Source organism: Streptomyces sp. NBC_01264 (assembly GCF_026340675.1).
Classification (GTDB): Bacteria; Actinomycetota; Actinomycetes; order Streptomycetales; family Streptomycetaceae; genus Streptomyces.
Genome location: NZ_JAPEOX010000002.1, coordinates 1,649,417 through 1,707,087 on the forward strand (window position 1 = coordinate 1,649,417; position 57,671 = coordinate 1,707,087).

46 protein-coding genes and 1 pseudogene (2 of these 47 running past the window's edge) are annotated in these 57,671 nt (G+C 72.4%); 28 read left to right on the forward strand and 19 right to left on the reverse strand.

Features of this window, described 5'->3' with window-relative positions; genetic code table 11:
- A protein-coding gene (locus OG435_RS40490; protein ID WP_266885033.1) for a glycerate kinase crosses the window boundary here: on the forward strand, positions 1–528 show its end. The gene continues 621 nt to the left of window position 1, outside the view; 528 of the gene's 1,149 nt are visible here — the last part of the coding sequence; its start codon lies off the left edge, out of view; the stop codon is at positions 526–528.
- A gap of 222 nt (positions 529–750) precedes the next feature.
- On the opposite strand, the gene OG435_RS40495 is transcribed toward OG435_RS40490, so the two are convergent.
- The gene (locus tag OG435_RS40495) at positions 751–1,413 is read right to left on the reverse strand and encodes a cysteine hydrolase family protein (RefSeq protein WP_266885035.1); all 663 of its coding nucleotides are present in this window, start codon (positions 1,411–1,413) and stop codon (positions 751–753) included.
- 196 nt (positions 1,414–1,609) lie between these two features.
- On the opposite strand from OG435_RS40495, the gene OG435_RS40500 reads away from it, so the two are divergent.
- On the forward strand, positions 1,610–2,677 hold the full coding sequence (locus tag OG435_RS40500; RefSeq protein WP_266885037.1) for a GlxA family transcriptional regulator: 1,068 nt from the start codon (positions 1,610–1,612) through the stop codon (positions 2,675–2,677).
- Positions 2,674–5,499 carry a SpoIIE family protein phosphatase/ATP-binding protein gene (locus OG435_RS40505; RefSeq protein WP_266885039.1) on the forward strand — a complete coding sequence of 942 codons (2,826 nt, stop codon included), beginning with the start codon at positions 2,674–2,676 and terminating at the stop codon, positions 5,497–5,499. The genes OG435_RS40500 and OG435_RS40505 overlap by 4 nt, the downstream gene beginning before the upstream one ends.
- A 15-nt stretch (positions 5,500–5,514) precedes the next feature.
- On the opposite strand, the gene OG435_RS40510 is transcribed toward OG435_RS40505, so the two are convergent.
- From OG435_RS40510 to recQ, 4 genes are all read right to left on the reverse strand, one after another.
- Complete coding sequence (locus OG435_RS40510; RefSeq protein ID WP_266885041.1) at positions 5,515–6,498, reverse strand: IS481 family transposase; 984 nt, start codon at positions 6,496–6,498, stop codon at positions 5,515–5,517.
- Between the two features lie 265 nt (positions 6,499–6,763).
- Entirely contained in the window at positions 6,764–7,345 is a 582-nt protein-coding gene (locus OG435_RS40515; protein ID WP_266885044.1) for a GNAT family N-acetyltransferase, read from the reverse strand.
- Positions 7,346–7,401: 56 nt separating this feature from the next.
- Positions 7,402–9,453: a SpoIIE family protein phosphatase gene (locus OG435_RS40520; protein ID WP_266885047.1), complete on the reverse strand. Its 2,052-nt coding sequence runs from the start codon at positions 9,451–9,453 to the stop codon at positions 7,402–7,404.
- Between the two features lie 143 nt (positions 9,454–9,596).
- The gene (gene recQ, locus OG435_RS40525) at positions 9,597–11,693 is read right to left on the reverse strand and encodes a DNA helicase RecQ (RefSeq protein ID WP_266885049.1); all 2,097 of its coding nucleotides are present in this window, start codon (positions 11,691–11,693) and stop codon (positions 9,597–9,599) included.
- 178 nt (positions 11,694–11,871) lie between these two features.
- Here recQ and OG435_RS40530 point away from each other — a divergent pair, with 178 nt between their 5' ends.
- The 6 genes from OG435_RS40530 to OG435_RS40555 all read left to right on the forward strand — a co-directional run bounded on the left by OG435_RS40530 (position 11,872) and on the right by OG435_RS40555 (position 16,372).
- Positions 11,872–12,642: a maleate cis-trans isomerase family protein gene (locus tag OG435_RS40530; protein WP_266885051.1), complete on the forward strand. Its 771-nt coding sequence runs from the start codon at positions 11,872–11,874 to the stop codon at positions 12,640–12,642.
- 144 nt (positions 12,643–12,786) lie between these two features.
- Positions 12,787–13,611 carry a PP2C family protein-serine/threonine phosphatase gene (locus OG435_RS40535; protein WP_266885053.1) on the forward strand — a complete coding sequence of 275 codons (825 nt, stop codon included), beginning with the start codon at positions 12,787–12,789 and terminating at the stop codon, positions 13,609–13,611.
- A 100-nt stretch (positions 13,612–13,711) separates the two neighbouring features.
- On the forward strand, positions 13,712–14,659 hold the full coding sequence (locus OG435_RS40540; RefSeq protein ID WP_266886526.1) for an MASE1 domain-containing protein: 948 nt from the start codon (positions 13,712–13,714) through the stop codon (positions 14,657–14,659).
- A gap of 177 nt (positions 14,660–14,836) precedes the next feature.
- Positions 14,837–15,403 (forward strand): RNA polymerase sigma factor, encoded by a 567-nt coding sequence (locus tag OG435_RS40545; protein WP_266885055.1) that lies wholly within the window; start codon positions 14,837–14,839, stop codon positions 15,401–15,403.
- Positions 15,400–15,984 (forward strand): hypothetical protein, encoded by a 585-nt coding sequence (locus tag OG435_RS40550; protein ID WP_266885057.1) that lies wholly within the window; start codon positions 15,400–15,402, stop codon positions 15,982–15,984. Before OG435_RS40545 ends, OG435_RS40550 begins: the two co-directional genes overlap by 4 nt.
- A gap of 7 nt (positions 15,985–15,991) precedes the next feature.
- Positions 15,992–16,372, forward strand: coding sequence for a hypothetical protein (locus OG435_RS40555; protein ID WP_266885059.1), 381 nt, complete (start codon positions 15,992–15,994; stop codon positions 16,370–16,372).
- Between the two features lie 237 nt (positions 16,373–16,609).
- On the opposite strand, the gene OG435_RS40560 is transcribed toward OG435_RS40555, so the two are convergent.
- Both OG435_RS40560 and OG435_RS40565 read right to left on the reverse strand, forming a co-directional pair.
- Positions 16,610–17,830, reverse strand: a complete 1,221-nt coding sequence (locus tag OG435_RS40560; protein WP_266885061.1) for an aromatic amino acid transaminase — start codon at positions 17,828–17,830, stop codon at positions 16,610–16,612.
- Complete coding sequence (locus OG435_RS40565; protein WP_266885063.1) at positions 17,823–18,800, reverse strand: DMT family transporter; 978 nt, start codon at positions 18,798–18,800, stop codon at positions 17,823–17,825. Before OG435_RS40565 ends, OG435_RS40560 begins: the two co-directional genes overlap by 8 nt.
- Positions 18,801–18,935: 135 nt before the next feature.
- Between OG435_RS40565 and OG435_RS40570 the strand changes: the two genes are divergently transcribed.
- Positions 18,936–19,424, forward strand: coding sequence for an Lrp/AsnC family transcriptional regulator (locus OG435_RS40570; protein ID WP_323188003.1), 489 nt, complete (start codon positions 18,936–18,938; stop codon positions 19,422–19,424).
- A gap of 171 nt (positions 19,425–19,595) precedes the next feature.
- Here the strand turns inward: OG435_RS40570 and OG435_RS40575 are convergent, their stop codons facing one another.
- The 6 genes from OG435_RS40575 to OG435_RS40600 all read right to left on the reverse strand — a co-directional run bounded on the left by OG435_RS40575 (position 19,596) and on the right by OG435_RS40600 (position 26,027).
- A complete protein-coding gene (locus OG435_RS40575) occupies positions 19,596–21,281 on the reverse strand; it encodes an alpha/beta fold hydrolase (RefSeq protein ID WP_266885068.1) in 1,686 nt (561 codons plus the stop codon).
- Positions 21,282–21,412: 131 nt separating this feature from the next.
- Entirely contained in the window at positions 21,413–21,970 is a 558-nt protein-coding gene (locus OG435_RS40580) for a TetR/AcrR family transcriptional regulator (protein ID WP_266885071.1), read from the reverse strand.
- An 85-nt stretch (positions 21,971–22,055) separates the two neighbouring features.
- Entirely contained in the window at positions 22,056–23,282 is a 1,227-nt protein-coding gene (locus tag OG435_RS40585) for an IS110 family transposase (protein ID WP_266875563.1), read from the reverse strand.
- Between the two features lie 242 nt (positions 23,283–23,524).
- Positions 23,525–24,037 carry an O-acetyl-ADP-ribose deacetylase gene (locus OG435_RS40590; RefSeq protein ID WP_266885073.1) on the reverse strand — a complete coding sequence of 171 codons (513 nt, stop codon included), beginning with the start codon at positions 24,035–24,037 and terminating at the stop codon, positions 23,525–23,527.
- Positions 24,038–24,085: 48 nt separating this feature from the next.
- Positions 24,086–25,393 carry a cation:proton antiporter gene (locus OG435_RS40595; protein ID WP_266885075.1) on the reverse strand — a complete coding sequence of 436 codons (1,308 nt, stop codon included), beginning with the start codon at positions 25,391–25,393 and terminating at the stop codon, positions 24,086–24,088.
- Positions 25,394–25,463: 70 nt separating this feature from the next.
- Positions 25,464–26,027, reverse strand: a complete 564-nt coding sequence (locus tag OG435_RS40600) for a MarR family winged helix-turn-helix transcriptional regulator (protein ID WP_266885078.1) — start codon at positions 26,025–26,027, stop codon at positions 25,464–25,466.
- 256 nt (positions 26,028–26,283) lie between these two features.
- Here OG435_RS40600 and OG435_RS40605 point away from each other — a divergent pair.
- From OG435_RS40605 to OG435_RS40620, 4 genes and pseudogenes are all read left to right on the forward strand, one after another.
- Positions 26,284–27,090, forward strand: a pseudogene (locus OG435_RS40605) (inorganic phosphate transporter); the annotation flags it as partial.
- Between the two features lie 243 nt (positions 27,091–27,333).
- Positions 27,334–28,560, forward strand: coding sequence for an IS110 family transposase (locus tag OG435_RS40610; RefSeq protein ID WP_266875563.1), 1,227 nt, complete (start codon positions 27,334–27,336; stop codon positions 28,558–28,560).
- An 11-nt stretch (positions 28,561–28,571) separates the two neighbouring features.
- Positions 28,572–28,979, forward strand: coding sequence for an inorganic phosphate transporter (locus OG435_RS40615; RefSeq protein WP_266885080.1), 408 nt, complete (start codon positions 28,572–28,574; stop codon positions 28,977–28,979).
- A 10-nt stretch (positions 28,980–28,989) separates the two neighbouring features.
- Positions 28,990–30,153 carry an FUSC family protein gene (locus OG435_RS40620; protein WP_266885082.1) on the forward strand — a complete coding sequence of 388 codons (1,164 nt, stop codon included), beginning with the start codon at positions 28,990–28,992 and terminating at the stop codon, positions 30,151–30,153.
- A 27-nt stretch (positions 30,154–30,180) separates the two neighbouring features.
- On the opposite strand, the gene OG435_RS40625 is transcribed toward OG435_RS40620, so the two are convergent.
- Both OG435_RS40625 and OG435_RS40630 read right to left on the reverse strand, forming a co-directional pair.
- On the reverse strand, positions 30,181–31,602 hold the full coding sequence (locus OG435_RS40625; RefSeq protein WP_266885084.1) for a phytoene desaturase family protein: 1,422 nt from the start codon (positions 31,600–31,602) through the stop codon (positions 30,181–30,183).
- Positions 31,603–31,790: 188 nt separating this feature from the next.
- Positions 31,791–32,615: an inositol monophosphatase family protein gene (locus tag OG435_RS40630; protein ID WP_266885086.1), complete on the reverse strand. Its 825-nt coding sequence runs from the start codon at positions 32,613–32,615 to the stop codon at positions 31,791–31,793.
- Between the two features lie 282 nt (positions 32,616–32,897).
- Here OG435_RS40630 and OG435_RS40635 point away from each other — a divergent pair, with 282 nt between their 5' ends.
- Positions 32,898–34,097, forward strand: a complete 1,200-nt coding sequence (locus OG435_RS40635) for an alpha/beta hydrolase (protein WP_266885088.1) — start codon at positions 32,898–32,900, stop codon at positions 34,095–34,097.
- A 13-nt stretch (positions 34,098–34,110) separates the two neighbouring features.
- On the opposite strand, the gene OG435_RS40640 is transcribed toward OG435_RS40635, so the two are convergent.
- The gene (locus OG435_RS40640) at positions 34,111–34,317 is read right to left on the reverse strand and encodes a hypothetical protein (protein ID WP_266885090.1); all 207 of its coding nucleotides are present in this window, start codon (positions 34,315–34,317) and stop codon (positions 34,111–34,113) included.
- A 191-nt stretch (positions 34,318–34,508) separates the two neighbouring features.
- Here OG435_RS40640 and OG435_RS40645 point away from each other — a divergent pair, with 191 nt between their 5' ends.
- The gene (locus OG435_RS40645) at positions 34,509–35,984 is read left to right on the forward strand and encodes an NF041680 family putative transposase (RefSeq protein WP_266881490.1); all 1,476 of its coding nucleotides are present in this window, start codon (positions 34,509–34,511) and stop codon (positions 35,982–35,984) included.
- 52 nt (positions 35,985–36,036) lie between these two features.
- Here the strand turns inward: OG435_RS40645 and OG435_RS40650 are convergent, their stop codons facing one another.
- Positions 36,037–38,559 (reverse strand): tetratricopeptide repeat protein, encoded by a 2,523-nt coding sequence (locus OG435_RS40650; protein WP_266885093.1) that lies wholly within the window; start codon positions 38,557–38,559, stop codon positions 36,037–36,039.
- A gap of 140 nt (positions 38,560–38,699) precedes the next feature.
- Between OG435_RS40650 and OG435_RS40655 the strand changes: the two genes are divergently transcribed.
- The 4 genes from OG435_RS40655 (at position 38,700) to OG435_RS40670 (ending at position 42,125) form a co-directional block, all read left to right on the forward strand.
- Positions 38,700–39,155 (forward strand): carboxymuconolactone decarboxylase family protein, encoded by a 456-nt coding sequence (locus OG435_RS40655; protein WP_266885095.1) that lies wholly within the window; start codon positions 38,700–38,702, stop codon positions 39,153–39,155.
- A 93-nt stretch (positions 39,156–39,248) separates the two neighbouring features.
- Positions 39,249–39,710 carry an iron chaperone gene (locus OG435_RS40660; RefSeq protein ID WP_266885097.1) on the forward strand — a complete coding sequence of 154 codons (462 nt, stop codon included), beginning with the start codon at positions 39,249–39,251 and terminating at the stop codon, positions 39,708–39,710.
- A gap of 48 nt (positions 39,711–39,758) precedes the next feature.
- Complete coding sequence (locus OG435_RS40665) at positions 39,759–40,499, forward strand: 4'-phosphopantetheinyl transferase family protein (RefSeq protein WP_266885099.1); 741 nt, start codon at positions 39,759–39,761, stop codon at positions 40,497–40,499.
- 273 nt (positions 40,500–40,772) lie between these two features.
- A complete protein-coding gene (locus tag OG435_RS40670) occupies positions 40,773–42,125 on the forward strand; it encodes an ABC transporter ATP-binding protein (protein ID WP_266885101.1) in 1,353 nt (450 codons plus the stop codon).
- 99 nt (positions 42,126–42,224) lie between these two features.
- On the opposite strand, the gene OG435_RS40675 is transcribed toward OG435_RS40670, so the two are convergent.
- Entirely contained in the window at positions 42,225–43,544 is a 1,320-nt protein-coding gene (locus tag OG435_RS40675; RefSeq protein ID WP_266885103.1) for an ROK family protein, read from the reverse strand.
- 184 nt (positions 43,545–43,728) lie between these two features.
- Here OG435_RS40675 and OG435_RS40680 point away from each other — a divergent pair, with 184 nt between their 5' ends.
- The 4 genes from OG435_RS40680 to OG435_RS40695 are packed head-to-tail and all read left to right on the forward strand — an operon-like array spanning position 43,729 to position 48,329.
- Complete coding sequence (locus OG435_RS40680) at positions 43,729–45,045, forward strand: ABC transporter substrate-binding protein (protein ID WP_266885105.1); 1,317 nt, start codon at positions 43,729–43,731, stop codon at positions 45,043–45,045.
- Positions 45,046–45,058: 13 nt separating this feature from the next.
- Positions 45,059–46,054, forward strand: coding sequence for a carbohydrate ABC transporter permease (locus OG435_RS40685; protein ID WP_266885107.1), 996 nt, complete (start codon positions 45,059–45,061; stop codon positions 46,052–46,054).
- Between the two features lie 40 nt (positions 46,055–46,094).
- Positions 46,095–46,934 carry a carbohydrate ABC transporter permease gene (locus OG435_RS40690; protein ID WP_250740628.1) on the forward strand — a complete coding sequence of 280 codons (840 nt, stop codon included), beginning with the start codon at positions 46,095–46,097 and terminating at the stop codon, positions 46,932–46,934.
- A gap of 18 nt (positions 46,935–46,952) precedes the next feature.
- Positions 46,953–48,329, forward strand: coding sequence for a GH1 family beta-glucosidase (locus OG435_RS40695; RefSeq protein WP_430625825.1), 1,377 nt, complete (start codon positions 46,953–46,955; stop codon positions 48,327–48,329).
- A 578-nt stretch (positions 48,330–48,907) separates the two neighbouring features.
- Here OG435_RS40695 and OG435_RS40700 read toward each other — a convergent pair.
- Positions 48,908–49,138, reverse strand: coding sequence for a hypothetical protein (locus OG435_RS40700; protein ID WP_266885111.1), 231 nt, complete (start codon positions 49,136–49,138; stop codon positions 48,908–48,910).
- Between the two features lie 176 nt (positions 49,139–49,314).
- On the opposite strand from OG435_RS40700, the gene OG435_RS40705 reads away from it, so the two are divergent.
- From OG435_RS40705 to OG435_RS40720, 4 genes are all read left to right on the forward strand, one after another.
- A complete protein-coding gene (locus OG435_RS40705) occupies positions 49,315–51,525 on the forward strand; it encodes a discoidin domain-containing protein (protein ID WP_266885113.1) in 2,211 nt (736 codons plus the stop codon).
- A 104-nt stretch (positions 51,526–51,629) separates the two neighbouring features.
- Positions 51,630–53,804, forward strand: coding sequence for a discoidin domain-containing protein (locus OG435_RS40710; protein WP_266885115.1), 2,175 nt, complete (start codon positions 51,630–51,632; stop codon positions 53,802–53,804).
- A gap of 156 nt (positions 53,805–53,960) precedes the next feature.
- A complete protein-coding gene (locus OG435_RS40715; RefSeq protein WP_266885117.1) occupies positions 53,961–56,396 on the forward strand; it encodes a glycoside hydrolase family 3 C-terminal domain-containing protein in 2,436 nt (811 codons plus the stop codon).
- Between the two features lie 192 nt (positions 56,397–56,588).
- A protein-coding gene (locus OG435_RS40720; protein ID WP_266885119.1) for a zinc-dependent metalloprotease family protein crosses the window boundary here: on the forward strand, positions 56,589–57,671 show its 5' portion. Its footprint extends 384 nt past the window's final position; 1,083 of the gene's 1,467 nt are visible here — the first part of the coding sequence; it begins with the start codon at positions 56,589–56,591; its stop codon lies off the right edge, out of view.

Below are 57,671 nucleotides of genomic sequence, written 5' to 3' on the forward strand. Positions count from 1 at the left end.
AAGGGCGCTCCGGCGGTCTACGGCCCGCAGAAGGGGGCGTCGCCCGAGGACGTGGCGACGCTGGACGCGGCGCTGGCGCACTTCGCGGTGGTACTGGAGAAGTCGATCGGCTCCCTGGCCGCCGAGGCCGCGGTGTCGCCCGGCGCGGGCGGAGCGGGCGGCATCGGCTACGGGGCCCTGCTGCTCGGTGCCTCGTTCCGCCCCGGCATCGAGCTGATGCTGGAGGTGCTCGGCTTCGCGCCGGCGCTGGAGCGGGCCACGCTGGTCATCACCGGTGAGGGTTCGCTGGACGAGCAGACCCTCCACGGCAAGGCTCCGGCCGGTGTCGCGGCGGCGGCCCGTGCGGCGGGCAAGCCGGTGGTGGCGGTCTGCGGCCGGCTGCTGCTGACGCAGGAGGCGCTCGAGGCGGCGGGGATCCGGAAGGCCTACCCGCTCACGGATCTGGAGCCGGATCCGGCGGTGTCCATCCCGAACGCGGGGCCGCTGCTCGAGCGGGTCGCGGAGATCATCGCGGGCGACGTCCTCTGACGAGGCGTCCGCCCTGCCCGGAGGCCCGGATCCCCTGACGGGGGGTCCGGGCCTCCGGCGTTCCCGGTCCTCGGGGCAGGGCGGCCCTGCGGGGCTGTCCCCTACCCGCCCTTCCACCGTTCCCCGGGCTGCGCCCGGACCCCTCCTGGGGCTGCGCCCCAGGGAACGGTGGAAGGGCGGGTAGGGGAACTCCGCCCCGCGCAGCGGCACACCGCGGCAGGGTCAGGCCCGCGCAGCGGCCGGAGCCGCGGTGCGGGCCGCGGTCACGAGTTCCGCGGTGGTGACGATCCGGGCGAAGTCGCCGCCCTGGAGGTTGACCGCGGTCGCCGTGGCGAGCTGGTCCGCCGTCAGGCGGGGTGCGCCCGGGCCCGGTCCGGCGGCCAGGTCGAAGGTGTGCGTGGCATCGAGCGGCACGAGGACCTCGTACCCCAGGTTCCCCGCCATCCGGGCCGTGGTCTCGACGCACATGTTCGTCTGGATGCCGGCGACGACGAGCTGACCGACACCCTGGGCGGTGAGCCAGTCGGCCAGGTCCGGGGTGCCGTAGAAGGAGGAGTTCACGGACTTCGTGATGTGCAGCGCGGCCCCGTCGGCCCGCTCGGCGACGAACTCCTTGAAGGCGTAACCGGGCTGGTCCGGCGCCAGGACCGAGCCGGGGGTACGGGAAGCGTGCTGCACGAGCACGACCGGGCGGCCGGTCTGCTCCCAGGCGTCCATCAGCGCGGCGATGTTCTCCTCGGCGGCGGGGTTGTTGCGCGGCCCCCAGAAGTCGGAGTCGTCGAAGCCCTGTTGGACGTCGATGACGAGCAGGGCGCTGTTCGCCGCGATCTCGGTGTCGTTCACGGTGTCGTTCTCGGTGTCGATCACGGTCTCGTTCGTCGTCATGCCCTCATCCTGGGCGGCCGGCGTCCCTCGAACCAGTGCCGACCGGCCCACGAACCGATGGGATCCTGCCACCGTGGCAGTTCGGGCCCGGCGAACTCCGCAGCGGGGCTCCGCCCCAGGTCGGGGGCCTCGCGGCGGCATCCGCCGGGGGTCCGGCCCTCCCCTTCGGCCGGACCTGCGTGGCAGACTCTCGGCCATGCACCGCGTCGCGATCGTCGTCCAGCCCGGCATCCGCGCTTTCGACCTGGCCGTCATCACCGAGGTCTGGGGGCACGACCGCGGCCACCGCGGGGTACCGCCCTTCGAGCTGCGCCGGTGCGCCCTCGCCACCGGCCCGATCCCGCTCCCCGGCGGGCTCTCCCTGACCCCGGACCGCGGGCTCGACTGGCTCGCCACCGCCGACCTCGTCGTGGTCCCCGCGCTGGACCGGCCCTGTGATCTGACGCCCGAGCCGGTCCTCGCCGCCCTGCGGGACGCCCACGCCCGGGGCATCCCCGTGGCCGCCCTGTGCGCCGGGGCCTTCATTCTCGCCGAGGCCGGGCTGCTGGCGGGCCGCCGGGCCGTGACGCACTGGTCGCTGGCCCCGGCGCTGGCGGGCCGGTACCCCGCCGTGCGCGTCGAGGAGGCCCCGCTCTACGTCGGGGACGACGGGCTGTGGACCTCCGCCGGAGTCGCCTCCGGCATCGACCTCTGCCTGCACCTGGTCCGCGAGGCCCACGGCTCCGAGGCCGCCGCGGCCATCGCCCGCGCGATGGTGACCGGCCCCTTCCGCACCGGCGAGCACGCCCAGTACCTGGACCGCCCGACCCCGCTCGCCGACCGGACCGCCGAGGCACTGGCCCTCGTACGGGAGCGGGCGCTCGGGCGGCTGCACGAGGCGCTGGACGTGGCCACCCTGGCCCGGTGGGCCGGGATGTCACCGCGCTCCTTCGCCCGGCACTTCGCCGCGGCCACCGGAACCACCCCGCACAAATGGCTCCTGGGCCACCGCCTGGACGAAGCCCGCAAACTGCTGGAGCGCACCGATCATCCGGTCACCGAGGTGGCCCGGCGGGCGGGATTCGCCAGCGAGGTCACCTTCCGCCAGCACTTCACCTCGTACGTCGGCACGAGCCCCCGTGCGTACCGCGCGGCCGCCACCGCACCAGGACCCCCAGGACCCCCAGGACCCCTGGGGCCCCTGGGGCCCCTGGGGCCCCTGGGGCCCCTGGGGCCCCTGGGGCCTCCCCCAAACCACGCCGACAGTGTTAGAAATGGCTCATGACCGGACGTTTTGGCCTAGCCAGGGGCTCCGAGGGAGCGCCCGAGGACAGGCCCCCGCCCGAGGACGGGTCCCCACCCGGAACCGGGCCCGGACGCTCCCGGCTGTCCGCGCACCTCTCGCTCGGTGCCCGTAGCGTCGCCGGCCAGGTCTTCGCCCTTCAGGCCGTCCTCGTGCTGGTGCTGATCACGGCCGCCGCCACGGCCCTGTTCGTCCAGGCCCGGTACGACAGTCAGCGCGACGCCCGCAACCGCTCACTCGCCGCCGCCGAGGCCTTCGCGCACGCCCCCGGCCTCCCGGCGGCCCTGGAGTCCGCCGATCCCACGGCCGCGCTCCAGCCGCTGGCCGAGGGCGCCCGCCGGGGCTCGGGCGTCGACTTCATCGCCGTCATGACCACCGACGGGATCCGGTTCACCGACTCCCAGCCCGAGCTGATCGGGCAACGCGCCACCGGCGACCTCTCCCGCGCCGCGGCCGGGCAGGCCTTCACCGAGACCTTCGAGGGGAAGCCGAGCGACGTGGTCCGCGCCGTGGTCCCCGTACGGGACTCCGCGGGCGCGGTGGTCGGCCTGGTCGCCACCGGCATCGAGGTCGAGAACGTCGGCGACGTGGTGGAGGCCCAGCTGCCCCTGCTCCTCGGCGCGGCCACCGGCGCCCTGCTGCTGGGCACCGGCGGCGCGGCCCTCGTCAGCCGCCGGCTGCGGCGCCAGACCCGGGGCCTCGGCGAGGCCGAGATGACCCGGATGAACGAACACCACGAGGCGGTCCTGCACGCCGTCCGCGAGGGCGTCCTGATCATCGACGCCGAAGGCCGGCTGCTGCTCGCCAACGACGAGGCCCGCCGCCTCCTCGACCTGCCCGCCGACGCCGAGCTGCGGCACGTGGGCGAGCTCGGCCTCGATCCGCCGACGGCCGCGCTGCTGGCCTCCGGGCGGGCCGCCACCGACGAGGTCCACCGGTCGGGCGACCGGCTCCTCGCCGTGAACGTCCGCCCGACCAAGCCCCACGGGGGCCGCCCGACGGGCACCGTGACCACCCTGCGGGACTCCACCGAGCTCGCCGCGCTCTCCGGCCGGGCCGCGGTCGCCCGCGACCGCCTCCAGCTGCTCTACGACGCCGGTGTGCGCATCGGTACCACCCTGGACGTGGTGCGCACCGCCGAGGAGCTCTCCGAGGTCGCCGTCCCGCGGTTCGCGGACTTCGTCACCGTCGAGCTGCTGGAGCCGGTGCTGCGCGGGGAGGAGCCCGGCGGCGGGGCGCACACCGAGATGCACCGGGCCGCCATCAGCGGGATCCGCGTCGATTCGCCGCTCCAGCCGGTGGGCGACGTGATCCGCTTCGTGGTGCCGACCGCGCCGATGGCGGCGGCCCTGGACGCCGGGCGGGCGGTGCTCGCGTCCGATCTGAACACCGCCTTCGGCTGGCGGGCCCAGGACCACGACGGCACCCGGGTGGCGCTGGAGTACGGGCTGCACTCGCTGATCTGCGTACCGCTCCAGGCCCGTGGGGTGGTGCTCGGCATGGCCAACTTCTGGCGGGCCGACACCCCCGAGCCCTTCGACGGGGAGGACCTGTCCTTCGCCGAGGAGCTGGCGGCGCGGGCCGCGGTCTCCATCGACAACGCCCGCCGCTTCACGCGCGAGCACGCGGTGGCGGTGACCCTCCAGCGCAGTCTGCTGCCGCGGGTGCTGCCCGATCTGAGCGCCGTGGACGTCGCCTTCCGGTACCTACCCGCGAAGGCGGGGGTGGGCGGGGACTGGTTCGACGTGATCCCGCTCGCCGGGACCCGGGTCGCGCTGGTCGTCGGCGACGTGGTGGGGCACGGGGTGCACGCCGCCGCCACCATGGGCCGGCTGCGGACCGCCGTGCACAATTTCTCCACCCTCGACCTGCCGCCCGACGAGCTGCTGGGCCACCTCGACGAGCTGATCGACCGGATCGACCAGGACGAGTCCTCGGCCGACGAGGGCGCCGGGGAGGGCGAGTCCGCGGGCGTCACCGGCGCCACCTGCCTCTACGCGGTGTACGACCCGGTGTCCGGCCGCTGCACGATGGCCAGCGCGGGCCACCCCGGCCCGGCCCTGGTCGGGCCCGACGGCGGGGTCGAGTACCCCGAGCTGCCGATCGGGCTGCCGCTGGGCGTCGGCGGGATGCCCTTCGAGGCGGTGGAGCTGAAGCTGCCCGAGGAGAGCCGGCTCGTGCTGTTCACCGACGGGCTGCTGGAGGACCGCGACCGGGACTTCGACACCGGACTGGCCCTGCTCACCGAGGCCCTGTCCCGGCCGGACCGCAGCCCCGACCAGGCCTGCGCCGACGTCCTGGCCGCGCTGCTGTTCCCGGCGCCGAGCGATGACATCGCGCTGCTCATCGCCGACACCCGGCGGCTCCCGGCCGACCGGATCGCGGAGTGGGAGGTGCTCCCGGACCCCTCGGACGTGTCCCGGGTCCGCCGGGCGGGCTCCGCGCAGCTCACCGCGTGGGGCCTGGGGGACGTCACCTTCACCGCCGAGCTCATCCTGAGCGAGCTGATCACCAACGCCATCCGCTACGGGACCCCGCCGATCCGGGTCCGGCTGCTCCGGGACCGCACCCTGATCTGCGAGATCTCCGACGGCAGCAGCACCTCGCCGCACCTGCGCTACGCCGCCACCACCGACGAGGGCGGACGCGGCCTGTTCCTCGTCGCCCAGTACGCGGAGCGCTGGGGCACCCGCTACACGGACCGCGGCAAGGTGATCTGGGCGGAGCTCCCCCTGACGGGCGCGGGGGAGCCGGCGCCCCCGGCCGTCGTGGACCTGGACGCCCTGGAGGACCTGGCCTGGTAGCGGGGGCGGATCGGCCTAGGTGTATTGACCCGCGGCGTTGTTCACGCGGCTGATGGGTGGCTTGCCTGCGAGCGCGGTGTGGCAGCGGTGGTGGTTGTAGGTGTGGAGGAGGTCTGCCAGCGCTGCTGTCCGCTCGTCGTTGGAGGTGTAGGGCCGCAGGTAGGCCCATTCGTCGAGGAGGGTGCGGTTGAAGCGTTCGACCTTGCCGTTGGTCTGGGGCCGGTAGGGCCTGATCTTCTTGTGGGTGATGCCGGCTGAGGCCAGGGTCTGGGTGAACAGCCTGGACTTGTAGCAGGCGCCGTTGTCCGTCAGGACGCGTTCGACGGTGATGCCGTGGGCGGCGAAGAAGGTGTTGGCCCGCTGCCAGAACCCGGCGGCGGTGTCCTGCCGCTCGTCGGCCAGGACCTCGCTGTAGGCGAGGCGGGAGTGGTCGTCCACGGCGGAGTGGATGTAGGAGTAGCCGATCACCGGCGTGCTGCTTCTGCGCTGGTCGGTGGTGGCTTGCCGGTTGCGGTCGCCGGCTGTCCGGCCCACGGCCCGCCATCCGCCGCCGTCGGGGATGTTGCCGAGTTTCTTGATGTCGACGTGAACGAGTTCGCCTGGCCGGTCGCGTTCGTAGCGGCGGACCGGCTCGCCGGTGGGCCGGTCCAGCCAGGCCAGGCGGTGCAGGCCGTGCCGGACCAGGATCCGGTGCACGGTTGAGGCGGGCAGGTCGAGGATCGGCCCGATCCGGGCAGGGCCGAGCTTGCGGCTTCGCCGGAGTTCACAGACCCGGGCTTCGACCGCGGCGGGTGTCCGGTGGGGTGTCGTGCGCGGGCGGCTGGAACGGTCGGCCAGTCCCGCGTCGCCTTCCGTGCGCCAGCGTCGGACCCCTTTGTGAGCGGTGGCCCTGGATATGCCCATCTCGGCCGCGACATGCGCGACAGGGCGGCCGGAGCCGACACGTTCGACCAGCAGTCGCCTACCGAAGACGGTCAGCCGGGCATTACGGTGGGACACGAAGACCTCCGTTGCGCAATGGGTTCCTAGACAGCTCCCACCACACCGGAGGTCTTCGCCATGTTCAAGACCTACCGACTGTCAACAACGCTCGTGATCAATACACCCGTCTCTTTCGGATCTTGCCGGTCAGGCCGCGTCGTCCGGTGCCGTGCCTCGGCGCGCTGCCGGGGCTCCCGCGTACTGGACGTACTCGGGTGCCGCGGCAGTGCGGCGAGGCGCGGTGCCGGGCGGCGCGGGCCAGGCAAGATCCGAAAGAGACGGCCTAGAGGCGGGCGGCGAGCCGGGCCTTGGCCTCCGGCCATTCCTCGGCCAGCAGGGAGAAGTACACGGTGTCGCGCCAGGTGCCGTCCGGTCGGCGGCGGTGGCGGCGCAGGACGCCTTCGCGGTGCGCTCCGAGGCGGGTGATCGCGGCCTGGGAGCGGGTGTTGAGGTGGTCCGTCTTGAGCTGGACCCGGCCCATGCCGAGGTCTTCGAAGGCGTGGGTGAGCAGGAGCAGCTTGGCCTCGGTGTTGACGGCGCTGCGCCAGTACGCGCGTCCGTACCAGGTCCAGCCGATCTCCAGGCGTTCGTGGTCCGGGCTGATGTCGAGGTACGTGGTCCAGCCGATGGCCTTGCCGCTCTCGAGGTGGACGACGGCGAAGGGCAGGTAGTCGCCCTCGAGCACGGCGTCGAGCCTGGCGCCCAGCTCCTCCCGCGTCCGCGGCGCGGGGCCGCCCTGCCAGCGCCAGACCTCCTCGTCGCGGCCGCCGGCCTCGTACAGGTCGGGGAGGTGGCTCCGGGTCAGCGGCTCCAGGCGGACGTGGCGGCCCGTGAGCGTGATGGGGGACGGCGACTTGGCAGACATGAGGAGAAGATAGCCCGGGATTGAACTAGGGGCAATCCATTATTGCGCTAGTGCAATCATCGCATCCGGGCCAGCAGCACCGCCACATCGTCCTGCGGGGCCTCCGGGAGGAGGCGCTCCAGGATCGTGTCGCACAGGACCTCAAGCGGCTCCCCCGCCCCCCTCAGGGCGCCCGCCAGTCCCGCCATCCCCTCGTCCAGGTCCCGATCCCGGGACTCGATCAGGCCGTCCGTGTAGAGCACGAGCAGGCTGCCCGGGGCGAGCCGGACCTCCTCCGTGCGGAACTCCCGTCCGCCCGTGCCGAGCGGGGTTCCCGGCGGGCCCTCCAGGAAGGTCACCGCCCCGGCCGCCGTGACCACGGCCGGCGGCGGGTGGCCGGCGCGGGCGATGACGCACGCCCCCGTCAGCGGGTCGTGGACGGCGTAGACGCACGTGGCCATCTCGTCCTCGCCGAGGTCGGCCACCACCGCGTCCAGCGAGCGGAGCATCTGCTCCGGGGTCACCTGCTGCCGCGCCAGGGTCCGTACGGCGGTCCGCAGCTGGCCCATGACCGCGGCCGCGTGGATGCCGTGGCCCATCACGTCGCCGATCACCAGGCCGGTCCGGCCGTCCGGCAGCTCGATCACGTCGAACCAGTCGCCGCCGACGTCGTGGTCGCTGGCCGGCAGGTAGCGGCCGGTCAGCTCCAGGCCGGCGACCTCGGGCAGCGCGTTGTTGGTCAGGCTCCGCTGCAGCGTCAGGGCCGCCGCGCGCTGGGTGGTGTACATCCGGGCGTTGTCGATGTTCAGGGCCGCGCGGGCGGCCACCTCGTCGATGAGCACGCAGTCCTCGTGGTCGAAGACGTCGCGCCCGCGCACCCGGGTCACCACCACCACCCCGAGCACCTGGCCGCGGGCCACCAGCGGAACCATCCGGGCGCAGCCGAGGGTGGCCAGGTAGGCGCGCAGCGCGGCCGCGCGCGGATCCTTGATCAGGGCCGGGATGTCGGCCGTGAAGAGGTTCATGGCCTGGCCCTCGGTGATGACCTGCTCGTAGGCGGTGTGGGCCGGGATCTGGAAGGTCTGCCCGGCGACGAGTTTGGCGGTGGGTGCGGCCGGGTCCGGGAAGAGGGCGGCCAGCCGGCGCAGCAGGCCCCGGGTGGACGCGCCGGCCTCGTCCGGATCCAGTACGGCTTCCAGGAGCTGTACGTCGGCCGAGTCCGCGAGCTGCGGTACCAGCACCTCCACGAGCTCCTGGGCCGTCTGCTTCAGGTCCAGCGTGGTGCCGATGCGGGTACCGGCCTCGGCGAGCAGGGCGAACCTGCTGCGCGCCCGCTCCGCCTCCGCCTGGGCGCGCTGCCCGTCGGTGATGTCGATGAGGGAGGCGATCAGGCCGAGCCGCCGCCCGGAGCCGTCCACCAGTGGGGCGTAGGAGCAGGACCAGGTCCGGTCGTGGTCGGGGTCGGCGGGGGTGCGGCCGGTGCGGCGGACGTCCACGACGGCGGAGCCGCATTCCAGCACCTTGCGCATGAGCCGTTCGAGTGCGGCGGCGTTGACCCCGGGCACGACCTCGGTGAGCCGTTTGCCCACGTGCTCGGCGGCGGACACCCCGTTCATCCGGGCCAGGGCGTCGTTGACGCGCAGGAAGCGCAGGTCCGGGCCGAGGGTGCCGAGGCCGATCGGCGACTGGGTGAACAGGCTCTGCAGGGCGGCGAGCGAATCGCGCATCCGCAGGACCTCGGAGGTCTCCACGGCGATGAGCATGGAACCGGTGCGCCCCTGCGGATCCGGGGAGGGCAGGATCCACATCTCCATGGCGACCTGGTGTCCGTCGCGGTGGCGCACGGGCAGCGTGCCGACGACCGTCTCCCCGGCCTGGACCCGGCGGGTCAGCTGGTCGGCGAGCTCGTGGTTGGCGTCGGGGACGAGCACATCGGAGCCCGGGCGGCCGAGGATGTCCTCGGGGCGGTGGCCGAGCAGGTCCTGGGCGGCCAGCGACCACTCGATGACGAGCCCGTCGGCGTCCTCCCGCCACAGGGCGATCGGCAGCAGCTCGCTCAGCACGCCCGCGTACCCGACAGCAGCCACCGGCTGGTCCGGTACCTCGCTCGTCTCCTGGTACGTGTCCAATGCGCCGACCTCACCCCAGGGGGCCCGATTCCTTCCGATTCACCCTATCCGAGCCTCAGCCGACCGGCGCTGTGTCGGGCCGGACGGGGCGGTCGCCCCTCCCCGACCCGGCCGGGCGGGGCCGGACCGCCGCTCCCGGTCGCCTACTCCCAGTCGTCCCAGGGCGGGTCGATGTCCTCGTCCTCCGGGCCGAAGAGCGACTCCCCCGCACGCGGGTCCGGCTGCGCCTGGGCGGGCGGGGCTGCGGCCGGGGCGGGCACGACCACCGGGGTGGCCGCGGCGGGCGGGACGGCCCGGGCGGTGGCGGCCGGGGCGGGCGGCGGGACCGGCGCCGGGGCGCTCGCGGTCTCCGCCGCCGGGCCACCCGCTCCCGGCTCGGGCCGAGCGCCGCCCAGGGTCTTCAGGATGCCCTCGGCGTACTTGGCGAGCTTCGCCTCGCCGACTCCGTTGATCGTGCCCAGCTCCGCTACCGTCGCGGGCAGCTGCGTCGCGATCTCCCGCAGCGTCGCGTCGTGGAACACGACGTACGCCGCCACGCCCTGCTCCCGCGCGGTCTCGGCGCGCCATGCGCGCAGGGACTCGAACACCGGCACGGCGGCCGCCGGCAGGTCGACCGGTACCCGGCCGCCCTTCCCGGAGCGCGATCCGCCGGACTCCCTGCGGGAGGAGCCGGGCGCCGGCGCCGTCTCCTTGCGCATCGGCACGCTCCGGCGGCCGCCCAGCACCTCGCCGCTGGCCTCGGTCAGCACCAGCGTGCCGTAGTCGCCCTCCACCGCCAGCAGTCCGAGCGCCAGCAGCTGCCGGACGACCCCGCGCCATTCGTTCGTGCCCAGGTCGGCCCCGATGCCGAACACCTTGAGCCCGTCGTGGTCGAACTGGATGACCTTGGCCGTCTTCTTGCCCTGGAGGATGTCGATGATCTGGCCGGCGCCGAACTTCTGCCGGCGCTCCTTGGCCAGCCGCCACACCGTGGACAGCAGCTTCTGCGCCGCGACCGTCCCGTCCCAGGACTCGGCCGGCGTCAGGCAGGTGTCACAGTTCCCGCAGTCCGGCGCGCCGGTCTGCCCGAAGTACGCCAGCAGCCGCACCCGGCGGCAGCCGACCGTCTCGCACAGCGCGAGCATCGCCTCCAGGTGTCCGGCCAGCGCACGGCGGTGCGCCTCGTCGCCCTCGGAGCCCTCGATCATCTTGCGCTGCTGCACCACGTCCTGGAGCCCGTACGCCAGCCAGGCGGTCGCCGGCTCACCGTCGCGGCCGGCGCGGCCGGTCTCCTGGTAGTAGCCCTCGACCGACTTGGGCAGGTCCAGGTGGGCCACGAAGCGCACGTCCGGCTTGTCGATGCCCATGCCGAACGCGATCGTGGCCACCACCACGACCCCGTCCTCCCGCAGGAACTTCGACTGGTTCGCCGCGCGCGCCCGGGAGTCCATGCCCGCGTGGTAGGGCACGGCATCGATGCCCTGCTCGACCAGGGCGGCCGCCGTCTTCTCCACCGACGCCCGCGACAGGCAGTACACGACCCCGGCGTCCCCGGGGTGCTCGGTGCGGATCAGCTCCAGCAGCTGCTTGACCGGGTTGTTCTTCGCCACGATCCGGTACTGGATGTTCGGCCGGTCGAAGCCGGCCACGAAGTGGCGGGCCTCCTCCAGGCCCAGGCGCGCCGCGATCTCGGCGTGCGTGGACTCGGTGGCCGTCGCGGTCAGCGCGATCCGGGGCACCTTCGGCCAGCGCTCGTGCAGCATCGACAGCGCGAGGTAGTCGGGCCGGAAGTCGTGGCCCCACTGGGCGACGCAGTGCGCCTCGTCGATGGCGAAGAGCGAGACCGTGCCCCGGTCGAGGAGCCGCTGCGTCCCTTCGGTGCGCAGCCGCTCGGGCGCCAGGTAGAGCAGGTCGAGCTCGCCGGCGAGGAAGGCCTGCTCGACCGCGCGCCGGTCGTCGGACAGCTGCGTCGAATTGAGGAACCCGGCCCGCACCCCGAGCGCGTTGAGGGCGTCCACCTGGTCCTGCATCAGGGCGATCAGCGGGGAGATCACCACTCCGGTGCCCGCTCTGACCAGCGCCGGGATCTGGTAGCAGAGCGATTTGCCGCCGCCGGTGGGCATCAGCACCAGCGCGTCGCCACCGCCGGCGACGTGCTCGATGATCTGCTGCTGCTCGCCGCGGAACGAGTCGTACCCGAAGACGCGGTGGAGCACCTGCTGGGCGTCGGGGATCTCGACGGCTACTTCCGAAGGGGTCATCCCAGAAGCCTAGCGACCTCCTCGGACACATCCGCCCGGATCCCGTCGACCCTGTGGATATCCGGGAGGGACCCCACGGTCCCGCACGGGGCGGCGGCGCGGCCGGGCGCCCCGGCGGGCCGACCGGTGACACAGTGGAAGATCTCCCGTATCTCCCGGCCTCCGAGAGGAACACGCGATGTGGCAGCCCGACGGGTGGGACGTGCGCGTCCGCCTCGGCGTCCTCACCCCGCACGCCGATGTCGGCCCCGAGTCGGAGCTGCGCGCCATGGCTCCGGCCGACGTGGGCCTGCACACCGCCCGGGTGCCGTTCCGTGCGATGGGGCGCGGCGGCGCGATGGACGCCACCATTCCGCTCGCCCCCGTACGGGCCTTCGCCGAGCCCCCGCACCTGGACGACGCCGCCGAGCTGCTGGCGGCCGCCCCGGTGTCGGTGATCGCCTACGCCTTCACCAGCTCCGCCTACGTCATCGGCCCGCGCGGGGAGGGGTACATGCTGGACCGGCTGCGCGAGCGCACCCACGGGCTGCCCGTGGTCGCCACCTGCGCCGCCACCGCCGAGGCGCTCCGGGCGCTGGACGTGGGCCGGCTCGCCCTCGTGGACCCGCCGTGGTTCGACGAGACCCTGAGCGACCTGGGCCGGGGCTACTACGAGGACGCCGGGTTCGAGGTCCCGTACGCCGCGCCCTGCGGCCTGCCCAGCGGGCAGACCCTCATCGGGCCGCGCGCCCTGCACGACTGGGTGTCCGCGCAGGTCCCCGACACGGCGGAGGCGGTGGTCATCGGCGGCAACGGGTTCCGCGCCGTCGGGGCGATCGCGGCCCTGGAGGCCACCCTGGGACGCCCGGTCCTGACCGCGAACCAGACCCTCCTCTGGGCGGCCCTGCGCGCGGCGGCCACCCCGACCACCCCGATCACGGACTACGGCCGGCTGTTCCGGACGGCCTGAAGGCCCCGGAGCCTCCCCGGCACCGCGGTTCCCCGGCCCCGGCACCCCGGCCACCTGCGCGCCGCGCGCCGAGCCGAAATATGATGGGCCCGGGTCTTTCGCGCAGCGGAAGCAGGGGCACATGGACGTATCGCGGAGCGGTCCGTGAACCCGCGCCGGCCTGCCCGGCCCGACAGCGCGGATCTGCTGAGCATGCTGGGCCGGCTCACCGCCCAGGCTCGGGAGGGCGCCGAGCTGCAGCAGGCCCGGGTGGAGCTGGCCGAGGCCCTGCAGCGCGAGTTGCTGCCCTCTTCCCTGCCCGTGGTGCCGGGGCTGAGGATCGCGGCCCGGTACGCGCCCGCCCGGCGCGGTCTGGAGATCGGCGGTGACTGGTACGACGGTTTCCGGGTGGCGGGCGGGGCCATCGCCTTCTCCATCGGCGACGTACAGGGGCACGATGTGGCGGCCACCGCCTTCATGGGGCAGGTCCGGGTGTGTCTGCGCGCCGTGGCCGCCGTCGTCCTCGATCCCGGCGAGGTGCTGAGCCAGGCCAACGACGTGCTGCTCTCGATGGACAGCGAGCTGTTCGCGACCTGTAGTCTGCTCCGCTTCGATCCGCGTACGTGGGAGCTCCAGACGGCCCGGGCCGGCCACGTCCCCACCGTCTGGGCCACCGTCGACGGCCGGTACGGCGTCACCGAGGACGCCGGCGGCCCTCCGCTGGGCACGGTCGCCGGTGCCCGGTACCCGGTGACCCGCCGGAGGCTGACGGAGGCGGGTTCCATCGTCCTGGTCACCGACGGGGTGGTCGAGGGGCCGTCGTTCCCGATCGAGGTGGGGCTGGAGCGCGTGGCCCGGATCCTCGGGCAGGCGGCGGGGACCGATCCCGACGAGCTGGCCGCCGAGGTGATGAAGGTGGCCGATTTCACCGGCCACGCCGACGACGCCGCGGTGCTCGTCCTCAGCCACGACGCGGCCGGGCCCCGCTGACCCTCCCCTGCCCCCGCCCCCGACAACCGACCCCCGGCAACCGGCAACCCGTCCACGCGTGTCACGCCCTGCCGAGGCGCCCGGGCCGTTGTCTGATGCAGTGGTGCGCACCGTGGAATGGCGACGTCCGGGCGAAGCCCTCCTCCGGATCCTCGGGGTCGCCGTCGCCTACTACGCGACCGGTCGGCTCGGCCTGCTGCTGCACGTGAGCGTCGAGGGTGCGGTCGTCACGCCCCTGTGGCTGCCCACCGGGATCGCGCTCGCCTGTCTGCTGTGGTTCGGGCCCCGGATCTGGCCGGGCATCGCGCTCGGGACGTACCTCGCCATCGAGCGGATCAGTACCTTCGATCTCGTGGATCTCGGCATCCTCGCGGGCAACACCCTCGCTCCGCTGTGCGCCTACGCGCTGCTGCGCCGGGCGGACTTCCGCCCCGAACTGGACCGGCTGCGGGACGGGCTGGCGCTGGTCTTCCTCGGCGGCCTGGCGCCGATGCTGATCAGCTCCACCATCGGCACCTGGACGCTCGTGCTCACCGGCGACCTGCCGCTGCCGAGCTTCTGGCCGGTGTGGTCCGCCTGGTGGGCCGGCGACACGATGGGCATCCTCCTGGTGACCCCGCTGCTGCTGGTCCTGCCCCGGGCCCGGCTGCCCCGGGACGCGTACCGGGTGGCCGAGGCGGCGGCTCTGGCGGTCACGGTCGGCGCCGTCACCCTCACGGCCAGCCGCAGCTCCCTGTCCCTGCTCTTCCTCGTCTTCCCCCTGCTCATCTGGGCCGCAGTGCGTTTCCGGCTCCCCGGCAGCGCACCGTGCGCCCTGCTCGTGTCCGTCATCGCGATCACGGCGGCGACCGACCGCACCGGACCGTTCGCCGGCCACACCCTCTTCGAGGTCATGGTCAACCTCCAGGCGCTCAACGGAGCGGCTGCCCTCACCGCGCTGCTGCTGGCGGCCCTCGTCACGGAGCAGGAGAACATCCGCCTGAAGATCGAAGAGGTCTGCGAGGACCTGGCCGACGTGGTGGCCCGCCTGGCCCCGCCGAAGGACTGACCGGCGCAGCCGCCCGGCGACGGCCCAGAGATCCCGTCCATCGCCTTGCGGTGGTCGTTCCACCGGGCCCGGCGCTGTCTTCAGCGAGACTGCGCGGCAGGGCGCGCGAACGCTTTTGCCTCTTCTGACAAGTACGGGGTGAGGTCGTGACGTGCGCGGCTGGGGAGAGGTGGCTCGGTGGATACGGAGACGGACGACAGATTGTTGGACCGCTCGGCAAGGGACGCCGGGGCGTTCGAAGTGCTGGTGGTCAGGATGTCGGGCGTACTGCACGGCTACCTGGTGCGCCGCGCGCCGGCCGCGGCCGATGATCTGCTCGCGGAGGTGTGGCAGCAGGCGTTCAGCAGCCGCGAGAGCTTCGACCCTGTGCTGGGGACGGCCAGGACCTGGCTGTTCGGTGTGGCACGGAACGTGCTCGCCGCACACTGGCGCCGCATCGACCGGGAGCAGCAGCTGCCCGCCTCGAACGAGCGGGCCAGCGACCCTTGGCACGCCGTCGGCCAGCGGCTCGACGCCGCCGCCGTCGGACCGCTGCTGCGGAGCACGATGGCCGGACTTCCCCATGTCGAGCGGGAACTCCTGCTGCTCGTCGCATGGGAGCAGCTCACCCCCGCCGATGCCGCCGCTGTGGTCGGCATACCGCCGGGCACCGCCCGGTCCCGGCTGCACCGGGCCCGGTCCCGGGTGCGGGCCGTCATGCAGCAGGTTGCGCACACCCCTCGTCTGACAGGAGATCCCGCATGACCGAGCACGACGTACTCGACTTCCCCGGCGCGGACGGCGTACGAGCGGCAGGTGACGTAGCTCCGCCGAGCGCGCGGGCGGTGGAAGCCGCGCTGACGGCGGTGCGCGCAGCCGTCGCCGCGGAGGCCGCGGAGGCGGGGAGTCCGGTGGACGCCGTCCCGCCTCGTACCGCCGTACGCCGCCGTCGCCTCCAGCGCCTGCTCGTGTCGGCCGCCGCCGTCGCGGTCATCGCCATCGGTGTCGCCGTCTACCCGGTGGTCGGGCACGGTCCCACCGCGACCGCCACGGCGGCCGACTTCCTGCGGGAGGTCGCGGTGACCGCGAACGAGCGCTCGCTGCCGCAGGCCCCGTACTGGAAGGTGCGCTCCCGGACGGAACCCTCCTCGCAGATCAGGACCTCCTGGATCGGGCGCAACCGCAGCGTCGGCCAGAACAGCGAAGGCAGCCCCGTGGTGGAGTTCCCCCCCGCCGGAGGTCTACTCGTGGCGGATCGGCGAGACCGGCCAGAAGGACATCACCTGGGACGAGCTCCCCTCCCTGCCGACGGACGCGCAAGAGCTCCGGGCCCGGTTGACAGATGACGGCGCGGTGGCGCCGGACCTCCTCTTCAACCAGGCTGTGAACCTGCTGTGCTCGGCACCGCTCGAACCGGCCGTACGCGGCGCGCTGTTCGAGGTGCTCGCCGACACTCCGGGCATCACGCTCGTGGGACCGGTCAAGGACGCCGCCGGGCGCACCGGAACGGCCGTGGAGATGCGGAGCGACGAGCGGGCCTGGAGGATGGTCCTCGACCCGGCGACCGGCATGCTCCTGGAGTACGGAATCTACGAACCCGGCGGGGCCGAAGGCGACCGTCTCGTGGGAAGCGACACCTACCTCTCGGCAGAGCCCGCGTGGAGCATCCCTCCCACCGTTTCCATGCGCCCCCAGGTCCCCACCCCGCCCGTGCTCTCGCCACCTCTCCCCTGAAACAGCCCGCCCCGCGCGGGCGCGGCGTTCGCTCGGGGTGTCGGCTCGGCGGTCCTCTCGAACACGCCTAGGCCGTCTCTTTCGGATCTTGTCGGCCGAGTCCGCGGCGTCTGGTGCCGTGCCGTGCCTGGCCGTGCTGTCGGGGCGTTCGCGTACTGGGCGTACGTGGTCGCCTCGGCAGTGCGGCCAGGCGCGGTGCCGGGCGTCGCGGGCCCGGCAAGATCCGAAAGAGACGGCCTAGGCGGGCAGGATCACCCGTGGCGCGTCGGCCTCGTCGAGGACCGCCGCGATGCCCTGTGCGAGGTGGGGAATGCGGTTCGCGGGGATTCCCGCGATGTTGATCCGCCCCGAGGTGGTTCCGTAGACGGCGTGCTGCCGGCGGAGCCGGAGCATCTGGTGCGGTGCGAGCGGCAGCATGGAGAACATCCCCTTCTGCCGTGCCAGCGATCGCGTCCGCTCCCCACAGCCCAGGGCGCTCAAGTGGGCGGCCAGATCGGCCCGGTTGGCCATGATCCTGCCCCGCATGACGTCCAGTTCCGCTCGCCAGGCGGCCCGTAGGCCCGCGTCCTCCAGGATCGTGGTCACGACGGCCGCGCCGTGCTCGGGCGGCATCGAGTACAGCGTCCGGGCCGCGTTCTGCAGGGCCGTCTCGGCGTGGCGCACGGCCTGGCCCGAGGCGCCGAGAACGATCGCGCAGCCGACGCGGTCGCTGTAGAGGCCGAAGTTCTTGGAGCAGCTGACCGCGATCAGCATTTCCGGCACGCGCGCCGCCAGCATCCGCGTGGCCCGCAGGTCGGCCTCCAGGCCGTCGCCGAGCCCGTGGTAGGCGAGGTCGACGAAGGGCACCCAGCCGCCGCGGACGGCCGAATCGGCCAGCGCCTTCCAGTCGTCGAGGAGGGGGTCCACACCCGTGGGGTTGTGACAGCACCCCTGGAGCAGGACGACGTCCTCCCGCCGGGCCCGGCTCAGTTCCCGCAGCACGCCCGCCGTGTCGAAGCCGCCCTCGGCGTCGCGCCAGCCGTACGGGCGGACCTTCAGCCCGGCGGCCTCCAGGATGGGCCGGTGGTTGACGTAGGCCGGATCACTGACCCACACCGTGGTGCCGGGGCGGGTACGCCAGATCAGATCGGCCAGCAGCCGCAGTGCGCCGGAGCCCGCGACGGTCTGGACGGCCGCGGCCCGGTCGGACGGTCCGCCCGGGCCGGGGCCCAGGACCAGGTCCAGCAGGGAGCTGTTGAAGGCTGCGTTGCCGGAGAGCCCGCGGTACTCCTTGGACTCCGAGCGCTCCGCCAGGCGTATCTCGGCCTCGCGCACGGCGGCCATGACGGGCGTGGTTCCGGTCTGGTCCCGGTAGACGCCGAGGACGAGGTTCAGGCGTTCGGGCCGCTCGTCGGTGCCGAACTCGTAGGTCAGGTCCCACAGCGGGTCGGTGGGCGGCGGCGGGAGGAGCTCAAGCATCTGCGGGCACCTTGGGTCGTGGGCGGCGGTTGGCGAGGACGACGCCGGCGGTGATGAGGGGTACGCCGATGAGTACGGCGGGGGTCGGCGACTCACCGAGCAGGGGGACGGCGAGCAGGACGACGGCGACGGGGCTGAGGCTGCCGACGACGGAGCTGCGTTCGGCGCCCAGCCTGCGGATGGCGAAGGCGTACAGCAGGCCCGCGCACAGCCCGACTCCGAGTCCCTGAACCACCAGGAACAGCACGATGTCGCCGCCCGCGGCGTGCGCGATGCCCGTCGGGAGCACCCCGGTCAGGACCAGGACCCCGATCACCGCGAAGGAGGGCAGGCACAGCAGTCCGATCGATCCGACGGGATCGAGGTCCACCTCGCGCAGTCCCACCGTGTAGAGGGCCCACAACCCGCTGGCCACCAGGAGCGTGCCCGTACCGGCGAGTACGTCCGTGTCCACCGGGACGACGTAGCGCCAGACGAGGGCGACGACACCGGACGCGATCAGCGCGAGCCCGGCCGCCTGCGTTCCCCGGGGAACCCCGTGTCCGCGGCGGACCATGATCGCCGAGACGAACAGCGGGACCATCCCGGGGACGATCGAGCCGACGAAGGCCGCGGAGGTCAGGGCGCCCCCGTGCATCGCCGCCAGGAAGAAGGGCACGCCCGCACCGCAGATGATCTTGAGCGCGACGCCCGGCCGCACTGCGGCGATGCGGTGGCGGCGCCGCCACAGGGCGGGGAGCAGGACGAGGAGGGGGACACCGAACCGCAGCAGGGCCGCGTCGGCCGGCAGGAGGGAGGAGGCGCTCAGGGCGCGGGCGCTGAGCGCGAAGGCCGCCCAGATCGCCACGGTCAGCAGGAGCGCCAGCAGGCCTTCGGCCTGCGGGGAGAGCCCGAAGCGGCCGGGGTGTCCGGCCTTCGGGCCCGCCGCGTCGGGAGGCGCGGTCGCCGGGGTGGTGTTCGTCGCGACCAAGGAAATTGCTCCAGCCTCTGAGAGCGGACCGGTCCGGCCCGTTCGGGAGCAACGCTAGAGCTTGGAGCGGGGCAGTCGATTGCCAGTTCTGCCTCCTGGACATACGTTTGGGGCAGAATCTGCCAAGGAGTGGCCATGGACGCAGTCGATCTGCAGATCATCAGGGAATTGCAGGCCGACGGACGCCTCTCCAACCAGGATCTGGCCGACCGCGTCCGGCTCTCCCCGTCGCCCTGCCTGCGCCGGGTGCGGCGCCTGGAGGAAGCGGGCCTCATCCGCGGCTACACCGCCATGGTCGACCAGGTCGCCTTCGGACTCCCGGTCACCGTGTTCGTCCGGATCCGCCTCGAACGCCACACGGCGGAGGCGGTGAGGCTGTTCGAAGAGCACGTCGCGGTCATCGAGCACATCCAGGACTGCTACCTGATGGCGGGGAGCAGCGACTACCTGCTCCGCGTCGTCATCGAGGACCTCGAAGCCTACGAAGCCCTGGTGCGCCACCGGATCCACGCCATCCCCGGTATCGCCTCGATCGAGTCGAGCTTCGCGTACGGCAGCGTCAAGCAGACGAGGACGTACCCCCGGCCCGCCCCGGGCGCATCGAGGCGGGCACCGTCCCCCTGAGCCGAACACGGCGGTCACCCGCTGATGAGGCCCAGCCGGCCGGACGCCGCTCGTGGGCCGGCCGTACGCCGGCCCCAGGCTGCTCGTGGGCTGGTCGTACGCCGGTCCCAGGCTCGTCGTACGCCGGTCCCAGGCCGCTCGTACGCCGGTCCCAGGCCGCTCGTACGCCGGTCATCCGCCGATCCGAGCGGAGACGGCGGCGAGGTGGCGGGCGACCTGCGCGGGGTGGGTGAGCTGGGGGTAGTGCCCGGCCCCGTCGATCTCGGCCACCGGGTGGTCCGCGGCCTCGACCAGCGGATCGGCCGAGCCCACGACGATCCGGACCGGGACGGTCACCCGGTCCAGCAGCTCCCGCGACCTCCGGCGTCCGGCGACGTCCGTGCGCAGGGCCGCGACCACGCGGCGCGCCGCGCCGCGACGGCTCAGGTCGGCCGCGGCGCTCCCCACCTCCGCCCCCTCGGGGACGCCGAGCGTCCGGGCCAGCCGGGCGGCGGACATCCGGCGCAGCATCGCCGCGGCCAGGCCCGAGCGGGCGAGCCGGGAGGCGGGTGCCTGCAGGAACGCCGGGGAGATGAGCACGAGGCCGCCGACGCGGTCCGGGTGGTCGACGGCGAAGCGCAGCGCGGGTCCGCAGGCCAGGGAGTGCGCGACCAGCGTGGGGCGGGTCCGCACCGGGGCCAGCAGATCGGCCAGCCACGCGTCCACCGGCCCGGCCGGCGCGGCCGAGCGGCCCAGGCCCGGCAGGTCAGGGGCCAGGACGGCGCCGGGAAGGAGGGCGGCGAGGGGCGCCCAGAGGTCCGCGTTCATCGGCAGTCCGTGCAGCAGGACGTGGTCGGGGCGCTGCCGCTCCCCGCTCACCCAGGTACGGCTGCCCGCCACCTCGGTGAAGCCGTGCGGCCGCAGCCACGGCGATGCGGCACCGAACCGCGCGGCCACCAGGTCGTCGGCCCATCCGCGCAGGGCGTCGGCGGCCGGGGGCATCTCCAGGCCGGCGCCCGCCGCGAAGGCGCGGGCGGAGGCCGTCGGGTAGCGGTCGGTGGACAGGAACGCCAGCGTCTCGGGATCGGCGCCGGTCAGCCTGCGCGGCAGGCGCCGCAGCAGAGCGGCGGGAACCGTCCGCCGGGGTGCGCGTACGCCGATGTGGTCGGCGATCGTACCGATGAGCTCGGGCAGGAGGGGGGTGTCGTCGTCGAGCACCCAGTAGTGCTCGCCCGCGGGCGCCGTGGGGACCTCCGCAAGGAAGCGTACGAAGTACTCGATCGTGGCGATCGGCAGGAACGTGTCGGGGCCGCCGGGCAGGGCGGGAAGCCGGCCGTTCCACAGGTCTTCGACGAGGGAGGCCAGGCCGATGTACTGGCCCGGCCCGATCACCGTGCTGGGGTTCGCGATGGTCAGCGGGACTCCCAGGGCGGCGGCGCGGGCGCGCACCGCGAGATCGCCTTCGAACTTCGACGCCTCGTACGCTCCCAGCCCGGCGTAGTCGGGGTGGCCCTCGGATGCGCTCACCCGGTACCCGCTGATGTGCACCAGCCGCCGCAGACCGGGCAGTTGGGCGGCCCATTCGAGCACGTTGAGCGCCCCGGTGACATTGGTCGCCCGCGCCTCCCGCACGCCGAGACCGAAGGCGAAGCGGCCGGCTGCGTTGTAGACGTCGCGCACCTCGGGCAGTCCGGCGAGCGGTCGCGTGATGTCGGCGACGACCACGTCCAGCCCGCCGGTGTCCACGCCCTGGGAGGTCAGCCAGGGGGTGAGGGTGTCGTTGCGTACGGCTGCCGCCACCCGCAGGCCCCGGGTGAGCAGTTCGGCGACGAGCGAGCGGCCGATGAAGCCGGTCGCGCCGAAGACGATCGCGTCCATGGGAACTCCTTGAATAGATCGGTCTACATATTCTGAGGCGAAAACGAGGCCCGCCGGTCGCGGCGGGCCGTGTCAGGTCAGGCCATGTCAGATGAGGTCATGTCAGATGAGGTCAGGTCAGGCGGGCCGTATCAGGCCAGCAGGGCGCCGATCTGGCGGGAGACGCTGTCCAGCGGCCCCCTGCTGCGGTGCGCCCGGGCCAGCAGGAGCGCCCCCTCGACCAGGGCCAGAATCGTGACGGCGAGGTCTTCGGCGTCCGGACGGGCCGCCAGTCGCGCCCGCAGGGCCTCCTGCCACGAGGCGTAGACCTCCGAGCACGCCTCGTGCAGCGGATCACTGGTGGCGGCCATCTCCAGCGTCACGGTGGCCACCGGACACCCCTTGCGCCAGCCCGACTCCTCCAGCCGGTCGCCCAGATGCCGCAGCACCCCGTCGACGAACTCCGCCACCGACGGACTGGAGCCGGCCAGTCCCCCCAGGGCCTCGCCGATCATTCCCCCGGCCCGCCGGACGGACTCGCCGACGAGCTGGTCCTTGCCCCCGGGGAAGTGGAAGTAGAGCGAGCCTCGGGGCGCACCACTGGCCGCGATCACTTGATTGAGCCCGGCGCCGAAGTACCCTCCGGCCTCGATCAGCTCCTGCGTCGCGTCCAGCAGTCGGTCGCGCGTCTCGGCACCCTTTTGTCCCATGGCGCCAGACTAGACCGATCTACATATTCTTTCAATCGGCCTCCCGGTCCGCCCTGGCCGGTCAGACATCCCATGCCGTTTCATGTCAAGAGGGATAGAGCTGGGCGTGGTGTGACCAGGCGGTTGCTTCGTCGTAGTGGGTGCGGGTTTTGAGGCATCCGTGGAGGATGCCGACGAGGCGGTTTCCGACCTGGCGGAGGGCAGGGTTGTAGCCGGCGTCGCGGGCGCGCTGCTTGTCGTAGTAGCGGCGGGCGCCGGGTGAGGTGTTCAGCGCGGAGAACGCCTGGAGTTGCAGGGCCGAGGCGAGGCGGTTGTTGCGGACGTAGCGGGCCTGGACGGTGTGGCTCTTGCCGGAGGCCCGGGTGATAGGGCTGGTCCCGGCGTAGTTCTTGCGGGCCTTCGCGTTGTCGTAGCGGGTGGGGTCGTCCCCGAACTCGGCGAGCACCCGGGCGCCGGTGATCTCCGCGATGCCGGGCATCGAGAGGTAGATCTCAGCGTCCGGGTGCTCAAGAAAATGTGCCTTCACCTGCCTTTCGAGCTCGGCTATCTGCTCGTTCAGACTGATCAGCAGGCGCGCGTGGGCTGTCGCGGCGGCCGCGTAGGCGGCGGTCACCGGTTCGGGCAGACCGAGGTGTTCTTCTCGCAGCGCGGTCTGGATCGTGGCGGCTTTCTGGGGCCGGTTGTGCCGGCGGTGGCGGGTCAGGACCGCGGTGATCTGGGGGCGCGTCAGCTTCGCCGCGGTGGCGGGCGTGGGCGCCTTGATCAGCAGCTCCAGTGCGTCCGTGCTGGTCAGCGCCAAGTCGGCGTAGGCGTCCAGGGCCGCGGGGAAGTACTCGCGCAGCGTATTGCGCAGCCGCTGGAAGGTGCGGGTGCGTTCCCAGATCAGTGTCTGGTGGGCACGGGCGACGACCTTCACGGCCTGGGCCTGCTCGCTGTCTCCAGCGACGGGCCGCAACTGGTCACGGTCGATACGGACCATGTCTGCCAGCGCGTGCGCATCGCCTTTATCGCTCTTGGCGCCGGAGGTTCCGTAGCGTTCCTTGAACCGGTTGACCTGCCTCGGGTTGATCGCGAACACCTGGTAGCCGGAGGCGATCAGGGCCTGCACCCACGGGCCGCGATCGGTCTCGATCCCCACCACCACCTCGGCGGAGTCCACATCCGCGCCACCGTACTTCGCGATGAGCGCGTGCAGTTTCGCGATGCCCTCCACCCCCTCGGGCAGGGTCGCGACGGCCAGCTTGCGGCCCGTCCCGTCCTGGACCTCGACATCGTGATGGTCTTCGGCCCAGTCGTCACCGATCAGCAGCAACAGTTCTCTCCCGCTCGTATCCGTTCGTTCAGTTGCACAGCAGCCTGCGGAAGGCACGGCACGCGGCCTAATGGATCCAGTGCTCACGCCCGTGGGCGGGCACGCCATCCCATCAGCGGTCATGGCCTCCCGGCCGACCAGCAGGGGCACGGTCTGACCACAGAACTCGAACGGCTCCGGCATCGGAAGTGCTCACCTGCTGGCGGCTACAACATCAAGTCTCTACGACCCGATACGTCCCATTAGGCATCCACCACTGCCGCGAACGCCGCGTAGGCACGCTCGTCGAAGAGGACGAACCGGACCTCCTCCACCTCGGTCCGGGTGGCCCGTACGGTCTCCACCGCGATCCGCGCCCCGTCGTCCATCGGCCAGCCGTAGACGCCGGTGGAGATCGCGGGGAAGGCGACCGTACGGGCCCCCAGCTCGTCGGCGACCCGCAGCGACTCCCGGTAGCAGGAGGCGAGCAGCTCCGAGCGGTCCTCCCCGCGCGACCAGACCGGTCCGACCGTGTGGATCACGTGCTCCGCCGGGAGCCGGCCGGCCGTGGTGGCGACGGCCCGGCCCGTCGCCAGGCCCTTGCCGTAGTGGGAGCGGCGCAGGTCCTCGCAGGCGGCCAGGATCTCCGGGCCGCCGCGCCGGTGGATGGCTCCGTCGACCCCGCCGCCGCCGAGGAGCGAGGAGTTCGCGGCGTTGACCACCGCGTCGGCCGCCTCGGCGGTGATGTCGCCCTGGACGATCGTGATGCGCGGCATGGGATTCCCTTTCTCCGCTTCTCCGCCGATGCGGCAATCGCCCTGGCATCAGCGGGATTTCGTCTCGTTGGCATCGAACTTCCGCAGCGGGACGGTACGCGGCTCCGGCCGGGTCGAGCCACCGGCGCGGGCGCCCGGGGCCCTCGTGGCGGGGAGGATCCGGCTCAGCAGCGGACCGGTGAGCGCGGTGGTCGTCACCGCCATCACCACCATCAGCGAGTACAGCTTCGCGTCCAGGAGGCCGAGCTCCAAGCCGACGCCGAGGACCACCAGTTCGGTGAGCCCGCGCGTGTTCAGCAGGGCGCCGAGCGCCGCCGCGCGGCGACCGTCCACCCCTCCGATGCGTGCGCCGACGTACGCGCCGCCGAACTTCCCGGTGACGGCCACGGCCATGACGGCGGCCAGCAGGCCGAGGTCCGATCCGTTCAGACGGGAGAGATCGACCTTCAGGCCGGACAATACGAAGTACACGGGCAGCAGGAGCAGACCGCACAGCGGTTCCACCCTGTGGAGGACTCCGTCCCGGAGTCCGCCGTCCGTTCCCCGCGGCAGTACGGCACCGAACAGGAACGCGCCGAAGATGTAGTGGAGGCCCAGCCATTCGGTGAAGGCGGCCGACACCAGGAGCCCGCCGAGCACGAGCGCGAGAAGGTTCCTGTTGCCGGCCCGGCCGCCCGGCTCGTCCTGCGCGACCATCCCGGCGGCCCGGCGGAGCAGCGGGCGGACCACGCTGACCATCAGCGCCACGTACGGCACCAGCAGCGCCGGCCGCCAGTCGAAGCGCTCGCCCGTGGCGATCGCGACCACCACGGCGAGCAGGGTCCAGGCGAGCAGGTCGGCGATGGCGGCGCAGGCCAGGGCGGTGGCACCGACCCGGGTGCCGGCCAGGTCGCGGTCGGCGATGATCCGCGCCAGGACGGGAAACGCCGTCACGGACATCGCGACCGAGAAGAACAGCACGAAGCCGACGGGCGAGCCTTGGTGATGCGAGGACACCAGCGTCCAGGCCAGTGCGGCGCCCAGTACCAGCGGCAGCAGGGTCGAGCAGAGGGACGTCCACAGGGTGACCCGTCCCCCGCCCCGCAGGATGCCGAGGTCGAGCTCACTGCCGACGACGAACATGAAGAGCGCGACACCCACCGCGGCGAGTGCGTCGAGCAGGGGCCGGACCCCGATGGGGAAGAGAACGCCGGAGAGGTGGCTGCCGAACAGGGTGGGCCCCAGCAGTACCCCGGTGAGGATCTCACCGATCACCGCGGGCTGACCGAATCTGCGCGCCAGTGCTCCCATGGCCCGCGCGAGACCCAGGATCACGGCCAGGCCCAGGAAGAGGTGGACGGCCTGGGGCCCGCTCACCGCCGGCCTCCGTCCCCGGGTGCATTCGGTTCATCCGGTCTTGTCCACGGAGGGACAGGGCAACCGATCATCACGAAGACTCCTCACCACGTGTCGTGTGCCGCTTGAGGAGACTTACCGCGACAGACCGATGACACGTCGAAGCTCCGGTGATTCGGGGCGACTTCGGAAGCTCGCCCCGCTCGACCGGAGCTCCGTCGCGTGAGTAAGGGGCCGGCTCGGACGCGCTCGCCGCCCGGCCGGGAAGGACCTCGCCCCCCCCGCCGCCCCCGTCCTCCAGGCTGGCGGCGAGGCGGGTGGGGGCCGGCAGGGCCGTACGGAGCGCCGCGCGGTCGGCGTGGGGCAGGGCCGTCAGCGCGTGCTCCAGGCGGCGTTCGTGGGCGCGGGTCCAAGCCGCCAGCCGCAGCCGGCCTGCGTCGGTGGCGCGGACGGCCGCGGCGCGCCGCTCCTCGCTGTCCACCTCGCTGTCCACCTCGCGGATCACCAGCCCGTTCGTGGCCGTCGTGGCGACGAGTCCGCTCACCGTGGACTGCGCGAGGCGCTGGTGGGAGGCGAGTTCGCTGACGCGCACCGGGGAGTGCTCGACGCAGACCTGGAGGAGTTCCACCTGGGCCATGGGGAGCGAGGCGTCCATCGCCCATGAGGAGGCAGAAGAAAAGGAGGAAATACCCGCCCCGCGAGGGCCATAAGACCGGAACGCCGCTTCCACCACGGCCGGGCCGGGAATTCACGACGAAATCCTTTACGGATTTTCCCGGCATTTTTGCCTTCCTATACTTAACGCCGCCTTATTCGCTTTCCGTTCACCGAGGAGCCCGATTTGTCCGGTTCGGCGCGCCTATGGTTCTGACGTACCGCTCCCCTCCAGAGACTCGTAGAGACACGCACTCATGGACTCCTCCACGACGCTCATCGCGATCACCATCGCGGTGGCCCTGCTCTTCGACTTCACCAACGGGTTCCACGACACGGCGAACGCGGTGGCCACCGCCATCGCCACCGGCGCATTGCGCCCCAAGGTCGCCGTGGCCATGTCGGCGGTGTGCAATCTCGCCGGCGCCTTCGTTTCGGTGGCGGTCGCCAAGACGATCTCCGGCGGCATCATCGACGAGCACGCCGGAATACGTCCGCCGGTCATCCTCGCCGCCCTGACCGGGGCCATCCTGTGGAATCTGGTGACCTGGCTGCTCGGAATTCCCAGCAGTTCCTCGCACGCCCTCGTGGGCGGGCTGCTCGGCGCCAGCATCGCCTCGGTGGGCCTCCAGGGGGTCAACGGGATGGCCGTGGCCGGCAAGATCCTCCTCCCCGCCGCGCTGTCTCCGCTGATCGGCGGACTCGTGGCGTACGCGGCCACGCGCGTGGCCGGCCGGCTGGGCGGACCGGAACGCGGCGCGGACCGGGCGGGACGCGAGCCGGAGCCCGGCACCCAGCACGGAGCGGAGCCCGGCACGGGGCCCGGAGGGGGCCGCGGAGCCCGCGCCGGGCAGGTGCTCGCGGCCGCCCTCGTGTCGCTGGCGCACGGCACCGGCGACGGGCAGAAGACCATGGGCGTGATCACGCTGACCCTGGTCACGGCGGGCTCCCTACCGGCCGGGGCCGGGCCCCCGCTGTGGGTCGTCGTGGCCGCGGGGCTCACGATGGCCCTGGGCACCTACACGGGCGGCTGGCGCATCATCCGCACCCTCGGTACGGGCCTAATGGGACGTATCGGGTCGTAGAGACTTGATGTTGTAGCCGCCAGCAGGTGAGCACTTCCGATGCCGGAGCCGTTCGAGTTCTGTGGTCAGACCGTGCCCCTGCTGGTCGGCCGGGAGGCCATGACCGCTGATGGGATGGCGTGCCCGCCCACGGGCGTGAGCACTGGATCCATTAGGCCGCGTGCCGTGCCTTCCGCAGGCTGCTGTGCAACTGAACGAACGGATACGAGCGGGAGAGAACTGTTGCTGCTGATCGGTGACGACTGGGCCGAAGACCATCACGATGTCGAGGTCCAGGACGGGACGGGCCGCAAGCTGGCCGTCGCGACCCTGCCCGAGGGGGTGGAGGGCATCGCGAAACTGCACGCGCTCATCGCGAAGTACGGTGGCGCGGATGTGGACTCCGCCGAGGTGGTGGTGGGGATCGAGACCGATCGCGGCCCGTGGGTGCAGGCCCTGATCGCCTCCGGCTACCAGGTGTTCGCGATCAACCCGAGGCAGGTCAACCGGTTCAAGGAACGCTACGGAACCTCCGGCGCCAAGAGCGATAAAGGCGATGCGCACGCGCTGGCAGACATGGTCCGTATCGACCGTGACCAGTTGCGGCCCGTCGCTGGAGACAGCGAGCAGGCCCAGGCCGTGAAGGTCGTCGCCCGTGCCCACCAGACACTGATCTGGGAACGCACCCGCACCTTCCAGCGGCTGCGCAATACGCTGCGCGAGTACTTCCCCGCGGCCCTGGACGCCTACGCCGACTTGGCGCTGACCAGCACGGACGCACTGGAGCTGCTGATCAAGGCGCCCACGCCCGCCACCGCGGCGAAGCTGACGCGCCCCCAGATCACCGCGGTCCTGACCCGCCACCGCCGGCACAACCGGCCCCAGAAAGCCGCCACGATCCAGACCGCGCTGCGAGAAGAACACCTCGGTCTGCCCGAACCGGTGACCGCCGCCTACGCGGCCGCCGCGACAGCCCACGCGCGCCTGCTGATCAGTCTGAACGAGCAGATAGCCGAGCTCGAAAGGCAGGTGAAGGCACATTTTCTTGAGCACCCGGACGCTGAGATCTACCTCTCGATGCCCGGCATCGCGGAGATCACCGGCGCCCGGGTGCTCGCCGAGTTCGGGGACGACCCCACCCGCTACGACAACGCGAAGGCCCGCAAGAACTACGCCGGGACCAGCCCTATCACCCGGGCCTCCGGCAAGAGCCACACCGTCCAGGCCCGCTACGTCCGCAACAACCGCCTCGCCTCGGCCCTGCAACTCCAGGCGTTCTCCGCGCTGAACACCTCACCCGGCGCCCGCCGCTACTACGACAAGCAGCGCGCCCGCGACGCCGGCTACAACCCTGCCCTCCGCCAGGTCGGAAACCGCCTCGTCGGCATCCTCCACGGATGCCTCAAAACCCGCACCCACTACGACGAAGCAACCGCCTGGTCACACCACGCCCAGCTCTATCCCTCTTGACATGAAACGGCATGGGATGTCTGACCCGGCTCGGCCCGCGGCAGGGCTGCGTGGCCCAGACGAGCGCGGCGGCCGTGCTGCTGGCCTCTTCGCACCTGGGCTTCGCGGTGTCGACCACGCACGCCGTCACCGGCAGCGTCTCCGGGGCCGGGCTCGCCACCCCCGGCGGGGTCCTGAGCCGGAAGACCGTGCGGGCCATGCTCGTGTCCTGGGTCCTCACGCTGCCCGCGGCCGGGCTCGTCGCCGCCCTGGCCTTCCTGCTCACGGAGCAGGGCGCCTGGGGCCAGGACACCACGGCCGCCCTGCTGGTGTGCGCGACCCTCGCCTTCTGGGCCCGGTCCCGCCGGACGGCCGTCACCGCGCGGAGCGTCGCGCCGGAGGCGGCCGACAGCCCTGCCACCGCAACCGCAGCCGCTTGAGGTCCCAAAAGTGAATGCATCGGACAGAACGGTGATGGCGGAGGGCCTGCGGTCCCGGATGACCGCCGGCTTCGGCGACGGAAGCATGGTCCTGCGTGCGGCGATCTCGGCGGGACTCGCCTGGTGGATCGCCTCCGTGCTCCTGCACTCCGACGCGGCCTCACTGGCCCCCGCCGGCGCCATCCAGGCCACGCAGGCCACGCCCTTCGCCACCGCGCGCAAGAGCCTGCAACGGGCGGCCGGCATCCTGTTCGGCTTCCTGCTCGGTGTGGCGGCCACCGCTTCCATCGGCACGAACACCGTGAGCGTCCTCCTGGTGGTCCTCGTCGGCATGTACGCCGGACGCCTGATGAACCTCGGTTCACAGATGCACCAGATCGCGCTCACCGCCGTCCTCGTCATGGGCTCCGCCACCTCCTTCGGGTACGGGGCCTCGCGGCTGGAGGACAACGTCGTCGGCGTGCTCGTCGGCACCTGCATCGGCCTCGTACTGCCCGCCCCCGGTTTCACCCGCCGCGCCGGTGAGGAACTGGCGCGCCTGAACCGGCAGATGGCCGCGCTCCTGGCCGAGATCGCCCGCGGACTCTCCGAGGACGACTGGGCCGCGCGCACCGGGGACTGGGTCCGCCGGGCCCGCTCCCTCTCCAGTGAGCTCGACGCGGTGCGCCAGGCCGTCCGCGATGCCGAGGACGCGATCCGCTGGCGTCCGCGCGGCCGGTCTTCGCGGCCCCGCCTGGACCGGCTCGCCGAAGCCACCCAGTGCCTGGACCACGTGGGACACCAGGTCCGGGGGATCACCCGCGGCCTGTACAACCTGACCTTCCGCGAAGGCCGCCCGCCCGCCCTGCACTGGGCGCAGCACGAGGAGTCCATGCTGCCCCTGCGGGCCGAGGCCCCGGCCGGGCTCGACGGGGTACTGGCCGCGCTCGCCGCGATACTGGCCGACCTGGCCGACGTACACGTACGGGAGGACGCTCCCCCGCCGGAAGTGCGGGCCCGCCTGGCGGGGCTGCTGGGCGAGGCCGAGACCGGCTTCCTGCGGACCGCGCTGGCGCAGTCACCCGCCTACGCGGACTGGCGGGTGCTGTGCACCGCCGGGATCCTGGAGGACTCCCGGAAGATGCTCCACGAACTGGACCCCTCGATCGGCCCCCACAAGGCCGCTCTCGGGTAGCCGCGGGGACGGATCCGGAGCGCGTCCTCAGGCGCCCTTCGCGCGCAGGTGGCGCCAGACGGCCTTGGCCGCGTTGTGGCCCGACATGCCGTGCACTCCGGGGCCCGGCGGGGTGGCCGAGGAGCACAGGAACACCGCCGGGTGCGCCGTGTTGTACGGGGACAGGGTGAGTTTGGGGCGCAGCAGGAGCTGGAGCCCGGAGGCGGCCCCGCAGGCGATGTCGCCGCCGACGTAGTTCGGGTTGCGGGCGGCGAGCTGCGGCGGGCCCGCCGTGGCGCGGGCGAGCACCAGGTCGCGGAACCCGGGCGCGAAGCGCTCCAGTTGGCGCTCGACGGCTTCGGTGAGGTCGCCGTCCCAGCCCGCCGGGACGTGCCCGTATACCCAGAAGGTGTGCTTGCCCTCGGGCGCCCGGCCGGGGTCGACCAGGCTGGGCTGGGCGGCGATGAGGAAGGGGGTGCGCGGGACCCGCCCGCCGGAGGCCAGTTGCAGGGCCGCGTCGATGTCGCGGGTGCGCGGACCGATCTGTACGGTGCCGGCCCGGCGGGGCTCCTCGGCGGTCCAGGGGACGGGGCCGTCCAGGGCGTAGTCCAGCTTGAACACGGACGCCCCGTAGCGGTAGCCGTCGTAGACCCGGCCCAGGCGTGCGATGCGGGCCAGCGCGGTCGGGGAGGTGTCGAAGACGTACGCCCGGGCCGGCGGCAGGTCGTCGAGCCGCTTGACCTCGAACCCGGTGTGGACGGTCCCGCCCAGGTCGCGCAGGTACCCCGCGAGGGCGTCGGAGATCGACTGCGAGCCGCCGCGCGGCAGCGGCCAGCCGTTCGCGTGCGCGGCGAGGGCGAAGACCAGGCCGACGGCACTGGTCCCGATCCCGCCGAGCGGGGCGATGACGTGCGCGACGAGCCCGGCGAAGAGGGCGCGGGCGCGGTCGTCGCGGAAGCGGCTCAGCAGCCAGGTGGAGGGCGGCAGCCCGGCCAGCCCGAAGCGGGCGAGGGTGAGCGGGTCACGGGGCAGCGCGGTGTTCGGCAGGGACATGAAATCGCGGGCGAGGGTGTCCCACTTGCCGAGGAACGGTTCCACCAGCCGCCGGTACGTGCCCGCGTCGCGGGGCCCGAAGGACGCGGCCGTCTCCGCGACGGAACGGGAGAGCACCGCCGCGGTGCCGTCGTCGAAGGGGTGCGCCATGGGCAGCGGGGCGTGCAGCCACTCCAGCCCGTACCGCTTGAGGGGCATCGTGGAGAACACCGGGGAGCCGGCGCCGAGCGGGTGCACCGCCGAGCAGGGGTCGTGCCGGAAGCCGGGGAGGGTGAGCTCCTCGGTCCGGGCCCCGCCGCCGACGGTGTCCGCGGCTTCGAAGACGGCCACGGAGAAGCCGCGCCGGGCCAGTTCCACGGCGGCCGTCAGCCCGTTGGGCCCGGCCCCCACCACGACCGCATCGAGGATCGACGGCACTTGCGACTCCTTCGTCCGGCGGCGCCACCGCCCCCAGGGTATTGCGCCTGTCCATAGGCGGCTCCACCGTCCGCGCCAACTCCGTCCGCCCCGGGCTCGAGCCGCGGGTCCGGCGGGGGTGTCGGGTCCGGGCGGGGGTGTCGGGTCCGGGCCCTGCGGCGGTGCCGGGTCCGGGCCCGGCCGCGGTGTCACTCGCCCCGGAGCAGCTCCCGGATCCGTACGGCCGTGGCCTCGTCCCGGCCGACCGCGAACGGCAGGGCGTTGTCCCGGTCCACCCGGAAGGGGACCCCGTCGACGGTGCTCTGGAAGCCGCCCGCCTCGGCGACCAGCAGCAGCCCGGCCGCGTGGTCCCAGGCCGACGGCCAGTTGAAGGCCAGGCCGTCCATCTCCCCCCGGGCCACCTTCAGGTACTCCAGGCCCGCCGAACCGCAGGCCCGGGGGACCACACCGGGCACGTCGAGGCGCGCCAGGACGCGCCGCTCGTCCTCGGTGGTGTACAGCGGGTGCGCGGTCGCGACCCGCAGCTCGGTGCCCGGACGCGGCGAACCGCTCAGGATCCGCTCGCCGTTGACGTAGGCGCCCTGTCCGCGCACGGCGGTGGCCATCTCCTCCAGCGCCGGGGCGAAGGTCCAGGAGGCGAGGAGCTCCCCGCGGTGCGCGAGGGCGACCAGGGTGCAGAACTCCGGGTCCCCGTGCACGAACTGCCGGGTCCCATCCACGGGGTCCACGATCCACACCGGGGCGTCGGCGCGCAGCGCACCGTAGGCCGTGGGGTCGGCGTGCACCGCTTCCTCGCCGACCACGGCCGAGCCGGGCAGCAGCTGGGTCAGGGCTGCCGTGAGGTACTCCTCGGCCTTGCGGTCGGCGTCGGTCACGAGGTCGTGCGGACCGCTCTTCTGGTCCACCTCGTGGTCCGCGAGCTGGCGGAATCTCGGCATGATCTCGATCGCCGCCGCCTTGCGCACGGCTTCGTCGACGTCGGTCAGGTTCCGGGCGAGGAGTTCATCGATCATGCCTCCAGCAAAGCACGCCCGGCTGACAAACCCCACCGCCGGACCCGGCGGGCGATCGGACCCTGGGTGGACCGCGGGTGAACGCCTCCCCGGGGCGGGCGGCGGCCCGCGGATACGTGGATACATGGATACATGGATACATGGATACGCGGAGGCACCGGTCGGCACCGGGCGGTGAGGACCGGAACCCCGTCCGCCTCCTGGCGGGCTCCGGTCACCCGTGCTACACCTGCCGGGCCCCGGCCCTCGCCCTCTCCCCACACCACCGTCTGGGAGCCCTTCATGCGCCGCCGCCCCGCCCTCTCCCTCCGCCCCTCCCGCCCCTTCCTTGCATTCCTCCCCCTGCGCCGCGCCGCAGCCCTGCTCGCGGCCGCCGCCACCGCCGCGGCCGCGTTCGTGGTCGCCGCGCCCGCCGCCCCCGTGGGCGCCGCGTCCGTCCTGCCCTCGCTGCCCGCGCCGAATGCCGCCGGGCTGACCCTGCGGACCTGGTCGGTGGCGGCGGGACAGAGCGAACGCATGGGCGACGCCTCCGTGACCACCTCCGCGATCTTCGCCGCGCACGGCGGGACCCCGTCCATCAACCCGGTCCAGGTGCCGGTGCGGGTACGCATCCTGCTGCCGGAGGACTACCAGCGGGACCCGGCGCACCCCTACCCCGTGCTGTACCTGCTGCACGGCGGCACGGGCGACGTGGAGCAGTGGTCGAAGACCGACGAGGGCAATGTCACGGCGAACCTGAAGGACTCCGCCTTCAAGGGCATCGTCGTGATGCCGGAGGGCGGCAAGGCCGGCTGGTACAGCGACTGGGCCGGGCACACGGACGGCTTCTTCGCCCCGCAGTGGGAGACCTTCCACGTCCAGCAGCTGGTCCCGTGGATCGACGCCAACTTCAACACCGTGCGAGCGGCCTCCGGGCGGGCGATCGCGGGCGTCTCGATGGGCGGTTACGGGGCCCTGCGCTACGCCGGCCGCCACCCGGAGCTGTTCTCCGCCGTCGGCGCCTTCTCGCCCGGCACGGACATCTACGACCCGGGCGCGCAGAGCATCATCGCCAACTCCACCTGGACGGTGGGGGCTTCGATCCTGTGGACGGGCCTGTTCGACGGGAAGTTCCGGGTGACCGGCGACACCCCCTACCGGATGGCCACGGTCTTCGGCACGCCGGACACCTGGCCCGGGCAGAACCCGGTCAACCTGGCGGTCGACGGCAAGTACGCCTCGTACGGCGGGAAGATGGCCCTGTACGCGGGCGGCACGGGCGGTACGGGCGAGAAGGAGATCGGCGCGATGACCGCGGCGCTCCACCAGGACCTGAAGGACCGCGCGGTCGGCCACCGCTACTGCCGGGGCGCGGGCGACCACGCGTGGCCCTACTGGGGCCCGGAGCTCAAGGACTTCGTGGCCTACGCCTACGGCCCCGCCCCGCAGACACCGCAGCCCCCGGCCCCCTGCCCGAACGACTGGGGGCCGGAGACGCCGTAGGCGCGCCGCGGGATCAGTGCTCGAACGCGCCGTCCTGGAGGAACTTCGGGCCCTGGTCCCCCTGGAGGTACTGCGCGCCCTGCTCCCCGGACGCCCCGTCCTGGCCCTGCGGTGCGACGCTGATGTGGTTGTCCGCGAGGGCCGGGCCCGCGCCGAGCACGGCCAGGGCGAAGGCCGCGGTGGCGGCGATGGCGGCCATGGCGGCGGCTCTGGTGTTCATGGTGGTCCCCCCGGGTCCGGCCGGCCCCTGGTCGGGCCGGCTCGGAAACAGGCTGTCAGCTTGTCGTTTATGGTCCGATGTCGAACGCGACTCGCACTTGGTCGGCGTTTTCGCAGTTCAGCGGACGCGAAGGCGGCCTTCGCTTGATCCTGGGCTCCGTCACAGAGCGGATCAGCGCGAAGGCCGTGGTCATGAGTCTGATGGAGCAGGACGTCCTGCGGGACGCGTTCGCGGAAGTGTCACACTTCCGGTCGGAGTTGTACGCGTGTCTGACCGTGCGGGGCGATGCCTTGTTCGAGTTGTGCGACGCGTTGCTGTGCACGGACGGACCGGTGCGGACGCTCGTAGATCTCGCGCTCGCGCCTGAACACCGCCGTGGTCACGGTGGTTTGTACGGCGGTCTCAACCAGGGCCGGATCGATGTCGCCCGGCTGCGCCGGGCCCTGGCCGGGATGCCACTGCCGAGGGCGGCGGACGGCAGGCTGGTCCTGGCGGTGGACGTCTCGCCGTGGCTGAGGCCGGACGCCAATACCTGCGCTGACCGGGCCTTCTGCCACACTTTCGGCCGTGGCGTGGGCAAACACCAGATGGTGCCCGGCTGGCCGTACTCGGTAGTGGCCGCGCTGGAGAGCGGCCGCACCTCGTGGACGGCAGTGCTCGATGCGGTCCGTCTCCGGCCCGGCGCTGACGTGGCAGCGGTGACCACGTTCCAGATTCGCGAGGTCCTCGAGCGACTCGTTGCAGCGGGCCAGTGGAAGCCAGGCGACCCGAACATCCTGGTCGTGCTGGACGCCGGATACGACGCTCCGCGCATCGCTCACCTGCTGGCCGGCCTGCCCGTCGAGATCCTGGGACGGATGCGTTCGGACCGGGTGATGTGCCGGCCGGCTCCCACCCGCGAGGAGTTCCACAGGCAGCATCCCGCCGGCGGACGCCCACCGAGGCACGGCGGCGAGTTCGTCTTCGGCCAGCCCGAGACCTGGGGCTCTGAGCATGTCGTGACGGCCACGGACACCCGCCTCTACGGGAATGCGACCGCGCGGGCGTGGGACCGGCTGCACCCCAGGCTGACCCGGCGGGCCGCCTGGCTCGCCCACGGGGCTGAACTGCCCGTGATCGAGGGGACCGTCATCCGCCTGACCGTGGAGAAACTGCCCAGCGGCGGGGTCAACAAGCCGGTCTGGCTGTGGTGGTCGGGCACCGGCGCCACCACCGCGGACGTCGACCGCTGCTGGCAGTCCTTCCTCCGACGATTCGACCTCGAGCACACCTTCCGCCTGTTCAAACAGACCCTCGGCTGGACCAAGCCCCGGCTCCGCAGCTCGGACGCGGCAGACCGCTGGACCTGGATCATCCTGGCCGCACATGCCCGGCTCCGCCTTGCCCGCCCGCTGGCCGCCGACCTCCGCCGGCCGTGGGAGAAGCCAGCGGAACCGAACAGGCTGACACCGGCCCGCGTCCGCAGAGGGTTCAGGAACCTGCACGCGCGGACCGGCACACCAGCCCGTGCACCAAAACCGACCCGCCCGGGCCCCGGCCGACCTCCCGGCTCGAAGAACCAGCGTCCCGCCACCCGCTACGACGTCGGACGCGTCCTCGCCACCGGCGAGCCCTACACCCGACCAGCACACCACAAAATCGGGACCAAACCCCGCCGAACTGGATAAACGACAAGGTCAGGCCCGCCCGGAGTCCTGCAACAGCATCAGGGCGATCCGCTCAAGGCGCCCCGGCGGCGAGCTCCTCCCGGAGCGAGCGCCCCGCCGTGCGGTGCTCGGCCGCCGCGGCCGGATCCGCGTCGTCGAGCAGGGCCGCGATCCCCTCGTGGGCCTGCGCCTCCTCGTGCCGGCAGCCGAGCCCGGGGGCCAGCTCCAGCGTCCGGCGGTGCAGGCGCAGGGCCTCCTCGGGCAGACCCGCGAGCCGGCAGGTCTCGGCGTAGCCGCCCAGGAAGCGGACCTTCCAGTGTTCCTCGAACAGCTCGTCCAGCAGCGCGAACGCCTCGCGGTGACTGGCCAGGGCCTCGTCGTACCGGCCCATCCCGCGCAGCGCGACGCCCAGGCAGTTGAGGGACCACGCCTCGTTGTTCACGTGCCCGTCCTCGCGGGCCAGGGCCAGCGCCCGGTGCAGGTGTTCCGACGCCTCCTCGGGCCGCTCCGCCGCGATGGCCATGCCGAGGGTGATGCGGGCCGTCAGGGCGGGCGGCCACGCCGGGTCCGGATGGGACACCTCCAGCACCTCGCGGGCCCGGCTCGCAGCCTCCTCGCGCTCGCCCACCTGGAGCAGCGCCCAGGCCTCCGAGGCGGCCGCGTGGGCCGTGCCCGCCGGGAGGCCGGCTTCCCCGTACAGCTTCCCGGCCAGCCGGAAGAGCTCGAGCGGCTCCCCGGCGCTCCCCCGGTCCCAGCTCAGATAGCCGCGGCGCAGGACCAGTTCGGCTTCCGAGCGGATGTCCCCCGCCTCGGCCACCCGGAGTCCGGCCTCCTCGTACGCGGCCGCGGCCTCGGTCATCCGGCCCGCGTTGTAGCGCGCGAAGCCCAGGTCGCTGTAGGCCTCGGCGAGGCGCAGCGGATCTCCGAGGCGTTCGGCGGCGGCCAGCGAGCGCTCGAAGAGGTGGTTGAGGTGGGTCGTACCGCAGCGTCGTGCGAAGTACGCCCGCAGGAACCGGGGCAGCTCGCACACGTGCGCGTCCGCCCCGACGGCGACCGCCGTCTCGAAGGCGGCGATCATCGTCTCGTACTCCGAGGCGAGCCAGGAGCAGGCCGCGTGCTTGTCGGCGAACCGCGGCAGTGCGGCCGGGGGCCGGCCCGCCGAGGGCGCCCGTCCCGGCGAGAGCACCGGCATCGCCGCGTCGGCCGCGGCCGCCGCGTGCACGAAGTAGTCGAGGAAGCGGCCCAGGGCACGCTCCCGCTCGGCCGGGGAGTCCTGTTGCGCCCAGGCGCCCCGCGCGTGCTGGTGCACCAGGTCGTGCAGCCGGTAGCGGCCCGCCGTCGGCTGCTGGACCAGGTGCGCGTCGACCAGGTCCTCCAGCATCTCCCGGGCGTCGCGCAGCGGTACGTCGGCCAGGGCCGCGGCCGCGTACGCGTCGAAGGAGCCGCCGGGCAGCAGGCCCAGGGTCCGGAACAACCGGGCCTGGCCCCGGTCCAGTTGCCGTACGGACATGGCGAAGGCGGTGTCGAACTCGCTCGCGCCCTCCGCCAGCCGCTCCACGAGGATGCCCACCGTCCAGCCCGGCCGGTGCCGCAGCCGGGCCGCGGCCAGCCGCAGGGCCAGCGGCAAGTGGCCGCACAGCCGCAGCACTTCGGCGGCGGACTCCGGTTCGCGGGCGAGGCGGCCTTCGGGGCCGCCGGAGTCTCCGCTGGCCCTGGCGAGCAGTTCCGCGCTCTCCTGCGGGCTGAGCACGTCCAGTGACACCGGGGGCACTTCGTCGAGGCCGAGCAGCCGGTTGCGGCTCGTGATCAGGACGACGGAGTCCCCGGCGCCGGGCAGCAGCGGGCGCACCTGCTCCGCATCGACGGCGTTGTCGATGACCACGAGGGCGCGCCGGTCCGCCAGTTCCGCGCGCCAGCAGGCCGCCAGCTGTTCGAGGCCCTCCTGCGGGACCCGCTCGGACGGTACGTCGAGCGCCCCGAGCAGCATCCGCAGCGCCGAGTCGGCATCAAGGGGGTCCCGGCCCTCGGTGAATCCGTGCAGGTCCACATAGAGCTGGGCGTCGGGGTAGTCGGCGGCGAGCCGGTGCGCGGCGCGCACCGCGAGGCAGGTCTTGCCCACGCCCGCCATGCCGTCGACGGCTACGCCCCGGTGGCTCCCCACCGCGGCGAGCACGGCGGCGAGTTGGGTCTCGCGTCCGGTGAAGTCGGCCGCGTCGCGCGGCAGATCGTTACGGGGCTTCGGCTGGACCTGGCGGCTGGCCTTCGGGGGCGCCGGCAACGCCTGGGAGGAACTCCGCTCCCAGAGGGAGCGCAGCGGGCGGGGGTCGCGTTTGACCAGCCGGCACAGGGCGACCACCGCGGTCCAGGGCGGCGCGGTCTGGCCGCTGAGGTAGCGCGAGAGGGAGGAGGAGCTCAGTGCGACCTCCCTCGCGAGGGCCCGTACGCCGAGCCCGGACAGCTCCTGGAGCAGCCGCAGCCGTGCGGCCAGCTCGTCCTGCGGGTCGGCCCCGGCCGTCCGCCGTTCCATGTCCACGGTTCCCCCGTATCCCTGTCCCGCCGCGCCCGAATTATCCGGGGTCGCATCTTCGCTGGTCAAGGATGTTCCGCCTGTCCCAGGGTGTCCCACCGTCCTCGCCGCCGCGGGCCGGTGCGGCTGTTATGGAGTCACACCCCGAGGGGGGAACCGGAAGACCGGGAAACCGGAACTCCGGAAGGCCTGAAGAGGAGCACACCGAGATGCAGTCCCGTATGCAGAACCCCGCGGTCGTCCTGTCCGGCGCGATGCAGCCCATCCTGGACGTCTTCAAGGCCGTGCACACCGGCGGAGTGGACAAGCAGACGCTGGAGCTGGTCCACCTGCGGGTGAGCCAGATCAACAACTGCAGCTCCTGCGTCGACAGCGGCGCCAAGGCGGCCCGCAAGGCCGGGGTGAGCGAGGAGCGGCTGGCCACGGTCGCCGTCTGGCGCGAGACCCCGTACTTCACCGAGGAGGAGCGGGCGGCCCTGCTGCTGGCGGAGGCCGCGACCCGGCTGGCCGACCGTCCCGACGCGGTGAGCGACGAGGTCTGGGACACGGCCGCGACCTACTTCGACGAGAAGCAGCTCGCCGCGCTCGTCCTGATGATCGGCGTCACGAACCTGTTCAACCGGCTCAACGCCACGACCCGCCAGATCGCCGGCGCGTGGGGCTGAGCGCCTCGCTTTCCCTGGAACGCCTCGCCTCCCCTGGTACGACCGTCCATCCCAGTCCGCCCCGTCACCCCGACTCCCGTGAGGAAAACCGCCATGACGAACACCCGCAAGCCCGCGCAGAGCACGTTCGAGGGATTCACGGACGAGGAGCGCGCCGCGATGAAGGACCACGCGAAGGAGCTGAAGGCCGCGGCGCGCCGCGGATCCCGCGCCGACAAGGCGGCGGAGGAGGAGGCCGCGGTCGTCGCCAAGATCGCCGAAATGCGGGACTCCGACCGGGTGATGGCGGAGCGGATCCACGCCGTCGTCAGGGCGAGCGCGCCCGGCCTCGCGCCGAAGCTCTGGTACGGGATGCCCGCGTACGCCCGGGACGGCAAGGTGGTCTGCTTCTTCCAGAGCGCGGGGAAGTTCAAGGCGCGCTACGCGACGCTCGGCTTCAGCGACCAGGCGCACCTCGACGAGGGCTCCATGTGGCCGACCTCCTTCGCCCTGCCGCGGCTGACGGCCGCGGACGAGGCCTTGATCGGCACGCTCGTGAAGAGCGCGGCACAATAGGGCGAGGCCGGCCGACGACCGGCGCCGGACCGAGGAGACCGTTCGATCGTGCACACGCCCCATGTCCTCACGATCGGTTCGCAGTTCCCGCCCGCCGCACAGGATCCGTCGGCCCTGCAGGATCCGTCGACCGCACAGGATCCGCCGACCGCGTCCACCGCCGTGTGGCTGGTCGACACCGACGCCCAGGACCGCGCGGCCGCCCGGCTGGCCCCGGAGGTCCTGGACCCGGTCGAGCAGCAGCGGGCGGCCGCCTTCAAGCGCGAGGTGGACCGGCGCCGCTACGTCGCCTCGCACGTGGCGCTGCGGCTGGTGCTCGGGGCCTGGCTGGACCTTCCCCCCGGCCGGGTACGGATCACCCGCGCCCCGTGCCCCGGCTGCGGAGGCCCCCACGGACGGCCGGTGTCCGAGGACGGGCCCGTCCACTTCTCCCTGTCGCACAGCGACCGGCTCGCGCTGCTCGCCGTGGGCCCGGTGCCGGTGGGGGCCGACGTGGAGGCGCTGCCCACGGCTTCGGCCGTGGCCGAGCTCGCCGGACAGCTGCACCCTCGGGAGATCGCGGAGCTGGAGGCCCTGGCCCCGGAGGAGCGGCCCGCGGCCTTCGGCCGGGTCTGGGTCCGCAAGGAGGCGTACCTCAAGGGCCTGGGCATCGGACTCGCCCGGGGCCTTTCCCTCGACTACGTGGGCGCCGGCGACACCCCGGCGGACGGTCTGCCCGGCTGGTCACTGACGAACGTGGCGGTCCCCCCGGGCTTCGCCGCCGCCGTGGCGGTGACGACGGGCCGTTGATCACGGGAACGGAACGGAACACATAGCGGGAGAGCGCTCTCTCATGGCGGGAACCTAGTACCCGCTCACGGCCGGGGTCAAGGAATCGACGCTCAACTCGTCCGCAGAAAAGGCAAGTTCTCCCAGTTCGCCACCCGCCCCACCCGCTCGGGTCGTGGCTGGATTCCGCGAGGTTGCGCCAAGGCGTTCCCTCACGGGGCGGCCTGAGCTAGCTTCTGTCCTCAACTCCCCCACCCCCCTCTCCCTCCCCATCCCAGCCCCGGGCGGATCGTCATGAGTCGTTCCATCGCGTTGCGCGATGTCAGCAAGAGGTACGGGCGCGATTCGCTCGCCGTCGAGCGCGTCTCCCTCACCGTCGAGCCGGGCGAGTTCCTGGTTCTGCTGGGGCCTTCGGGCTGCGGCAAGTCCACCGTTCTGCGGATGATCGCGGGGCTGGAGGAGATCACCGAGGGCGAACTGTTCCTCGACGGCGAGTACGCCAACCACATGCCGCCGAGCCGGCGGGACATCGCGATGGTGTTCCAGAGCTTCGCGCTGTATCCGAACATGACGGGTCGCGCCAACATCGGTTTCCCGCTGAAGCTGCGCGACCCCCGCGGGGACCACGAGCCGCAAGTGGAGGCCACGGCCCGGATGCTGGGCATCGAAGACCTCCTCGACCGCTTCCCCGGACAGCTCTCCGGCGGCGAGCGGCAGCGGGTCGCGATGGGCCGGGCCATCTCCCGCCGGCCGTCGGTGTTCCTGATGGACGAGCCGCTCTCCAGCCTGGACTCGAAACTGCGCGGCCACCTGCGGGCCGAAATCGCCCGTCTGACCGCCGAGTTGGGTGTCACCACGGTCTACGTCACGCACGACCAGTCGGAGGCCATGTCCCTCGGCCACCGGGTGGCGGTCATGCGCGGCGGCGTCCTTCAGCAGGTCAGCTCACCGCGGGACACCTACGCGCTGCCGGCGAACGTGTTCGTGGCGGCGTTCATCGGAACGCCCCGCATCAGCCTGCTCCAGGCCGTCGTCCACGCGCCGCTCGGCGCGGGCATGTGGATCGATCTGGGGCACCAACGACTTTCCCTTCCCCAACCACTCAGCACCGACCACCAGTTGCTCCGGATCCAGCAGGGGCGTCCGGTCATCGTCGGCCTGCGCTCGGAGGCGGTCAGGATCGCCCCGCCGAGCCAGGCGCGGCCGGGCGAGGCGGCGATGACGGGCATCGTCGAGCACGTCGAGTACCAGGGGCACGAGGCCCTGGTCCATGTGGACACGGGCTCGCGCCCCGCGGGGGTGGCGGAGCTGGAGTCAGCGCGGCACCCGGCCGCTCCCCGGCGCGGTCTCAGGCGGCAGCGGAGCGGCCTCGGCCGGCTCAGGGAGCGGACCCTGGGACGGCTGTCCGGGTCGGTGGCGGTCCTGGACCAGCCGCCGGAATCCGCCCAGGGGCCCGACGCGGGCGCCGCTCCCGAACGGCTGGGGGCGGTGCGCAGCGACCTCGTGGTGCGCACGGGGCCGCACGTCCGGGTCCGGGTGGGTGCCCAGATCCCGCTGCTGGTGGATCTCGCGCAGCTGTACGTCTTCGACCACGCGGGGCGCCGGGTGTCCCCGGCCGGGGACGGGCTCGCGCCTCTGGAGCGGTAGCGCCCCCGTACCACCCGGCCCACCATCGGATCCATCACCCGACCCGCCATCCGGCCCGCCACCCGGCTCACCGCGCGGGCCGCGGGGTGGGCCGGAGCTTCAGTGCGCGGCCCGCTCCTGGAGGGTGGTGCGCCAGGCGGGCAGGGGCTCCTCGCGTTCGGGTTCGACGTGGTGGCCGCCACGGGCGAAGAAGTCGGCGAGCGGCAGGATGCCCGCGCCGACGGTGACGGCGTCGGGGCCGAAGGTGCCCAGGTCGACGCGGACGTTGGCCGCCGGGTACGACAGGGCGTAGGAGGTGGCGTAAGACCGTACGGAGTCCAGGAAGCGGGTGCCGAGCTGCAGGCCGGCCCAGCCGCCGACGAGGATGCGTTCGGGCTGGAAGAGGTTGATCAGGTCGGAGAATCCGGCACCGAGGTACTCGGCGGTCTCCTCCAGGACGGCCAGGGCCGTCGCGTCGGCCCTTGGGGTGGCGCCGTCGGCGCCCGGCGAGGGGTAGGCCGCGGCGAGCATCGCGGTCAGGGCGGTCTCCTCGTCGGCGTCGGCCGGCGGGCGCCCGCCCGCCTCGGCCCAGCGTTCCAGGAGCGCTTCGGCGCCCGCGTACGCCTCCAGGCAGCCCTGCGCGCCGCAGCGGCAGCGGCGCCCGCGAACCCGCACGGTCAGGTGTCCCCACTCGATGGCGCGGCCGGTGCGGGTGTCGTCGCTGACCACGCAGGCGCCGACGCCGGAGCCGAAGAGCACGACGACGGCGTTGTGCGCCCCGCGTCCGGCGCCGAACCACATTTCGGCCTGGCCGAGGGTCTTGGCCCCGTTGTCGATGTAGTACGGGACGCTCTCGGGCAGCAGGTGGGAGTCGCGCAGCATCCGCTCCAGGGGGACCGCGTCCCAGCCGATGGTCTGGCCGTGGACGACGGCGCCGTCGGCGGTCCTGGCGACGATGCCGGGGACACCGATGCCGACGCCGAGCAGCCGCTCGGGTGCGATGCCGGCCGATTGCAGCACCTCGGCGATGCCCTCGCGCAGGTGGCGTACGACGACGGCGACGTCGTAGCGGTCGGTGCGGCGGGGTCCAGCCACCTCCAGGGGCCGCTCCACGCGGGCGAGCTCGGTCAGGGTCAGGTCGAAGAGCTCGATGCGGATGCGGGTCTCGCCCACGTCCACGCCGATCATGTAGCCGCTGTCCGGGCTGACGCGGAGCAGGGTCCGGGGGCGCCCGCCGGCCGACTCGACGCTCCCGGCTTCCTCCACCAGCCCGTCACTGACCAGCTCCGCGACCACGTTGCTGATCGAACCGGAGCTCAGGCCCGTGGCGGGGCCCAGGGAGAAGCGGCTCAGGGGACCGTCGAAATACAACCGTTGCAATACGGCGGTCCGGTTCTCCCGCCGCAGGTCACGCACTGTCCGGCCGCTGCGTACTCGCACTCTGTCCCCTGTCATCGATGCCCGTACCTGCAAGATACCTGCGTGAACGCTCTTGACGAGTGCTTCGCTTGAGGTTTAACTCACATCCTAAATTAAGCCATGTGGTTTTGGGGGCGCACCGCGGAACGTCCGCCCCCCACCCCGCAGTCGGCATCCCGTTCCTTCCTGAAAGGCCCATGGAGCCATGCGCAGAATCAGAGTCGCAGCGGTAGGCGCCGTCACCCTCTCCCTCGTCCTCGGGGCGGCCGCCTGTGGCGGTGGCTCCACCAACGGGAGCGGGTCCAACGAGCAGCCGAAGACGCTGACCTACTGGGCCTCCAACCAGGGAGCGAGCCTGGAGGTCGACAAGCAGGTCCTCCAGCCGGAGCTCGACAAGTTCGAGAAGCAGACGGGCATCAAGGTCAAGCTCGAGGTCGTGCCGTGGGGCGACCTGCTCAACCGCATCCTGACCGCGACCACCTCCGGCCAGGGCCCCGACGTACTGAACATCGGCAACACCTGGAGCGCCTCGCTGCAGGCCAGCGGCGCACTGCTCCCGTGGGACGCCAAGAACTTCGAGAAGATCGGCGGCAAGGACCGCTTCGTGGACTCGGCGCTCGGGTCCACCGGCGTCCAGGGCCAGGACCCGGCGGCCGTGCCGCTGTACTCCATGGCCTACGCGCTCTACTACAACAAGAAGGCGTTCGCCGACGCCGGCGTCACCAAGCCGCCGACCACCTGGGACGAGGTGATCGCCACCGGCAAGCAGCTGACCAAGGACGGCAAGGCCGGGCTCGGTGTCGAGGGCTCCAACCTGTCGAACAACATCCACCAGGTCTTCGTCCTGGGCAAGCAGCACGGCGCGGACTTCTTCACCGCCGATGGCAAGGCCGACTTCACCTCCGACGGCGCGGTCAAGGCCGTGAAGCAGTACGTGGACCTGATGGCCGACGCGCAGATCGTCGCCAAGGGCAACGCCGAGTACTCCCAGAACCAGTCACTGAGCGACTTCGCCAAGGGCAAGACCGCCATGGTGCTGTGGCAGACCGCGTCGGCCACCTTCGCCGCGCAGGGCATGAAGGAGGACGAGTGGGGCGTGGTCCCCGCCCCCGTGCAGTCCGGCGCACCGGGCACGGGCACGTCCACCAACTCCATGGTGGCCGGCATCAACATGGCCGTCTTCAAGAACACCAAGAACATCGACGGCGCCACGAAGTTCGTGAACTTCATGACCGGTGACGAGGAGCAGAAGGTCCTCAACAAGGCCTACGGCTCCATCCCGCCGGTCAAGTCCGCGCAGACGGACCCCGCGTTCAACACCCCCGGCCTGGCCGTCCTGCGCGACACGCTCGCCAAGAGCGCCTCCGCCCTCCCGCAGGTCCCCGAGGAGTCGCAGTTCGAGACGGTGGTGGGCACCGCGGTCAAGGAGCTCTTCGCCGACGCCGCGGCCGGCCGCCCGGTGACGCTGGAGTCGGTCAAGGCCAAGCTCGAGAAGGCCCAGCAGCAGATGCCCAAGAAGTAGGCACGGACACCTCATGACCACCACCGCACCCCCTCCCACGGGCAAGCGGACGGTACGGAAGAACCACCCCGGAGCGGCGCCCCGCACGCGCCGCCCCGGGCGGCTCCGCCGCATCTCCCTGCCGTACCTGCTCCTGCTCCCCGCACTCGTCCTCGAACTCCTGGTCCACCTGATCCCGATGGTCATCGGCATCGTCGTCAGCTTCAAGGAGCTCACCCAGTTCCACCTCCGCGACTGGGGCAACGCGCCCTGGTCCGGCCTGGACAACTACTCCCTGACCGTCGACTTCGACGCACCGGTCGGCGAGGCACTGCTGAGCTCCTTCCTCACCACGTGCCTGTTCACCTTCTTCTCCGTGGGCCTGTGCTGGCTGATCGGCACGGCGGCCGCGATCTTCATGCAGGAGACGTTCAGGGGCCGCGGCATCCTGCGCACCATCTTCCTGGTGCCGTACGCGCTGCCCGTCTACGCGGCCGTCATCACCTGGGCGTTCATGTTCCAGCGCGACAACGGCCTGGTGAACCACGTCATCCACGACCAGCTCGGGCTCACCGACAGCCCGCCGTTCTGGCTCATCGGCGACAACGCCTTCGTCACCCTGCTGGTCGTCTCGGTCTGGAAGGGGTGGCCCTTCGCCTTCCTCGTCATGATGGCCGGCCTGCAGAACATTCCCCGCGAGATCTACGAGGCCGCGGCACTGGACGGGGCCGGCGTCTGGCAGCAGATCCGCCGCATCACGCTCCCCTCGCTGCGCCCGGTCAACCAGGTTCTGATCCTGGTGCTGTTCCTGTGGACGTTCAACGACTTCAACACGCCGTTCGTCCTGTTCGGCAAATCGGCGCCGGCGTCCGCCGACCTCATCTCCATCCACATCTACCAGTCCTCGTTCCAGACCTGGAACTTCGGCACCGGATCCGCGATGTCCGTCCTGCTGCTGCTGTTCCTGCTCGTGGTGACCGGCCTCTACCTCCTGTTCACCTCCCGAGGAAGGAGCGCCACCGATGCCTAGGCACACTCAGGCGGTTCAGTCCCGGTCCTCCCGGTCGCCGATGGCGCCCCCCAAGTCGTTCCTCGTGAGCCGGCTGGTCTTCCTGACGCTCCTCACCGGGTTCGTCCTGCTGCCCGTGTACGTCATGATCTCCAGCTCGCTCAAGCCGCTGCAGGACGTGTCGGGGAAGTTCCAGTGGATCCCCTCGGGCCTCACGGTCCAGCCGTACTTCGACATCTGGAAGACCGTCCCCCTCGGCGACTACTTCATGAACTCGCTGATCGTGGCCGGTTCGGCGACCGTGTTCTCCGTGGTCATCGCGATCTTCGCGGCCTACGCCGTCAGCCGCTACTCCTTCCGCGGCAAGCGGGTCTTCACCGTCACGGTGCTCTCGACGCAGATGTTCCCCGGCATCCTCTTCCTGCTGCCGCTGTTCCTCATCTACGTCAACATCGGCAACGCCACCGGGATCGCACTGTTCGGCTCGCGCGCCGGGCTGATCCTCACCTACCTGACGTTCTCGCTGCCGTTCTCGATCTGGATGCTGATCGGATACTTCGACTCGGTCCCCCGGGACCTCGACGAGGCCGCCAAGGTCGACGGCTGCGGTCCGCTCGGCGCGCTCTTCCGCGTCATCGTGCCCGCCGCGATCCCCGGCATCGTCGCCGTCGCCGTCTACGCCTTCATGACGGCCTGGGGCGAGGTCCTGTTCGCCTCGGTGATGACCAACGACGCGACCCGCACCCTCGCGGTGGGCCTGCAGGGCTACTCGACCCAGAACGACGTGTACTGGAACCAGGTCATGGCCGCGTCGCTCGTCGTGAGCCTGCCCGTCGTCGGCGGCTTCCTCCTCCTCCAGCGCTACCTCGTCACCGGCCTGACCGCCGGCGCCGTCAAGTAGCCGGCAGCCCTCCTCCCCATGCTCTTCGAAAGGCTTGCTGTGTCGGATTCCATTGACCTCGGCGCCTTCCCCCAGGACTTCGCCTGGGGCACGGCCACTTCCGCGTACCAGATAGAGGGAGCCGTCAAGGAGGACGGCCGGGGGCCGTCCATCTGGGACACGTTCTCCCACACCCCGGGCAAGATCGACAACGGCGACACCGGTGACGAGGCCTGCGACCACTACCACCGGTGGCCCGAGGACATCGCCCTGATGAAGCGGCTCGGCACCAACGCCTACCGCATGTCGATCGCCTGGCCGCGCATCGTCCCCGACGGCTCCGGACCGGTCAACGCCCGGGGCCTCGACTTCTACGACAAGGTGATCGACGGGCTCCTGGAAGCGGGCATCACCCCCTCGGTGACCCTCTACCACTGGGACCTCCCCCAGGCCCTGCAGGACCGCGGCGGCTGGACCGTCCGCGAGACCGCAGAACACCTGGCCTCCTACACCTCCGTCGTCGCGGAGCGCCTCGGCGACCGCGTCACCCAGTGGGCCACCCTCAACGAACCGCTCTGCTCGGGCTGGATCGGCCACCTGGAAGGCCGCATGGCCCCCGGCCTGACCGATCTGACCGCCGCCGTCCGCGCCTCCTACCACCTCCTGCTGGGCCACGGCCTCGCCACCGAAGCCATCCGTGCCGCAGCACCCGGCGCGCAGATCGGCCTCGTCACCAACCACTCCACGGTGGTACCCGCCTCGGACTCCCCCGAGGACCTCGCCGCCGCCGTCCGCATGGACGGACACACCAACCGCTGGTGGCTCGACCCCGTATACGGCCGCGGTTTCCCCGCCGACATGCGGGAGCTGTACGGCGTCGAGCTGCCCGAGCGTCCCGGCGACCTGGAGACCATCGCCGCGCCCCTCGACTGGCACGGCCTCAACTACTACTTCCCCGCCACCGTCACCCACGACGCCGACGGCCCGGTCCCCTTCGCCCGCGAGGTCCGCCTCCCGGACGTGCCGCGCACCGGCCTGGACTGGCAGATCGACGCCAACGGCATCGAATCCCTCCTCCTGCGCCTGACCAACGACTACGGCGTGCGGAAGCTCTACGTCACCGAGAACGGCTCCGCGTTCCCCGACACCGTCGGCCCCGACGGCGCGGTCGACGACCCCGAGCGCACCGCCTACCTCGAACAGCACCTGGCGGCCTGCGCCCGCGCCGCCCGCCAGGGCGCCCCGCTGGCCGGCTACTACGCCTGGTCCCTGGTGGACAACTTCGAGTGGGCCTACGGCTACGACAAGCGCTTCGGCCTCGTCCACGTCGACTACGCGACCCAGCGGCGCACGGTGAAGACCAGCGGCCACCGCTACGCGGACATCGTCCGCGACCACGGCCGCCTCGGCGCATAACCGAACGGCCTGCCCGCCCCCGCCGCATTCCCTTACCCGCAGGCCCGTACGCCTCGCAGGCCCGCACGGGTCGCAGGCCCGCACGCCCGTACGCCCGTAGGGCTCGCAGGCCCGTACGCCCGCAGGGCTCGCAGGCCGTCCCCACCCACGCAGAACGCCCGGCCGGCACGCCCGGCCGGGCGTCCGGGCGTCCCGGACGTACGCCCCTCCACCCCGCTCCCGGCGATCACTTCCCGCGGCGCGCACGAGGGGGAGTTCCGCCGACGGCCGGCTTCCGGCACTGCGCCCAGCGGGAGGCCCACCTCCCCCAGGCGCCTCGGGCGCCCCTGCGCCGCGGCGAAATATCCGGAACGCCCCCTGTCATATGCCTACCGGCCCGCCCGTTCCGGTGCCTATGGTGTGGCTCCGGACCATCCCGGGCCCAGCGCCCTCCCGGCTCCCCACGGGAGGGCTGCCGTGCGTCCGCGTGCGGGCCCGGCCCCGCCCGCCCCCGTGTGCGTGCCCGGCCACGGCGAACGGGCCCGGCGTCATGGCGGGCGCAACTCCCCGCCCCCGCCGCGCCCCGGCGCGGCCCCGCGTCACCCCTCCCCGTCCGGCCCGCCTCCCCAGACCGCCGGCCCGCCGCCGCGCCACACGACCGGCGGCCAGTCCTCCTCGTCGAGCCAGCCGGCCCTCCGCAGGAACTCGGCCACGTCGGACATGCCGTGGGCCACGCCGAGCACCGAATCGGTGCCGTGGACGTGCGCCGTCACCCGCCGGCCACCGGCGGCGGCGACGGGATGGACGGTGACCTGCGTCTGATCGGCCATGCGTCCAGCGTGCGCGGGCCCGGCCGGTCCAGCACCCCGAGCGGGCCGCCGACCCCCACCCCTCGGAACTTAATGAAAGACGAAAGAAAAGGCGTCAAGCTCCTTGACCCGTCGATCGCGTTACGGGCAAGGTCTGGAGAGCGCTCTCCCGTTTCAGGTTCGTTAAAGGAGCACCGATGCCTGCTACCGGCATACCTGTCGACGCGTCGCCACGCGGCCGACGCCCCGTCTCCCCCCGGAGGGGAATCGCCGGGGCGATCACCACCGCCCTCTTCGGCAGCCTGCTCGCGCTGGCACCCTCGTCCCCCGCCGCCTCGGCCGAGCCGGCCCCGGTGTCCCAGGGCAAGGCGGTCACGGCCTCCAGCCAGGAGCACTACGGCACCCCCGCGACCGGCGCCGTCGACGGCGACAACGGCTCGCGCTGGTCCAGCGCCGCCTCCGACTCCCAGTGGCTGCAGGTGGACCTCGGGGCCACGACCGAGCTGAGCAAGGTCGTCCTGCAGTGGGAGGCCGCCTACGCCAAGGCCTACCGGATCGAACTGTCCACCAACGGCACCGACTGGTCCACCGCCCACTCCACGACCACCGGCGCCGGCGGCACCGAAACCGTGAACATCACCGGGAGTGCCCGCTACGTCCGCATGCAGGGCGTCACCAGGGCCACCGGATACGGCTACTCACTCTGGGAGTTCAAGGTGTTCGCCGCCACCGGGGGCGACGGCGGCGGTCCGACCCTTCCGGGCGGCGGCGACCTGGGCCCGAACGTCCACATCGTCGATCCCTCCACGCCCGGTATCCAGGCCAAGCTGGACCAGGTCTTCCAGGAGCAGGAGTCGGCGCAGTTCGGCAGCGGCCGGCACGCCTTCCTCCTCAAGCCGGGCACGTACGACAACATCAACGCCCAGATCGGCTTCTACACCCAGATCGCCGGCCTCGGCCTGCGCCCGGGCGACACCACCATCAACGGTGACGTGACGGTCGACGCGGGCTGGTTCAACGGCAACGCGACCCAGAACTTCTGGCGCGGTGCGGAGGGCCTGACCGTCAACCCGGTCAGCGGCACCAACCGGTGGGCGGTCTCGCAGGCGTCCTCCTTCCGCCGCATGCACGTCAAGGGCGCGCTCAACCTGGCGCCGAACGGCTACGGCTGGGCCAGCGGTGGCTACATCGGCGACTCCAAGGTCGACGGCCAGGTCGGCAACTACTCGCAGCAGCAGTGGTACACCCGCGACAGCACCATCGGCGGCTGGTCCAACAGCGTGTGGAACCAGACCTTCTCCGGCGTCGAGGGCGCTCCGGCCACCGGATTCCCGGAGCCCCGCTACACCACGCTCGACACCACGCCCGTCTCCCGCGAGAAGCCCTACCTCTACCTCGACGGCAGCGAGTACAAGGTGTTCGCGCCGGCCAAGCGCACCAACGCCCGTGGCACCACCTGGGCCAACGGCACCCCGCAGGGCGAGTCCGTCCCGCTCAGCCAGTTCTACGTGGTCAAGCCCGGCGCCACCGCCGCCACGATCAACCGGGCGCTGGCCCAGGGCCTGAACCTGCTGTTCACGCCCGGCGTCTACCACGTCGACCAGACCGTCAACGTGAACCGCGCGAACACCATCGTGCTCGGCCTCGGCCTCGCCACGATCATCCCGGACAACGGGGTGACCGCGATGAAGGTCGTCGACGTGGACGGCGTCCGTCTCGCCGGTTTCCTGATCGATGCCGGACCGGTCAACTCGCCGACCCTGCTGGAGCTCGGACCGCAGAACTCCTCCGCCGACCACGCCGCCAACCCCACCACCGTGCAGGACGTGTACGTCCGCGTGGGCGGGGCGGGCGCCGGCAAGGCCACCACCAGCGTCGTCGTCAACAGCGACGACACCATCGTCGACCACACCTGGGTGTGGCGCGCCGACCACGGCGAGGGCGTGGGCTGGGAGACCAACCGCGCCGACTACGGGGTGCGGGTGAACGGTGACGACGTCCTGGCCACGGGCCTGTTCGTCGAGCACTTCAACAAGTACGACGTGGAGTGGTTCGGAGAGCGCGGCAAGACGGTCTTCTACCAGAACGAGAAGGCGTACGACGCCCCGAACCAGGCCGCCATCCAGAACGGCGCCACCAAGGGCTACGCCGCCTACCGGGTGGACGACTCGGTGACCACCCACGAGGCGTGGGGCCTGGGCAGCTACTGCAACTACAACGTGGACCCGAACATCCGCCAGGACCACGGCTTCAAGGCCCCCGTCAAGCCGGGGATCAAGTTCCACAGCCTCCTGACGGTGTCGCTCGGCGGCAACGGCCACTACGAGCACGTCATCAACGACACCGGCGCGTCCACGGTCCCCGCGGGCACCTCGACGGTTCCCTCCACGGTGGTCTCCTTCCCCTGAGCCGCCCGGCCTCCCCCACCGGTTCCGCCCACCCGGCGGGGCCGCCCACGACACCCCGGGCCCAGCCCAGGGGCACTCCCCCGCAACTGACCTCAGGAGCCGCAATGTTCCCCCCTCCCAGCACCAGAACGGGTCCCCGTCGCACGCGCGGCGCTGCCGCCCTCGTCACCCTGGGCGCACTCTTCGCGTCCTCGCTCACCCTGGCCGGCGCCCCCACCGCGGTCGCCGCCGAAACCCTGCTCTCCCAGGGCAAGCCGGCCACCGCCTCCTCCCAGGAGGGCGAAGGCTATTCCGCCGCCGCCGCGTTCGACGGGAACCTCACCGGCACCCGCTGGGCCAGCCAGTGGCGCGACGCCGAATGGATCCAGGTCGACCTCGGGGCCAGCCGCAGCCTCAGCCGGGTCGTCCTCACCTGGGAGGGCGCGTTCGGCAAGAACTACGAGATCCAGGTCTCGGACGACGGAACGAACTGGCGCACGGCCAAATCCGTCACCGGCGGCGACGGCGGCACCGACGAGATCGCCATCTCCGGCAGCGGCCGCTACGTGCGGATGAACGGCCTGGTCCGCTCCGGCGGTTACGGCTACTCGCTCTGGGAGTTCCAGGTCTACGGCGCCACCTCGACGGAACCCCCGGCCCAGGGCGCGGTCCGCGTGGCCGGCTCCCAGGGCAACTGGCAACTGACCGTCGGCGGGCAGCCGTACACGGTCAAGGGCCTCACCTGGGGCCCGTCCTTCGCCGACGCCCCGAAGTACATGCCGGACGTGAAGTCCATGGGCGTCAACACCATCCGCACCTGGGGCACGGACGCGTCGAGCAAGCCGCTGCTCGACACGGCCGCGGCGAACGGGGTCCGGGTCATCAACGGGTTCTGGCTGCAGCCCGGCGGCGGCCCCGGCTCGGGAGGCTGCGTCAACTACGTCACCGACGCCGCGTACAAGAGCAACATGCTGACCGAGTTCGCGAAGTGGGTGGACACCTACAAGTCGCACCCGGCCACGCTGATGTGGAACGTCGGCAACGAGTCCGTCCTCGGCCTGCAGAACTGCTACGGCGGCACCGAACTGGAGGCGCAGCGCAACGCCTACACCACGTTCGTGAACGACGTCGCCAAGAAGATCCACACCATCGACCCGGACCACCCGGTCACCTCGACCGACGCCTGGACGGGCGCGTGGCCGTACTACAAGCGCAACTCCCCGGACCTCGACCTGTACTCGATGAACTCCTACGGCGACATCTGCGGGGTGAAGCAGGACTGGGTGGACGGCGGCTACAACAAGCCCTACATCATCACCGAGACGGGCCCGGCCGGTGAGTGGGAGGTGGCCAACGACGCCAACGGCATCCCCGAGCAGAAGACCGACGTCCAGACCGCCGAGGGATACACCACCGCCTGGAACTGCGTCACGGGTCACCAGGGCGTGGCCCTGGGCGCCACGATGTTCCACTACGGCATCGAGCACGACTTCGGCGGCATCTGGTTCAACCTGCTGCCCGACGGGCTCAAGAGGCTCTCTTACTACGCGGTGAAGAAGGCGTACACCGGGTCGACCGCGGGCGACAACACCCCTCCGGTCATCGGCAACATGGTCGTCGACAAGGCCTCGCAGGCACCGGCCGGCCGGGAGTTCACCGTCCGCGCCAACATCAGTGACCCGCAGAACGACCCCCTGACGTACAAGGTCTTCCTCAGCGGCAACTACGCGAACGGTGACAAGCGCCTGGTCGAGGCGCAGTGGCGTGCGACGGGGAACGGGACCTTCGCGGTCACCGCTCCCGAGAAGCTCGGGGTCTGGAAGGTGTACATCCAGGCCGAGGACGGCCGCGGCAACGCGGGCATCGAGACCAAGTCGGTGAAGGTCGTCGCCCCGCCGGTGAGCGGCACCAACGTGGCGCTGAACAAGCCGACCACCGCCTCCTCCGCGCAAGCCTCCTACGGCGACTGCCCCTGCCCCGCCGGCAACGCCACGGACGGCAACACCGCCACCCGCTGGGCCAGCGACTGGAGCGACCCACAGTGGATCAGCGTCGACCTCGGAGCCTCCAAGGCGATCCGCACCCTGCAGCTGGTGTGGGACCCCGCCTACGCCAAGTCCTACGAGGTGCAGCTCTCCGACGACGGCACCAACTGGCGCACGGTGCACACCACGACGACCGGCAACGGTGACATCGACACGATCAACGTGTCCGCGAACGCCCGCCACGTGCGACTGAACCTGACCGCGCGCGGCACCGGCTGGGGCTACTCCCTGCACGAGTTCGGCGTCTACAGCTGACCCGCTGATGGCGCGGTACCCGGCCGTACCGGCGGTACTGAACGCGGAGCACCGGCCGACCTGACCCGGTCGGCCCTCCGTACGGGCCCGGCTCTCCCCGTCTCCACGACGGGGGGAGCCGGGTCTTCTCCTTCGGATGACGTGAATGGGGTGGCGATGAGCGAGGACACGCTCGATCGACTGCTGGAGAAGCTCGATCTGGTGCAGAAGGTGCGGCTGCTGTCGGGGGCCACGACCTGGCGCACGGCCGGCGAACAGGCCGTCGGCCTGCGCGAGATGGTGACATCCGACGGCCCCGCCGGGGTACGGGGAGAGGCCTGGGACGAGCGGCTGACCTCCGCGCTGCTGCCCTCGGCGTCCGCGATCGGCGCGCTGTGGGACGAGGACCTGACCGGGGAACTGGGGGGTCTGCTCGCCTCGGAGGCGGTCCGCAAGGGCGTGGACATCGTCCTGGCGCCCACGCTCAACCTGCACCGCACTCCGCTGGGCGGCCGGCACTTCGAGTGCTTCTCGGAGGATCCCGTACTGACGGGCCGTACGGGCGCCGCGCTGATCCGGGGCATCCAGGCGGCGGGGGTGGCGGCCACGGCCAAGCACTACGTGGCGAACGACTCCGAGACCGGACGCATGCACGTGGACGTACGGGTTTCCGAGCGGGTGCTGCGCGAGGTGTACCTGGCTCCGTTCGAGGCCGCCGTCGAGGCGGGCGTATGGCTGGTGATGGCCGGCTACAACGGCGTGAACGGCGCGACCATGACGGCCAGTCCGCTGCTCGCGCAGCCCCTCAAGGGCGACTGGGGCTTCGACGGGGTGGTGGTCTCCGACTGGGGCGCCCTGCGTTCGGCCCGGGAACCGGCCCTTGCCGCGCTCGACCTGGCGATGCCGGGACCGCAGGGGCCGTGGGAGGCCTCCCTCGTCCGGGCCGTGCGGGACGGCCACGTCCCCGAGGAGGCCGTGGACGAGAAGGTGCGGCGCCTGCTGCGACTGGCCGGGCGCGTGAGCGCGCTCGAACCGGTCCGGCGCCCGCGCGCCGCGGAGTTCGGGCCCGAGGACACGCGGGCCCTGCTGCGCCGCACCGTGGCCGCGGGGTGCGTGCTGCTGACCAACCGCGAGGTGCTCCCGCTCGATGCGGCGTCCTTGGCGAAGGTCGCCGTCATCGGGGTGCACGCCGCCTCCCCGCGGGTGCAGGGCGGAGGCAGCGCCGGGGTGTTCCCCTCGCGCGTGGTCACCCCCCTCGACGGGATCCGCGCCCGGCTGGAGGGCCTGGCCGAGGTCGTGCACGTACCGGGTCCGGGACTGGGCGTTCCCCCCGCGCCCCTCGCCGCCGACCGGTGCAGCGACCCCCGGTCGGGGGAGCCCGGTGTGCTGCTGCGCCTGCTGGACGAGGCGGGCCGCGAGCTCCACGCGGAACACCGGTTGTCCGGGAACCAGTTGGAGCCGCCCGTCGGTCCCGCGGCGCGGACCGTGGAGATCAGCGCGCTCATCCGGCCGGGGGCGACGGGCGAATGGACCTTCGGCATCGCCGGGTTCGGCCGCATGAGCCTCACCCTCGGCGAACGGCCCCTCTTGGACGGCACGTTCCCGTGCACCACCGACGACCCGGCCATCGTCCACGTCAACCCGCCCCTGCACACGGTGCGGGCGACCCTGGACACGACGCGGCCCGTGCTCCTGACGGCCCGGCGCGAACTGGTCCCCGGCGCCGGGCGCGCCACGATCGTCGCGGCGGCGCCGCCGGAGCCCGATGCGGCGGCCGCGCTCGCCGAAGCGGTGCGGGCGGCCCGCGACGCGGACGCCGTCATCGTGGTCGTGGGCACCACCGAACACACCGAGACCGAGGGGTACGACCGCGCCGGCCTCTCCCTGGGCGGCCACCAGGACGCCCTGGTCCGCGCCGTGGCGGCGGTCAACCGGCGCACGATCGCCGTGGTCAACAGCGGTGGCCCGGTCGAACTGCCCTGGCGCGACGAGGTGGGTGCCGCCCTCCTCGCCTGGTTCCCGGGACAGGAGGCCGGAACCGGGCTCGCCGACCTCCTCTTCGGGGACGCCGAGCCGGGCGGCCGCCTCCCCACCACCTGGGCGGCCGCCCTGAACGACGCCCCGGTCACCCACGCGCATCCCGTCGACGGCCGTCTCACCTACGGCGAAGGCCTGCACATCGGCCACCGGGCCTGGCTGCTCGACGGCAGGGAGCCCGCCTACTGGTTCGGTCACGGCCTGGGCTACACCACCTGGGAGTACGGGACGGTGCGGGCCCCGGCCGACGTCGCGGAAGGGTCCCCGTTCACGGTGCGCGTTCCGGTACGCAACACGGGCGCCCGGCCCGGCCGTGAGGTCGTGCAGGTGTACCTCGCCCGCCCGCACTCCACCGTCGAGCGGCCCGTCCGCTGGTTCGCCGGCTACGCCGTGGTCCACGCGGAACCCGGCACGTCGGCGACCGCCGTCGTAGAGGTACCGGCGCGGGCACTGCGGCACTGGTCGCCGGCCGAGGGCGCCTGGCGCACGGAACCCGGGACCTACGAGATCCTGGTCGGCCGCTCGGCCGGCGACCCGGTGTGGAGCGGGGCACTGGAGGTCCGGGGGGCCGGGTGAGCTCCGGCGCCGTCCGGTGCGACCGCCCGGCGGGATCTCCGTACGGGACGGGCGGACGGGCGGGGAGTGTCGTTCGGCCCTACCTTGGCGGCTGCCCGGGTGGCCTGGACGGGCTGAAGGTGATTCCACCCGCGCGGATGGCGATCTTTGGTGTGTCCCCCTCCCCCCCCGCTCGCCCCACGGGAGTCTTTCGTGCGCCATCTGTTCCGTCACGTCGCGATCGCCACGGTGCTGGCCGCGACCGCCCTGCCCGCCGCCGCGGCCGCCGACACCGCACCCTCGCCGGACGCGGCCCGGCCCGTCGTACTGGGGCAAGGACACCTGGAGCTGAGCGCGGCCGACTTCGCGTCGTTCTGCTCACTGGCCACCCGCCAGACCCGCGTCCACCAGATGTCGCTGGCCATGGACCTCAGGCAGGCGTCCGGCGCGACCCGCGCCTACTCCGCCTCGCTCGAGGTGTCCGGTCAGGTCACGCCCGTCGAGGACGCGTCCGGCCGGTCACTCGCCTGGGCCGGAGAGGTCGTCGGGGTGCCCGGCTCCACCAGCTACCTCACCATCAAGGGCGCCTGTACCCCCTCGGCATCCGACGGCGAGGTCCAGGGCTTCGTACGCGCGCCGGGCCACAAGTACCTCATCGGCACGGACGCGCACGACCGGACCCTGGCCGGTGTGACCGACGTCGACCCCGACGCCCTGCCCGCGCCGCAGCCGGACTCCCTCAACCTTCCGGACACCCTGCCGGCCACACCGGAACGGGCCACCGCCCCCCTGACCCCCAAGGCCGCCACCAAGTCCGTCATCGACGTGGCCGTCGGGTACACCCAGGCGGCCAGGAACGGCCTCCAGACCGGGGAGGGCTCCGGTTACCCCTCGTGGTACTGGCGGCCGCGGCAGGCCGAGACCGAGATCCGCACCACCGTGGCACAGATGAACCGGGCGTTCGCCACCAGTGGGGTGAACGCCGAGATCCGCCTCGTGCGCATCTTCGAGGTACCCGCCTTCTACGGCAGTGAGGACCCCGGGGAGGCCCTCAAGCAGATGGACACCGGCACCGGTCCCATCGGCTCGCTCGCCCGCACGGTGCGCGACCAGTCCGGCGCGGACCTCGTCTCGGTGCTGACCAACGTCTCCAAGGGCGACGGCGAGTACACCGCCGGACAGGGAGACCTCCCGCAGAACGAGAACGGCAGCTACACGGCCCCCTCCCGGCAGACCGGCAACGCCGCGTACAGCAGCATCGACGTGTTCTCCGCCATCGACGGCGAACCCGGCTTC

Coding starts and splice junctions, on each gene's coding strand:
- OG435_RS40495 (WP_266885035.1), bottom strand. CDS start 1,413: ATGACGACGAACGAGACCGTGATCGACACCGAGAACGACACCGTGAAC.
- OG435_RS40500 (WP_266885037.1), top strand. CDS start 1,610: ATGCACCGCGTCGCGATCGTCGTCCAGCCCGGCATCCGCGCTTTCGAC.
- OG435_RS40505 (WP_266885039.1), top strand. CDS start 2,674: ATGACCGGACGTTTTGGCCTAGCCAGGGGCTCCGAGGGAGCGCCCGAG.
- OG435_RS40515 (WP_266885044.1), bottom strand. CDS start 7,345: ATGTCTGCCAAGTCGCCGTCCCCCATCACGCTCACGGGCCGCCACGTC.
- recQ (WP_266885049.1), bottom strand. CDS start 11,693: ATGACCCCTTCGGAAGTAGCCGTCGAGATCCCCGACGCCCAGCAGGTG.
- OG435_RS40530 (WP_266885051.1), top strand. CDS start 11,872: ATGTGGCAGCCCGACGGGTGGGACGTGCGCGTCCGCCTCGGCGTCCTC.
- OG435_RS40550 (WP_266885057.1), top strand. CDS start 15,400: ATGACCGAGCACGACGTACTCGACTTCCCCGGCGCGGACGGCGTACGA.
- OG435_RS40560 (WP_266885061.1), bottom strand. CDS start 17,830: ATGCTTGAGCTCCTCCCGCCGCCGCCCACCGACCCGCTGTGGGACCTG.
- OG435_RS40570 (WP_323188003.1), top strand. CDS start 18,936: ATGGACGCAGTCGATCTGCAGATCATCAGGGAATTGCAGGCCGACGGA.
- OG435_RS40575 (WP_266885068.1), bottom strand. CDS start 21,281: ATGGACGCGATCGTCTTCGGCGCGACCGGCTTCATCGGCCGCTCGCTC.
- OG435_RS40580 (WP_266885071.1), bottom strand. CDS start 21,970: ATGGGACAAAAGGGTGCCGAGACGCGCGACCGACTGCTGGACGCGACG.
- OG435_RS40590 (WP_266885073.1), bottom strand. CDS start 24,037: ATGCCGCGCATCACGATCGTCCAGGGCGACATCACCGCCGAGGCGGCC.
- OG435_RS40600 (WP_266885078.1), bottom strand. CDS start 26,027: ATGGACGCCTCGCTCCCCATGGCCCAGGTGGAACTCCTCCAGGTCTGC.
- OG435_RS40615 (WP_266885080.1), top strand. CDS start 28,572: ATGGGATGTCTGACCCGGCTCGGCCCGCGGCAGGGCTGCGTGGCCCAG.
- OG435_RS40630 (WP_266885086.1), bottom strand. CDS start 32,615: ATGATCGATGAACTCCTCGCCCGGAACCTGACCGACGTCGACGAAGCC.
- OG435_RS40635 (WP_266885088.1), top strand. CDS start 32,898: ATGCGCCGCCGCCCCGCCCTCTCCCTCCGCCCCTCCCGCCCCTTCCTT.
- OG435_RS40640 (WP_266885090.1), bottom strand. CDS start 34,317: ATGAACACCAGAGCCGCCGCCATGGCCGCCATCGCCGCCACCGCGGCC.
- OG435_RS40645 (WP_266881490.1), top strand. CDS start 34,509: ATGAGTCTGATGGAGCAGGACGTCCTGCGGGACGCGTTCGCGGAAGTG.
- OG435_RS40655 (WP_266885095.1), top strand. CDS start 38,700: ATGCAGTCCCGTATGCAGAACCCCGCGGTCGTCCTGTCCGGCGCGATG.
- OG435_RS40660 (WP_266885097.1), top strand. CDS start 39,249: ATGACGAACACCCGCAAGCCCGCGCAGAGCACGTTCGAGGGATTCACG.
- OG435_RS40670 (WP_266885101.1), top strand. CDS start 40,773: ATGAGTCGTTCCATCGCGTTGCGCGATGTCAGCAAGAGGTACGGGCGC.
- OG435_RS40680 (WP_266885105.1), top strand. CDS start 43,729: ATGCGCAGAATCAGAGTCGCAGCGGTAGGCGCCGTCACCCTCTCCCTC.
- OG435_RS40685 (WP_266885107.1), top strand. CDS start 45,059: ATGACCACCACCGCACCCCCTCCCACGGGCAAGCGGACGGTACGGAAG.
- OG435_RS40690 (WP_250740628.1), top strand. CDS start 46,095: ATGGCGCCCCCCAAGTCGTTCCTCGTGAGCCGGCTGGTCTTCCTGACG.
- OG435_RS40695 (WP_430625825.1), top strand. CDS start 46,953: ATGCTCTTCGAAAGGCTTGCTGTGTCGGATTCCATTGACCTCGGCGCC.
- OG435_RS40700 (WP_266885111.1), bottom strand. CDS start 49,138: ATGGCCGATCAGACGCAGGTCACCGTCCATCCCGTCGCCGCCGCCGGT.
- OG435_RS40705 (WP_266885113.1), top strand. CDS start 49,315: ATGCCTGCTACCGGCATACCTGTCGACGCGTCGCCACGCGGCCGACGC.
- OG435_RS40710 (WP_266885115.1), top strand. CDS start 51,630: ATGTTCCCCCCTCCCAGCACCAGAACGGGTCCCCGTCGCACGCGCGGC.
- OG435_RS40715 (WP_266885117.1), top strand. CDS start 53,961: ATGAGCGAGGACACGCTCGATCGACTGCTGGAGAAGCTCGATCTGGTG.